The sequence below is a fragment of the Mesocricetibacter intestinalis genome, assembly GCF_004363295.1.
GTDB lineage: Bacteria > Pseudomonadota > Gammaproteobacteria > Enterobacterales > Pasteurellaceae > Mesocricetibacter > Mesocricetibacter intestinalis.
In genome coordinates this window covers 115,344-173,014 of sequence record NZ_SNYQ01000001.1, presented here as the reverse complement: position 1 = coordinate 173,014, position 57,671 = coordinate 115,344, and the positions used below count along the sequence as shown (strand labels likewise).

Sequence of the window (57,671 nt, the reverse complement as noted above, 5' to 3'; positions counted from 1 at the left end):
GAAGGCTATTCAGAAAGAGCTCGGCGATGGTGAAAACGGCGGCAATGACGAATTCGAGCAGCTACGCTTAAAAATCGAAGCGGCTAAATTACCGAGCGAAGCGCGTGAAAAAGTCGAGTCCGAGTTGCAAAAGTTGAGAATGATGTCGCCGATGTCGGCGGAAGCTACGGTAGTACGCGGTTATATCGACTGGATGTTGCAAGTTCCTTGGCATAAGCGTACCAAAGTGAAAAAAGACTTACAGCAGGCGCAGAAAATATTGGATGCGGATCACTACGGTCTAGAACGAGTGAAAGAACGTATTCTGGAATACCTGGCGGTGCAAACTCGACTGAATAAAATCAAAGGGCCGATCCTTTGTCTGGTGGGGCCGCCGGGGGTGGGGAAAACCTCTCTGGGTCAGTCTATCGCCAATGCTACCGGGCGTAAATACGTCCGTATGGCGCTGGGCGGCGTTCATGACGAAGCGGAAATCCGCGGCCACAGAAAAACCTACATCGGCTCTCTGCCCGGTAAACTGATTCAGAAAATGGCCAAAGTCGGGGTTAAAAATCCGCTCTTTTTACTGGACGAAATAGATAAGATGGCTTCCGATATGCGCGGCGATCCGGCCTCCGCATTGTTGGAAGTACTGGATCCGGAACAAAATACCCATTTCAACGATCATTATCTTGAAGTGGATTATGATTTGTCCGACGTCATGTTTGTGGCTACTTCCAATTCCATGCATATTCCGAGCCCGCTGCTCGATCGTATGGAAGTGATTCGTCTGTCCGGTTATACCGAAGACGAAAAACTGAATATTGCGACCCGTCATCTGGTAGCGAAGCAAATGGAACGCAACGGCCTGAATCCGGGAGAATTGACCATTACAGAAAATGCAATTCTGGATATTATCCGCTATTACACCCGCGAAGCCGGTGTACGCGGCCTAGAGCGTGAAATTTCCAAAATCTGCCGGAAAGCGGTGAAAAACCTGCTGTTGGATAAATCCCTGAAGAGCATTCGTGCGGATTCCGACAATCTGCACGATTTCCTCGGGGTGAAACGATTTGAATTCGGCCATGCGGATACGCAAAACCGCGTCGGCGAAGTTACCGGCCTGGCATGGACCGAAGTCGGCGGCGATTTGCTAACCATTGAAACCGCATCCGTTGTCGGAAAAGGTAAATTAACCTATACGGGTTCCCTCGGCGATGTGATGAAAGAATCCATTCAGGCGGCAATGACCGTCGTACGCGCACGGGCGGAAAAATTGGGGATCAATGCGGAATTCCATGAAAAACGCGATATACATATCCATGTGCCGGACGGTGCAACACCGAAAGACGGTCCGAGCGCAGGTATCGCCATGTGTACCGCACTGGTTTCCTGCCTGACCGGCAATCCGGTTAAATCGGAAGTTGCGATGACCGGGGAAATCAGCCTACGCGGTAAGGTATTGCCGATTGGCGGGCTGAAAGAAAAATTATTGGCTGCCCATCGTGGCGGAATCAAAACCGTCATAATTCCGAAGGATAACGTTAAAGATTTGGAAGAAATCCCGGATAATGCGAAAAATAATCTGACTATTCATCCGGTAGAAACCATTGATGAAGTGTTATCCATCGCTTTACAAAACCCACCGGAAGGTGTCGAATTCGTTAAGCTGACCACGGTAAAACCGGTTAAAGCGGCAAGAGCCAGAAAAACGGTAAGCAAAACGCCACGCACTAAAACGGTGAATTAAGTACAGGGCTAAATCAATATCGGCACGGAAAACTCTGTGCCGATATTTTTATCTGCGGCAATCTATGGGCCTGCGGTCCCGAATTTTGATATGCAAAGCCGCTGCGTTTCGATTATAATGCGGAACATTTCAATCAATATAGGACGCATCTTAACTATGGTAATGGAAAAACTCCACGGCGCATCGAATAATATTATGGCCAAAATATTATTCGGTCTGATTTCCGTCGCATTCGTAATGAGCGGTACCGCCGGTTATCTTATGGCGACCGCAGACAATTCCGCGGCAAAAGTAAACGGCGAAGAAATATCCCAACAGGTGTTTCAGCGCCAATATAATCAGGAATATCAACGACTCAGCGAATTGTACGGGGCGAATTTCAGTGCAATCGCCAATACCCCGGAGTTTACCGAACAAATCAAAAGCAGAGTATTGAACCGGCTTATTGATCAGGAATTATTACGCCAATATACCGACGAATTGCAATTATCCGCCGATGACGAAAGTATTAAACGCTATATCGTCAATTCACCGGAATTTCAAACTCAGGGTAAATTCGACAACAACCTCTACCAACAACTGCTGCGTAGCAATGAAATGACCCCGGATCAATACGCTGCCTACGTACGTGAAGGAATACGCTTATCCCAGCTGCAGGAAGGATTGGCCGAAACCGACTTTGAAATCGCCAAACAACAGGACGAGTTGATTAAATTATACTTCCAACAGCGCGATATCCGCCTTGCGCCTTTCCCGCTGAAAGACGAAATTGCAAAGCAGGCTGTCAGCGAACAGGAAATAGAAGACTATTATAATGCCAATAAGGCGGCATTTTTGCTTCCGGAGCAGGTTAAAGTCCAATATCTTGATTTGAACGGACAGTCCATAGCAAAATCCGTCAAAGTAACGGACGTGGAAATTCAGCAATATTATCAGGATAACAAATCTCTGTTTGTCAAAGGTCAACAGCATCTCGCCCATATTCAATTCACGCATCTTAAGGATGCGGAAGCCGCCTATCAGGCTTTACAACAAGGTACCGAATTTGCCGCACTGGCAAAAGAAAAATCCGAGGATAAACCTTCCGCAGCAAACGGCGGCGATTTAGGTTGGCTGAGCAGCGGCGATCTTCCTAAAGCTTTTGAAAATGCCGCATTGGAATTAGCGGTCGATGAGTATAGCCGCCCGCAACAAATCGACGGTAACTACCATATTATCAAGGTGTTGGAACGTAAAGGCGGCGAAGTTCAACCCTTGGCTGCCGTGAAAGAACAAATTGCCCAGACAATCCGTCAGGAATTAATCAACAGCAAATTCTACGCCATTGAGAAAAATGTGGCCGAAAAAGCGTTTGAAAATCCGGAATCCCTACAGCCGGCGGCACAGGCGGCTAATCTGGAAATCCGCGAAACCGGTTATTTCTCACGTAGCGAAATTCCGCAGGAACTTAATTTCCCTTCGGTGGCAAACGCAATTTTTAATTCCGATATTTCCCAAGGCGGAATGAATTCCGAAGCGATTAACGTAGGAGAGCAGCATTCCATCGTGGTACGCGTATTGGAGCATAAAGCGGAAACCACCCGCACTTTGGAAGATGCCAAAGCGGATATTGAAACCTATTTGAAACGTCAAAAAGCGGAATCTGCGGTACTTGCACAGGCTCAAAATGCGGTTCAGCAATTATCTCAGCATCCGGACAAAACCCCGAACGGATTGAAATTCGGTGCCGCTCAAAGTTGGGGTTACGCACAAAATAACGATCCGGTATTGAATAATGTTATCTTCGCCATGCCGCTGCCGGCAGAGGGTAAAAGCGTTTATCAGGCGGCTCAAACCGGTAATGGCGATGTAGTGGTTATCGCACTGGATAAAGTTCATGAAGGCAAACTGAGCGCCGAAGAACGCCAACAGTTCGAACAACAGGCTCGGCTGGCGCAGCAGGTAAATTTACAGGCGAATCTGCTGAAATCTCTGCGCAATAAAGCGAAAATCGAAATCAACGAAGACTTTATGCGACGCGCCGACGATAACTAAAAGTAATATCCAGAAAACCTCCGCTTGCGGAGGTTTTTATCTCCTGCGAGTTATTCTCCCATCGCCGGCATCCGCGCAGCTCAACTCCCCCGCAACCGCGTTTTTATAAAAAATTTTCTGGTTTTCGACCGCACTTTATGGTATAAAACGCAGCGTTATTTTGTCTTTGCAGAATAATCGTTAAAACATCATATATCACACACATACCCAAGGGGTAAATCGGGGTGCCAAACGGTCGATTTATCTGGTATGTGGAGGCAAAACCCCAACTAAAAGGAAAAATATAATGGCACAAGTTTCAATGCGCGATATGCTTCAGGCAGGCGTTCACTTCGGACACCAAACCCGTTACTGGAATCCAAAAATGAAACCTTTCATTTATGGTCCGCGCAACGGCGTACATATCATTAACCTGGAAAAAACTCTTCCGCTGTTTAATGAAGCCTTAGCTGAATTAACTCGTATCGCAAGCAATAACGGTAAAGTATTATTCGTCGGTACCAAACGTGCAGCCACGGAAGCCGTTCAAGCCGCAGCCGTAGATTGTCAGCAGTACTATGTAAATCACCGTTGGTTAGGCGGTATGCTCACCAACTGGAAAACAGTTCGTCAGTCAATCAAACGTCTGAAAGATTTAGAAACTCAGTCTCAGGACGGTACTTTTGATAAGCTGACTAAAAAAGAAGCTTTGATGCGTACCCGCGAAATGGAAAAACTTGAATTAAGTCTTGGCGGTATTAAAGATATGGCCGGTCTGCCTGACGCATTATTCGTTATCGGTGCGGACTATGAACATATCGCGATCAAAGAAGCGAACAATCTGGGTATCCCGGTATTCGCCATTGTTGATACCAACTCCAGCCCGGACGGCGTTAATTTCGTTATCCCAGGTAACGATGATGCGACTCGCGCAATTCAGTTATATCTGTCTGCAGCTGCAGCGGCAATTAAAGAAGGCCGTTCTCAGGAAATCGTAGCTGAAGAAAAATTTGCCGAAGAAACTGCGGAATAATCCCGCATTCCGGTTTCGGTATGAGCGGCGCAAGCCCTTATTTAATTACAGTGATTAATTCATTGGCAGGGGGCTTAAAAGCACCCTGTTTTTTTATTAAGTTTATCCGAGCAAATGCGTTGTGTTGTTAAACCCGACGTATTTAATCCCAAGTATATTAGAGGACAATAAAATGGCTGAAATCACAGCATCATTGGTAAAAGAACTGCGCGACCGCACCGGCGCAGGTATGATGGAATGTAAAAAAGCATTGGTCGAAGCGAACGGCGATATTGAATTAGCTATCGATAATATGCGTAAATCCGGCCAGGCCAAAGCAGCGAAAAAAGCCGGACGCGTAGCAGCCGAAGGTGTAATTATCGCACGCGTTGAAGAAGGCTACGGTGTTGTGGTTGAAATGAACTGCGAAACCGACTTCGTTGCAAAAGATTCCGGTTTCCTTGCTTTAGCAAACGAAATCGCAGATTATGCCCTGGCAAATAAAATCGCCGATATCGATGCGTTAAAATCACAGTTTGAAGAAAAACGTGCGGCCTTAGTGGCGAAAATCGGTGAAAATATGAATATTCGCCGCGTTGCCGCAATTAGCGGCGATGTCGTCGGTTCCTACCTGCACGGCGCAAAAATCGGCGTATTGGTTGCCGCCAGCAACGCCGATGCGGAACTGGTTAAACATGTTGCAATGCACGTTGCGGCAAGCCGCCCTGAATATGTGAATCCAAGCGACGTACCGGCCAATGTGGTTGAACATGAACGTCAAATTCAAGTGGATATCGCAATGCAGTCCGGCAAACCTCGCGAAATCGCAGAAAAAATGGTTGAAGGCCGCATGAAGAAATTCACCGGCGAAGTATCCCTGACAGGCCAGCCGTTTGTTATGGATCCGAGCAAAACCGTTGGTGAACTGTTGCAAGAAAAAGGTGCCTCCGTTGCTAACTTTATCCGTATGGAAGTCGGTGAAGGCATCGAGAAAGTGGAAGCGGATTTCGCCGCCGAAGTCGCTGCAATGACTAAAGCTTAATCCTAATAATCAAAAGAAAAACCGGATCTTGGATCCGGTTTTTTTATAGGGGTCGAAATATCTGTGCCCAGTTATTTGGCGTGCGGAATAACAACCGCCGGATCATCGGCAACCTGCATCTGTTCAATCCGTTGCCGCAACCCATAATCATCAGGATCCGGCTGATGATTGAATAAATCCGCCTGCGGGTTTAAACGGGGATTACGGATTCCCACCCATTTGCCGATGGCATCGGTGAAATTCAAGCCGGATTTAAACACTCTGTCCACTTCTCTTTTACTGCTGTCGCTGGAAATTTTAAACAAAGGTACATCATAATGACGTTTGCTTTTACCGCTACTGTTGTGAATTGCGATACTGTCTTCCGTAATCTGATGCGCCAATCCGTGGTCGGAAAAGTAAATCATGGAAAAAGAGCGGTGTTTTTTCGCCTGATTTTTCAGTAAAAGCTCATATACCCGCTGCAACATTTCATCGGTTTTTTTAATGGACGAAATATAACAGTTAACATTAAAGTATTTTTTATCGATCTCATAATCATTAAAGATCTTTGCATAATCCGTCAGCCGGTCGCAACTGATAGGATGGGAGCCGTATAAATGCAATACGATAAAACGCTTATGCCGCACCGGTTGCTCAAGTACCTGTGCGAATTTCGGCAATAACTCGAAATCGCTGATATTTCCATTAAAAGAGTCGCCCGATTTCAGAAAAATTTTCTCATCGCTTTTATTGGCAATCGCTGAAATCGGCGTATCAAACTGCCCCATATAACCCTGATTCGAGATCCAGTAGGTTTTAATCCCCGCCGACTTCACCAGATCAATCAAATTGAGCGAATAATCCCCTTCCCATGTTTGCGTATCCGGTTTAGTCAGCATCAGCTTCAACGAAGCGATGGTATTGGTACCGCCCGCGTGCAAGCCGTCTACCAGAGTAACGGGCGCAGTACTCATAAAGGGAGTATTTTCCGTTTCATAACCATAAGCATGATGATAATCTTTACGCGCACTCTCACCGATAACCAACACATAATCCTCATAGCGGGAATCCTCATTTAATGCGGACTGGCCCCAACGGCTTGCGATGGTCATATTATTCAAACGCTGCAATTCATTCTTTACCTGTAAGCCGGCCTGATAACTTTCCCTGACGAATTTAAACGGCGCCTGAGGAAACAAAACAAATACCGTTATTGCGGCCAAAAACACTTTATTTTTATGTAAAAAAATCCCGCCTCGTTGCGTACATTGACGAAACAGCAACAAGCAGAGAATTATTGCCAGCGCCGCAGCATAATTAACCAGGGGAAGCTGAGAAAGGAATTCCCGGCTTTCGCTTAAATCCGTGGCAAAAACGGAAGCAATATATTGATATGAAGGCGCACCAAAGGTTAATCCCACCGGGGTGTAAACCGCATATACGCACACAAAGGGAAGCAGCAGCCAGTAAAACAGTTTACGCGAGCTGTTAAACATAAGGATCAGCAAAGATAATAATACAATATCCCGCCACTCGGGACGGGCATAAAAACCGCTTCCCATTAACATTAGCCGGCTCGCCGCATAAAGACATAGTAGGGCGACAAGGCCGTATACTAACTTAGCAAGCCAAGATTTTTCTTTCTGAAATGACACTTTTTTCCCTTGCTTATTCGGCAAATTCTCCGCAGCCCGAGGGCCGCCACAAATATGATTGCGCATTGTACAAAATTTTATCCTAACCATCTAGAAGCTTGCGCCAAATCATGGCCGGCTATTTTCAGCCGCCGGCTGATCCTTTATAATAGCCGCAATTTTATGTCCGAATCCTTGAAGGGGTAAAAAAATGAGCAAACCGATTTATAAACGCATTCTACTTAAACTTAGCGGTGAAGCCTTACAGGGCGATGAAGGATTCGGTATTGATCCTTCGATTCTGGATCGCATGGCACTGGAAATTAAAGAGTTGGTCGAACTGGGTGTGGAAGTGGGCGTAGTAATCGGTGGTGGTAACCTGTTCCGCGGCGCAAAACTGGCGAAAGCCGGTATGAACCGAGTGGTGGGCGATCATATGGGAATGCTGGCAACAGTAATGAACGGTCTGGCAATGCGTGATGCCTTGCACCGCGCCGATGTTAATGCCAAACTGATGTCCGCCTTTCAGCTGAACGGTATCTGTGATACTTATAACTGGTCCGAAGCGATTAAAATGCTGCGCGAAAAACGGGTGGTAATATTTTCGGCGGGTACCGGCAGCCCTTTCTTTACAACAGATTCCGCCGCCTGCCTGCGCGGTATTGAAATCGAAGCGGACGTAGTATTAAAAGCGACTAAAGTAGACGGCGTTTATGACCGGGATCCGGCCAAATATGCCGACGCCGAACTATTTAACCGACTCACTTATGCGGAAGTTATTGATAAAGAGCTGCAAGTGATGGATTTGGCGGCCTTCACGCTGGCTCGCGATCATGGAATGCCGATTCGCGTATTCAATATGGGAAAAGCCGGTGCCTTACGTAATGTAATTTTGGGTGAAACCGAAGGTACGATTATTTGTGAATGAAAAACTGGGAAAAAGCCGTAAAATTCGGTAAAATCGCCCACTGACAAGCGAAATAAGACGAGCTCAATAAAAAGGAATAAAGAATGATTAATCAAATCAAAAAAGATACGCAGGATCGGATGGAGAAAAGCCTGGAAGCATTACGCGGGCATATTGCAAAAATTCGTACCGGTCGCGCTCAGCCGAGTTTATTAGACGCCATTCAGGTGGAATATTATGGTGCCGCGACACCATTACGCCAGTTAGCCAACGTCGTTGCCGAAGATGCAAGAACCCTGGCCGTAACCGTATTTGATCGTTCTTTAATAAGTGCGGTGGAAAAAGCGATTTTAACTTCCGATTTAGGGCTGAACCCATCTTCCGCCGGGACCACAATTCGTGTTCCGCTCCCGCCGTTAACGGAAGAACGACGCAGAGATTTAATTAAAATCGTTAAAGGCGAAGGAGAGCAAGGTAAAGTAGCTATCCGTAACGTCCGTCGCGATGCCAATGATAAAATCAAAGCCTTATTAAAAGACAAAGAAATCAGCGAAGACGAAGAGCGAAAAGCGCAAGATGAAATCCAGAAAATCACCGACAGCTTTATCAAAAAAGTCGATGAAGTTCTCGCCGATAAAGAAAAAGAACTGATGGATTTTTAATCCTTCGCTTTTCGAATGCTAATCAAAGACGCAGTTATACTGCGTCTTTTGCCGTTATTCCCCTCAGCAACAGAAGACGCTCGTTACTATGCAAAAACAAAATATCGTCATTCTTGGCTCCACAGGTTCAATCGGCCGCAGTACCCTTTCCGTTATTGAGCATAATCCCGAACATTACCGTGTTTTTGCCCTTGCGGGCGGTAAAAACGTCGAACGGATGACCGCACAATGTCTGCAATATCAGCCGCATTTTGCCGCATTATCCGATCCTGTCGCGGCCAAACAACTGGCGCAAAATCTGAAGAGTTACGCCAGCCAAACCCAGGTATTATCCGGTGATGAAGCCATTTGCCAATTAGCGGCGCATCCGGAGGCGGATCAGGTAATGGCAGCGATTGTGGGCGCCGCCGGACTGTTGCCTACCCTGGCTGCAGTTCAAGCTGGTAAACGGGTTCTACTCGCCAATAAGGAAAGTCTGGTTACTTGCGGGCAGTTGTTTATTGATGCGGTACGCCGTCATCAGGCCTGTTTACTGCCGGTAGACAGCGAACACAATGCCATCTTTCAATCCCTTCCGCCCGAAGCGCAGCAAAAAATCGGCTTCTGCCCTCTGGCCGAATTAGGTATCAGTAAAATCGTTCTAACCGGCTCCGGCGGCCCCTTCCGCACTATGCCCTTGGAAGACTTCGCACAGATTACCCCCGAGCAAGCGGTAGCGCACCCCAACTGGTCTATGGGTAAAAAAATCTCCGTAGATTCGGCAACAATGATGAATAAGGGATTAGAGTACATAGAAGCCCGCTGGCTGTTCAATGCCGGTGCCGAAGAAATGGAAGTAATCATTCACCCGCAATCGGTTATTCATTCGATGGTGCGTTATATTGACGGTTCCGTTATCGCCCAAATGGGCAACCCGGATATGCGTACGCCAATCGCCGAAGCCATGGCTTATCCGCAGCGTATACCTTCCGGCGTTGAAGCGCTGGATTTCTACCGCCTAAACGGACTGACTTTTATGGCGCCGGAGGAAGAACGTTACCCTTGTCTAAAACTGGCCATAGAGGCTTTTAAGGCGGGACAGTACGCCACTACCGCCATGAATGCGGCCAATGAAATCAATGTGGAGGCCTTCCTGCAAGGTCGCATTGCATTTAATGATATCGCGTTGCTAAATCGCCGTACGGTGGAAGCTATCCCTGCCCGCAACATTACCTCCGTGGATGATGTATTGGCGCTGGATTCACAGGCACGCAGATTCGCCCATGAACTGATAGCCAAATATTAAACGAACCGTTAGTAACGCGCCCGCCGTTCCCTCAGCGGGGCTAAAATAATATCTAAGCATAGCCTGCGCCCGATAAATTATGCTATAGTCGTCGCAGCTGATAAAGTGCGGTCAAAATATAATAAGAAATGAAAGAACTTGATTTAAATAATCTTCCCCGCCATGTGGCCATTATTATGGACGGCAACGGACGTTGGGCGAAACAACAGGGGAAAATGCGGATTTTCGGTCATAGAAACGGCGTTTCCGCCGTGCGTAAAGCGGTATCCTATGCCCGTCAGCTCGGTATCGACTCCCTGACCCTATATGCTTTCAGCAGCGAAAACTGGGCGCGCCCGGAACCCGAAGTAAACGCCCTGATGACATTATTTATGCAGGCGTTGGATCTGGAAGTAAAAAAGCTGCACCGCAACAATATCAGATTAAGAATTTTGGGCGATGTATCCCGCTTTAGTGAAAAATTACAGGAAAAAATCCGTAATGCCGAAAAACTGACCGAAAATAACAGCGCGCTCAACCTAAATATCGCCGCTAATTACGGCGGCTGCTGGGATATAATTCAAGCGACCCGCCATATAGCACAGCAGGTAAAAGAGGATAAACTCCTGATATCTCAGATTACGGAAGAACTTTTTCAGCGTAATCTTGTCACAAAAGATCAGCCTCAGGTAGATCTGTTAATCCGTACCAGCGGGGAGCAGCGAATCAGTAATTTTTTACTCTGGCAGATTGCATATGCCGAATTATATTTTTGCGATGTACTTTGGCCTGATTTTGATGAGAAGAAATTCAATCATGCAATTTTTGCCTACCAACAACGTGAGCGTCGGTTCGGCGGTTGCGAATAAAACCATTGGAATAGAGGTATAATCCCTTGCTTAAACAACGCATTTTGTCCGCACTCATTCTTATTGCTGCCGTATTCGCCGCATTGTTTCTGTTTTCTCCTTATTATTTTGCCCTTACCTTGGGCATTGTCGTAATACTGGCATTCTGGGAATGGACGCAATTTATCCGTTTTAAACAATCGGTCTGGCGTTTTGTCGCTACCGCCATCGCCGCCACCTTTTTGTTCCTGCTGCTCTACAGTCAGAACGACTATCTGAACGCAGGACGGGTATTCCGGACCTATGCCGAACCCTTGCTGTTGACCGGTGTTATCTGGTGGACAGCGGCGCTGATGTTAGTGGTAAGTTATCCGAAATCCGCCGCACTTTGGCGTCATTCCTTATTGCTGCAAATAATCTTTGCTTTTTTCAGTCTGGTTCCCTTTCTTATCGCCGTATTACAGTTACGCCTAAATCAATACGTTCAAAATCCGCATCAGGGCATTATTCTGTTGCTTTATGTATTTATTCTGGTCTGGGCGGCGGACAGCGGCGCCTATTTCGCCGGTCGCCGTTTCGGTAAGCATAAACTGGCGCCGAAAGTATCACCGGGAAAAACCTGGCAGGGCGTCGTGGGAGGCTTAGTTACCGCTTGTATTTTTGCCTTTATTTTTATTCAAACCCTGGGCGAAGCGCTGTTTTCGGTAAACTCCCCCCTCTCGCTGATTCTGCTTTCTGTCGCCACTGTAGCTGTGTCTATTTTGGGCGATCTGACGGAAAGTATGTTTAAACGGGAAAGCGGAATAAAAGACAGCGGGCGGCTGATCCCCGGACATGGCGGCGTACTCGATCGTATCGATAGCCTAACTGCGGCGGTTCCCTTCTTTGCCTATTTTTACTTTTTCGTACTCTAGGTATTGCCCATGTCCTTTCTGTGGTCGTTAGTTTCATTTATCATCGTTATCGGCGTACTGATTTCCGTGCATGAATACGGGCATTTCTGGGCGGCCAGAAAGTGCGGTATAAAAGTGCATCGTTTTTCCATCGGTTTCGGTAAAGTTCTCTGGCGTCGCCGAGATAAACAAGGGACGGAATTCGCTCTCTCCGCCATTCCCCTCGGTGGTTATGTCAAAATGCTGGACGAACGTAATGAGGAAGTCCCGCCCGAGTTAAAATCTCAGGCCTTTAACAATAAAACCCTATTACAGCGCGCCTTTGTAATTATCGCCGGCCCGCTTGCCAACTTTATTTTTGCCGCCCTGGCCTACTGGGCAATTTATTTAGTCGGCATTCCAAGCCTAAAACCGGTAGTGGCCGCAGTTCAGGAAAATTCCGTCGCCGCCCGCGCTGATATCGGCGCCGATATGCAAATCCTTGCCATTGACGACAGCGAAGTTTCCGATTGGGAAAGCATCAATATGTTGCTGACCACCAAAATCCGTCAGGGCGAAGTCAGTATCACCCTCACGCCCTTCGGCGAACAGCGCCGACAGCAGAAAATCCTGGATCTTTCTCACTGGACCTTCGATCCCGATAAAGAAAGTGCCATTAGCGCCCTGGGACTTGTGCCGGTTGGCGCCAAGGTGGAAATGACCTTATCAAAAGTCGCCGCCGATTCCCCGGCGGCCGCAGCAGGCTTACAAATCGGTGATAAACTCTACAATCAGGACGGGACGGAAATTCAATGGCAAGAGTTTGTTAATCGGGTTCAGCAGGGAAACCCCATTCCTCTTCGGGTAGAGCGCTCGGGAGAGTTCTTTGACCTCAGCCTAAATCCTAAACGTAATGCGGAAAACCGACTGGTAGTGGGCATCTCCCCCACATTTACACCTGTTGCGGACAAGTACCGCACCGAATTAAAATATGATATGCTTGAGGCCGCACAAAAAGCGGTTGACAAGACCCTACAGCTTTCCTGGGTTACGGTAAAGATTATCGGTAAATTATTCAGCGGTGATCTATCCCTGAATAACTTAAGCGGGCCTATATCCATTGCCAAAGGTGCAGGAATAACATCCAGTATCGGAATCGTTTATTACCTGAGTTTTATGGCGCTGATCAGCGTCAACCTCGGCATTATGAATCTGTTTCCGCTGCCGGTGCTGGACGGCGGCCATTTGGTATTTCTGGCGGCGGAAGGAATTGCGGGAAAACCCCTTTCCGAAAAAATTCAGAACCTAAGTTATCGTATCGGCGCGGCTTTGCTGTTGGCATTAACGGCTCTGGCGCTATTTAATGATTTCTTACGTTTGTAAATAGTTAATTGACCTTATTTAGGATAACAGTGAAGATGAAAAAACTCCTCATTACCAGTTTATTATTAGGCTCCAGCGGCGCCTTCGCCGCACCTTTTATCGTTCAGGATATCCGTGTGGACGGCGTGCCTGCCGGTGCGGAAAGCAGAGTACTTGCGGATTTACCGGTAGCCGTAGGCCAACGTGCAACGGACAGCGATATTTCCGACATAGTAAGAACGCTGTTTATGCGCGGTTATCAGAATGTACAGGCCGGTCGTGAAGGTAACACATTGGTAATCTCCGTTAGCGAACAACCTATAATTTCCGAGGTCAGTATTGAGGGGAACGGCGCTATTCCTACCGATGCGTTAAAACAAAATCTGGATGCCAACGGCTTTAAAGTGGGGGATACCCTTAATCGTGAAAAACTGGAAGCCTTCCGTCAAGGTTTATTGGATCACTACAAAAGTACCGGACGTTACAACGCCAAAGTTGAAACCATCGTCAACAGTTTGCCGAACAATCGTGCGGATTTAAAAATCCAAATTAAAGAAAATGATATCGCCCTGCTAAAAGGCATCAGTTTTGAAGGCAACCATGCTTTCGACAGCGATACATTAACGGAACAGATGGAATTACAGCCCGATGCTTGGTGGAAACTGTTCGGTAATAAGTTTGAAGCCAATCAGTTCGGCAAAGATTTGGATAGCCTACGCGATTATTATATGAACCGAGGTTATGCCCGATTCCAGATCACTTCAACCGATGTGCAGCTGAATGATGAACAAACCGAAGCGCGGGTGAAAATCGGCGTGGACGAAGGCGCGCTATATAGAGTAAGTAGTGCCCGTATCGTCGGTAATCTGGCCGGTATGGACAATGAACTGGCGCCGCTGCTGAATTCCATTCGGGTCGGTGAAATTTTCCGTCGTAACGAAGTCGCCAATGTCGAACAGGACATTAAAGCCAAACTGGGCGAACGCGGCTATGCCAATGCCAGCGTAAATATTCACCCGGATTTTGACGATCAACAGCATAGCGTCGGCATCAGCTTTGTGGTCGAGGCGGGACGCCAGTATTCCGTACGTCAGATCCGCTTTGAAGGCAATACGGTAACCGCCGACAGCACCCTGCGTCAGGAAATGCGGCAGCAGGAAGGTACCTGGTTGTCCTCTCAACTGGTGGAACTGGGTAAAGTGCGGTTAGATCGCACCGGATTTTTTGAAACAGTGGAACATCGTACCGAAGGCGTTCCGGGTACGGACGATCAGCTGGACGTCATCTATAAGGTGAAAGAGCGTAATACCGGTAGCATTAACTTCGGTGTCGGTTATGGTACGGAAAGCGGTTTAAGCTACCAGGCCAGCATCAAGCAGGATAACTTCCTGGGAATGGGTTCTTCTGTCAGTCTGGCGGGTTCCCGTAACGACTACGGTACCACCATCAATCTCGGCTATACCGAACCCTACTTTACCAAAGACGGCGTGAGTCTCGGCGGCAATGTTTTCTATGAAACCTACGACAACTCGGATAACGATAGCGTAGCTTCCTATTCCCGTACCACTTACGGTACCAACCTAACCCTGGCGTTCCCGGTTAATGAAAATAACTCCTATTATCTCGGCTTGGGCTATACCTACAATAAGCTGAAAGATATTACTCCGGAATATAACCGTGCCAAATATATAAAATCCATGAATTATGACGAATGGAAATTCAAAGCCCATGATTTTGATTTCTCTTTCGGCTGGACCTATAATTCCCTCAACCGCGGTTACTTCCCGACCAAAGGGCTGAAAGCGACTTTGGGCGGACGCGTTACCATTCCCGGTTCGGATAACAAATACTATAAGCTGAATGCGGAAATTAACGGCTACTACCCTCTTAACAGAGAACATACCTGGGTGATTTCCAGCCGAGCCTCCGCTTCCTACGCCAACGGTTTCGGCGGTAAAGTACTGCCGTTCTACCAGAATTATTACCTTGGCGGTATCGGTAGCCTGCGCGGTTTCTCTTACGGCGGTGTAGGGCCGAATGCGATTTATTATGATGCGAATAACTGTTCCGCCCAACAGGATTATTATTGCCGAATCAGCGACGATGTGGTGGGCGGTAACGCCATGGCCACCGCTAGCGTGGAATTAATAGTACCGACGCCGTTCGTAGCGGAAAAGAACCAAAATAGCGTTAGAACCTCATTGTTCGTTGATGCGGGCAGTTTGTGGAATACCCACTGGTCGGCAGCGGATAAAGCCAAATATCCGAGCTTACCGGATTACAGCGATCCGAGCCGAATTCGAGCTTCCGCCGGGGTAGCCTTCCAATGGCAATCCCCTATCGGCCCGTTGGTGTTCTCTTACGCCAAACCGGTGAAAAAATATGAACGCGACGATATCGAACAATTCCAGTTCAGTATCGGCGGTACTTTCTAATAATTAAGGACTGGGCTAAACTCAGCTCAGAATACCGATTCTGCCGGCAATCATAAGCCGGCGGAAATCACTGACTCACATAAACCATAAAGGAAACATTATGAAAAAAGTTGTAAAACTGACCGCTCTTTCTTTAGCCTTGGCTCTTACCTCATCAATGGCAGCAGCCGCTGAAAATATTGCATTTATCAATGCCGGTTATTTATTCCAAAATCACCCGGATCGGGAAGCTATCGCGAAAAAACTGGACAGTGAATTCAAAGGTACCGCAGACAAACTGGCCGCCAATAAGAAAAAAATCGATGCAAAAATTGCCGCTTTACAAAAAGAAGCACCAAAACTACGTGCGGCGGATATCAAAAAACGTGAAGACGAAATTAACGGTTTAGTTAAAGCTCACGAAGAACAAGTAGGCAAATTCCAAGCGGAAACCCAGAAAGTGGAAAATGACGAACGTGCAAAATTATTGGGCAGCATTCAGACTGCAACCAATAATATCGCTAAAGAAAAAGGCTATACCTACGTTATTGACGCTAACTCCGTCGTTTATGCCGTTGAAGGTAAAGACATTACCGAAGACGTGCTAAAAGCCATCAGTGCCAATAAAGCACCTGCAGCGAAATAAATATGTCCGGATATTCGCTTCAGGAATTGGCTAATCACATCGGCGCTGCCATACGCGGCAATGCCGATGTATCGGTTGAAGGTATAGCACCGCTGGAAAAAGCCGGCCCTCATCAGCTGAGTTTTATTTCCAATGGAAAATTCCGCCCTCTGCTGTCTGCTTCTCAGGCCGGTATTTTGGTGGTATCCGAAGCTGATGTGGAATTCTGTGCGCCGCACAGTAATCTGCTGATCGTCAAAGATCCCTATGTTGCTTATGCCTTGTTGGCACAATATATGGATAATACGCCGAAAGCCGCCGAAGCCATCGCCGCCAGTGCCGTGATTTCCGAACAGGCCAAATTAGGCGCAAATGTTTGTATCGGCGCTAATGCGGTTATCGAAGCGGGAGCGGAAATCGGCGACAATGTGGTTATCGGCGCCGGCTGTTTTATCGGTAAAAATGCCAAAATCGGTGCCGCTACTCAACTATGGGCGAATGTTAGCGTTTACCACGAAGTGCAAATCGGCGAAGGCTGCCTGATTCAGTCCGGTGCGGTTATCGGCAGCGACGGTTTTGGCTATGCCAATGATCGCGGTCGTTGGATAAAAATCCCCCAGACCGGCACGGTAATTATCGGTAACAACGTAGAAATCGGCGCTTGTACCTGTATCGATCGCGGCGCCTTGGATGCTACCGTTATTGAAGATAACGTCATTATTGATAATCTCTGCCAGATCGCTCACAACGTACATATAGGCACAGGCACCGCCGTTGCCGGCGGGGTAATCATGGCGGGCAGCCTTAATGTCGGACGCTATTGCCTTATCGGCGGCGCCAGCGTGCTTAACGGCCATATGGAAATCTGTGATAAAGTAACCATTACCGGCATGGGTATGGTTATGCGACCTATCACCGAGCCCGGCATCTATTCTTCCGGTATCCCGTTACAACCGAATAAGGAATGGCGCAAAACCGCAGCCTTAACAATGGATATTGATAAAATGAATAAGCGGCTGAAGGCATTGGAAAAGAAACTTGCTTAATTCTGCGCATCCTTCCTCAAAACCTGTCTTATGGACAGGTTTTCTTTTAATCGCTATAATTTAGCCCGCAAATACCGTATAATCCGCGGCAATTATTCCGTTTATATTTTTACTTTAATAGGGTACTTATGACAACCGAAAGCAGAACGCCAAGAATTATTGAAGCAAGCGAAATTATGACATTACTTCCCCACCGTTATCCTTTCCTTCTGGTCGATCGCGTCGTGGATTATGAAGAAGGCCAATGGTTAAAAGCCATTAAAAATATCAGTGTCAACGAACCTTGCTTCACCGGTCATTTTCCGGAAAAACCAGTTTTTCCCGGCGTACTGATTCTGGAAGCCATGGCGCAAGCGACCGGTGTACTGGCTTGTAAAACCTATCGCCCGCTGGAGGGTGAGCTCTATTATTTTGCCGCCATTGATAATGCCCGTTTCCGCCGCCCGGTACTGCCCGGCGATCGTATAGAACTGAATGTAAAATTTATCGCCGAAAAACGCGGCGTAACCCGTTTCACTGGGGTGGCTACCGTTGAAGGTAAAGTCGTATGTGAAGCAGATTTAATGTGCGCCCGTCGCAAAGCAGCTTAAGATAAGGAAGGATAAAATGATCCACCCAAGTGCAAAAATTCACCCTACCGCTGTTATCGAACAGGGAGCAAAGATCGGTGAAAATGTTGTCATAGGTCCTTTCTGTGTCATAGGGGCGGAAGTTGAAATCGGTAAAAATACCCTGTTACATTCCCATGTGGTTGTTAGCGGAATCACTACTATCGGGGAAGACAACCATATCTTCCAGTTCGCCAGTATCGGGGAAATCAACCAGGATTTAAAATATCAGGGAGAACCCACCCGTACAATTATCGGTAACCGTAACCGTATTCGCGAGAGCGTAACTATTCATCGCGGTACCGTACAGGGCGGCGGCGTAACCCAAATCGGGGACGAAAACCTGTTTATGATCAATGCCCATATCGCCCACGACTGTAAAATCAAAAACCGCTGTATTCTGGCGAATAATGCCACCTTAGCCGGTCATGTGGAATTGGACGACTTTGTAATTGTCGGAGGAATGTCCGCCATACACCAGTTTGTTATTATCGGAGCGCATGTAATGCTCGGCGGCGGCTCCATGGTCAGCCAGGACGTACCGCCTTATGTGATGGCTCAAGGTAACCATGCCCGCCCGTTCGGAGTTAACTTCGAAGGATTAAAACGGCGCGGCTTTGACAAATCCACCTTACACACTATCCGTAACGTATATAAACTCATTTACCGCAGCGATAAAATTCTGGAAGAAGTGATTCCGGAAATCGAACAAATTGCCGAAAGCGAATCGGCGATTAGCTTTTTTGTCGATTTCTTCAAACGCTCGACCCGAGGTATTATCCGTTAAACAAGAGGCTATCCGCAGATAGCCTTTTTATCCCGCCGCCTTAATGCTAAAAGAGCGGTTATAAAAACGGAATTTTTTAAGCCCTAGCCCATGGCGGGATAAAAATAACATGGCGGCGTTCGTCTTTCTAACAAATAATCCCCCGAAAAAGGCGTCGCCCTCAGCAAAAGCTTTTGTAGAAAATTTGACAAAAGATGCAATTTCCTTTGACTATTTCAGGATCTAAAGGTAATATTCTCGCCCTATGCAAAAGGTAAAACTACCCCTGACCGTCGATCCGGTAAAGGACGCTCAACGCCGGTTGGATTATGTCGGCTACTATGCCGCAAATCAGCTTGAACGTTTGGCCGAATCGGTAGGTAAAGTGCTCAGCGATGCACAGGTAACATTATCGTTCTTCATCGATCCGCAGAAACTTGTGGTTATGGAAGGACGGGTGGTGGTTGATGTAGAGCTGATTTGCCAGCGCTGCAATCAACCCTTTGTTCAGGTGCTGGACTGTAACTTCCGTTATACGCCCATTACCAATCCTGCGCAAATTGATGAATTACCGGAAATTTATGAACCCGTTGAACTCAACCAGTTCGGGGAAATAGATTTAATAAGTACGATTGAAGACGAGCTGATATTAAGTCTGCCGATTGTACCCATGCATTCATCTGAACACTGTGAAGTGTCCGTGGCTGAACAGGTTTTTGGCTCATTGCCTGAAGAATCGGCAAAAAAACCGAACCCGTTCGCTGTATTAGCTAGTTTAAAGCAAAAGTAAATTTAGGAGTATGGCCAATGGCTGTTCAACAAAACAAAAAATCTCGTTCACGTCGTGATATGCGTCGTTCACACGATGCGTTGACTACCGCAGCAGTATCCGTTGATAAAGCAAGCGGTGAAACTCATTTACGCCACCATGTAACTGCCGACGGTTATTATCGTGGTCGTAAAGTGATTAACAAGTAATTCTGCTTTAGTTACTTTAAAAGGTAATCACTTGAGTCGTCTAACTCTTGCGTTAGATGCGATGGGCGGGGACATTGGTCCCCGTATTGTTATCCCTGCGTCTGTAAAAGCATTGGAGCAAGATCCCATGCTGTCTTTATTGTTATTCGGCGATTGTCGCCAAATAACCCCTCTGATTGAACATCTGCCCGCCGAAATTGCAAACCGCTTACAGGTACGCCATTGTACCCGCACGATCGAAAATAATCAGGATCTTTCCCATGCGCTGCGCCACAGTAAAGGCACTTCCATGCGTTTGGCCATTGAAGCGGTGCGTAGCGGCGAAGCTCAGGGCTGTGTCAGTGGAGGCAATACCGGTGCGCTGATGGGGCTGTCAAAAATATTACTGCAACCCCTACAAGGGATTCATCGCCCGGCACTGGTTTCTATGATACCTACCATAGAAGGCGAGCGTTCGGTTATGCTGGATTTAGGCGCAAATATCGAATGCGATGCGGAAACCCTGTATCAATTTGCATTAATGGGATCTATTTTTGCCCAGAATACGCTCAATCTGGTTTATCCGCGTATCGCCCTGTTAAATATCGGCACGGAAGAAATCAAAGGTTACAAATCCATTCGAGACGCAGCAAAATTACTTGAACAGGACGGCACACTGAATTATATCGGTTTTCTGGAAGGTAATTTTTTACTGAACGGCAAAGCGGATGTCATTGTCAGCGACGGATTTATCGGTAATATCGCATTAAAAACCCTGGAAGGTGCGGCCAAAAACCTAATCGGCCTATTAGGCGGCACAACGCCCGGCGGTATTATTCGCCATATGCTGCGAACAATTTTCCGTCGCCTGATTAAATATTTATTTAAAAAACGCTACGCAAAGCTGGCGCAAATCAATCCCGATCAATATAACGGCGCCTCCTTAATAGGATTAACTTCCGTGGTGGTAAAAAGCCATGGTTCCGCCGGCATAGAAGCCTTTACTTACGCAATCAAGGATGCGGCGCAGCAAGTTCGACAAAATATTCCGAATAAAATTTTATCCGGTTTACAACCGGATTAGTATCATTCATGAATCAAATCAGTACTTAAAGATAATGAGATAATTATGTACAGCAGAATTTTAGCCACAGGCAGCTACTTCCCTTCCACCGTCCGCACCAATGCGGATTTAGAAAAAATGGTGGATACCTCGGACGAATGGATCACCGTGCGTACCGGAATTAAAGAACGCCGTATCGCTTCCGAACAGGAAAGCGTCGCAACAATGGGATTTGAAGCGGCGAAAAAATGTCTGCAACAGGCGCAAATCGATGCCGCTGAAATCGACCTAATCCTGGTTGCCACCACAACAAATACCAATGCTTACCCCAGTGCCGCCTGTGAAATTCAAGGTTTATTACAGATCCAAGATGCCATTTCCTTTGATTTGGCAGCGGCCTGCACCGGCTTTGTTTACGCACTGAGCGTAGCGGATCAGTTTATCCGTACCGGCAAAGTGAAAAATGCCCTGGTAATAGGTTCCGATTTAAATTCCCGCCGTCTGGACGAACAGGATCGCAGTACTCTGGTATTATTCGGCGACGGTGCCGGCGCAGTAATCTTAACCGCCAGCGAGCAGCCGGGTATCATATCTACCCATTTACACGCCTCGGCGGAAAAAAACGAAATGCTTATGCTGCCGGGACAACGCCGCGGCGATCCGGATTCCGGCTATATCCTTATGCAAGGAAACGAAACCTTTAAACTGGCGGTACGCGAATTATCCGCCGTAGTTGAAGAAACCCTGGCTGAAAACCAGCTGGATAAGTCGGAAATCGACTGGTTGGTTCCCCATCAGGCCAATCTGAGAATTATCAGCGCAACCGCCAAAAAACTGGATATGGAAATGTCGCAGGTGGTAGTAACCTTAGATCGGCACGGAAATACCAGCGCCGCCAGCATTCCCAGCGCTCTTGACGAAGCCGTACGAGATGGCCGTATTCAGCCTAATCAATTGATTCTGCTGGAAGGCTTCGGCGGCGGTTGGACCTGGGGTTCCGCGTTGATTCGCTTTTAATGCCGCAGAGGAATAAGATGTCGTCTCTTGATTTCGAACAGATAATCCGGCGCAGCCTTGAAATTCGCCGCCGCTATCATCAATTGGAGCAAAAATATCACCAAAGCGAATGGTCGGTGGAAGAAGACGCTCTGGCTTTTTTAACCGATGCGGGCCTGGTCGGTCGCCTCGCCATGGCGCAACAACAGCGCTGGCCGAAATCCGATACGGATATTCAAGCCGAGCTCGAACATAAGCTCAGCGAAAATATCTGGTGGCTGATCGTACTTGCCGATCGCATGAACATTGATATCCATAAAGCTATGCACGAGTTTTTACAGCGCATGGAAACTAATTTACTAAAATAATCAGGTAACAGAATATGAAAAAATTTGCAATGGTCTTTCCGGGACAGGGTTCCCAAGCTGTGGGAATGTTAGCCGAACTGGCTGCACAAAATCCGATTATTGAACAAACTTTTGCTCAGGCTTCCGAAGTCCTGGGTTATGATCTATGGCAACTGGTTCAGCAGGGGCCGGCGGAAGAACTGAATAAAACCTGGCAAACCCAGCCGGCGTTATTAGCTGCATCCGTTGCGATCTTCCGCGTATGGCAGCAACAGTATCCTCAATTACAACCGACATTAATGGCAGGACACAGCCTAGGCGAGTATTCCGCCCTGGTATGCGCCGGCGTTATGGATTTTCAGGATGCGATAAAACTGGTGGAACTACGAGGTAAGCTGATGCAACAAGCCGTACCGGAAGGCAGCGGTGCCATGTACGCCATTATCGGGCTGGATAACCAAAGTATCATCCAGGCCTGCCAACAGGCGGAACAAGGAGAAGTGGTTTCAGCGGTAAACTTTAACTCACCGGGTCAGGTTGTGATTGCCGGAGCTAAAGCGGCGGTAGAACGTGCGGCTGCAGCCTGTAAAGCAGCGGGAGCAAAACGTGCGTTACCCTTATCCGTAAGCGTTCCCTCACATTGCGCATTAATGAAACCGGCGGCGGATCAGCTTGCGGTTTCCCTTGAAAGCATCACCCTAAAAACTCCTGCAGTTGCCGTGCTGAACAATGTTGATGTAAAAACTGAAAATGATGCGCAGGCCATACGCAGCGCCTTAGTACGTCAGCTCTATAGCCCGGTACGCTGGACGGAAACCGTTGAAAAAATGGCGGCGGCCGGTATTGAAGTATTGGTGGAAATCGGGCCGAATAAAGTGTTGACCGGGCTGACCAAACGTATTGCCGACAGCTTACAGGCAAGTGCGGTAAACGACCCGGCTTCACTTGCAGCGGCTGAAAATTTACTGTTATCTGAATAAGGAGAATATCATGCAAGGAAAAATAGCATTAGTTACCGGTGCAACCCGGGGTATCGGACGTGCCATTGCGGAAGAACTCAGCGCCAAGGGCGCTTTTGTAATCGGAACTGCAACCACTGACAAAGGCGCGGACAGCATTTCCGCGTATTTAGGTGAAAAAGGCAAGGGTATGGTATTAAACCTAACCGATCTCGCCTCCATCGAAGCCTTGCTGGCACAAATAAAAGCCGAGTGCGGCGATATTGATATTCTGGTAAATAATGCCGGTATTACCCGAGATAATCTGCTAATGCGTATGAAAGACGAGGAATGGTTCGATATAATGCAAACCAACCTGACCTCCGTTTACCATTTATCTAAGGCAATGCTGCGCAGCATGATGAAAAAACGCTTCGGTCGTATTATTAATATCGGCTCCGTAGTCGGCTCCATGGGTAATCCGGGGCAAACAAACTACTGTGCGGCAAAAGCCGGTTTAATAGGTTTTAGTAAGGCGCTCGCCAAAGAAGTCGCTTCACGAGGTATCACGGTGAATGTTGTAGCGCCGGGCTTTATCGCAACGGATATGACGGAAGTGCTAACGGAAGAACAAAAAAGCGGTATCTTATCCAATGTTCCCGCCGGTCGTCTGGGTGAAGCGAAGGATATCGCCAAAGCGGTGGCTTTTCTGGCTTCCGATGATGCCGCCTACATTACAGGAACCACCATGCACGTGAACGGCGGGCTGTATATGGACTAATCCCGCCCTTTCGCTACGCAGAGAAAAAGGCTTAAAGAAGTTGGCAAAACTCAATTCTTAATGCTAGAATTGATGGCGCACGCATAGGAAAGCCTAGTATTTGAAAGGCATAACCGGATTTTTACCGTATGTGTTTATGAGTTAGCCTTGGCAGAAAGATCTTGCAACTTTCGTCAAAATACATACACTATTCACTTTATCGCATAGGGCGAAAACTAAAATAGGAAAAAAAAATGAGCATTGAAGAACGCGTAAAAAAAATCATTGTTGACCAGTTAGGTGTAAAAGAAGAAGAGGTTAAACCTGAAGCTTCTTTCATTGAAGATTTAGGAGCGGACTCTTTAGATACCGTTGAATTGGTAATGGCTTTAGAAGAAGAATTTGATATTGAAATTCCTGACGAAGAAGCTGAAAAAATCACTACGGTTCAATCAGCAATTGATTACGTTCAGAATAATCAATAGTTCCATTTAGGCGGTGCAAACCGCCTAAATTTTTTCCGCCCTAATCATATTGGATTCACGCAATTCTTCTCATTGTGCATAAACAACAGATTGCGCGCTCTTTCTATTTACCCTTTTCCCCTTCCGCTCCCCCGTTCATAGTAAAAAAGAGCGGTGGTTTTTATAATAATTTTTTGATATTCATTCAAATAGAGCAGTCGGTTCCCAAAGACTTCCCCCTGATAAAACAGCAATAAAAAAATACCGCTCTTTTCATCATATTCCATTTCCGAATTTTATCCTCTTGTCCCTTATAAACCGAATTTATACGAGGTTAAAAAATAAGTATTTCTTTTCCTTCATCTTTCTTGTTAGTCTGCCCTAAGTTCTGGATTTGATCAACCTCAAGCAAGGAGTGCGTTTATGCTAAACAATAAAACCGCATTAATCACCGGCGCGGCAAGCGGTATCGGCCTGGCAGTGAGCAAAATATTAGCCGCCGAGGGATGCAGAATATGTATGCTGGATATTAACCAAGAGGCGCTGAAAGTCGAAGCGGAAAAATTACAGGCTCATTATTTTGTTGCCGATTTATCCCGTCGCAACCAATGTAAAGAGGCTGTAGACTATGCCGCAAAACAAAACGGAGGCGTGGATATTCTGGTTAATGTGGCGGGTATTCAGACCCTTGCGCCGCTGGAGGAATTTCCGGAAGACAAATGGGATTTTATGCTGAATCTGATGCTCACCGCTCCCTTCCTACTGACCCGTTACTGTTTCCCGCACATGAAAAACCAAGGTTGGGGCAGAATTATCAATCTGAACTCCATTCACGGCCTAGTCGCTTCCGAATTTAAAGCCGCCTATGTCGCTGCCAAGCACGGCTTATCCGGTCTGACCAAAGTTGCAGCGCTGGAAGGCGGTGCCTATGGTATCACCGTAAATTCCGTTTGCCCCGCTTATGTCAGAACCCCGCTGGTAGATAAACAAATCAGCGCCCAAGCGGAACATCATAATATCTCGGAACGGCAGGTTATCGATCAAATCATGCTGCAAAAAGCGGCGGTTAAACGTTTAATCGAACCTGCGGATATCGGCGAATTTATCAAGTTCCTCTGCTCCGATGCCGCCGCTTCTGTTTCCGGTGCCTGTCTGTCCATTGACGGTGCTTGGACGGCCGCCTGAGGATAAAATTAAAGCATCCGAACAAAAGGGGAAACTATGTTGAGTCTATTCGGTATCTTTATCGGTTTAGGATTATTAATGTTCCTTGCTTTCAGGGGGTATTCCATCGTCTGGATAGCCCCACTGTGTGCGGCAATCGTTGCATTCAGCGGTGATCTGAACGTACTGGACACCTATCTGGACGGCTATATGAGCGGGCTGGTGGGATTTGTTAAAGCATGGTTTCCCGCCTTTTTACTTAGCGCAATTTTCGGCAATCTTATGGATGTTAGCGGCGCTGCCAAATCCATTGCGGTGAAGCTAACAAGCCTGCTCGGCAAAAAAAGCGCCATAGCCTCTATCATATTAGGCTGTGCGGTACTCACCTATGGCGGCGTCAGTCTATTCGTCGTGGTATTTGCCGTCTATCCTCTGGCACTGGCGGTATTTCAGGAGGCGAATATTACCCGCCGCCTAATTCCCGGCACCATCGCTTGCGGCGCCTTCACTTTCACCATGACCGCCGTACCGGGATCGCCACAAATACAAAACCTCATCCCCACACAATATTTTGGTACCGGGGCGACGGCGGCCCCCATAATGGGCATAATAGCTGCGCTTATTTTATTTTTCGGCGGTACGGCTTATTTGGAACTGCGGCGTAAAAAATATGCTGCCGCGGGTATCGAATTCGTTCCGCCGCCGGATATGGAGAAAACCGACCAGCAATCTCTTATGCTGCCCTCGCCATTTCTTGCCTTACTGCCGCTGATATCCGTGATTGTGGTACTGAATTTTGTTCCGCCGTTGTTGGGCTGGGATAACAGTGATCCGAAAAATATCGTACTAGCCTTGCTAAGCGGAATAGGGTTGGTGATGCTACTGAATTTAAGCCGACGGGATAAATTCGCTACGGCGATCAGCAAAGGGGCAAACGGTGCGGTAGGCGCCATTATTAACACCGCCGCCGCAGTCGGATTCGGTAGCGTGGTACGTCTGGCGCCCGGCTTCGAACATCTCACGACGATGATTCTGAATATCCCCGGCAGCCCGCTAATTTCCTTGTCCGTGGCGGTAAACATATTAGCCGGCGCCACAGGTTCGGCTTCCGGCGGAATGGGGATCGCACTGGAAGCCTTAAGTGAAAAATATCTGGCTATTGCCAAACAAAGCGCAATACCTTCGGAAGCTTTTCATCGTATCGCCTCTCTTTCCTCCGGCGGACTGGATACCATGCCGCATAACGGCGCGGTACTTACCCTGCTGAGCAATACGGAAATGACTCATCGTGAAGCTTATCTTGAAATTGCCGTTACTTCGTTTGTGATGCCGATTGTAGCGACCGTTATCGTTATTCTGCTGTTTAGTTTATTTGGGATTTATTAGTCCGGCGGTAAAAAAGTGCGGTCAAAATTTTAGCAGTTTTTCTACAAAATAAAGGCACCTTTCCTGCCGGTATAAGGTGCCTTTAAAATTAGCAGCAAAAGCTATTTCCGCTTGTTACTGCACCGCAAAGCTTAAAGTAAATTCATTCACTTCTTTTTCGCATATCTCCGGCTGTTTTCCCGCCTGTTCTGTTTTTGCCGCTAAATACCACATTCCCCCAACCAGTGCTTTAAAGCTGAATTCGCCGTTAGCATCCGTAACCGCGGAAAAGGCATGAATATTCAGCTCATGAGGATCAAAACCGCCCGGCGCGCCTACCACTTTCACGCCCTGCAACGGCACCCCATTATGAGTTACTTTAAATTTAACCAAGCGGTTAGCCTGTAGCGCTTTGATTGTGCGCAAGGGGGTGATTTCGTATCCTTGTCCGAGCGGTTGCGTTGCAAATTCGCCGTCATCATCAATACTGACAAAACTTTTAGCCTGCATAGAATACAATCCGCATTGTTGCGCAGCAGGAATATCCTTACGGTTTTTCCCCATTTTCCATTTTCCTTTACTGTTTTGCGTCCAATAAGTCGGCTTATAGTTCGCCAACAGAATATGGGTACCGCGTCCGAGTTTATCCTTATGAATATAATGATAATTTTCACCGCTTTGCGTTAACACAACAGTACCCTCTTTACTTACAAGTTTTAAGGGCTCGAATAAACTCAAACGTTTTGGCGCTATCTGTTCAGCCTGTGGGAAAGCGTGGCCGTAAATAATATCCGCTTCAAACACTTCTTTGTTTTCTCCAAGCGTCCACAGGCTGTGAGCCGAAGCGCCGCCCATTACCCCTAATAATAACCAGGGCAGCAATCTATTAAGTTTTTTCATACTTCCTCCTTGATATAAAAATAAAATCACAAAAATCTTGCGGATTCTAATTTAAATGAGAATAATTATCAATAATATTTGTTAATCAAACAACGGAAGTCGGAAAATTGCTTGGAATAAAGCTTAAAAGCGGAAATAAAACGGAGAATATCAATTTCAGATTTTGCGATCTGAATCGCAGACTCAGAAAAAACTATCCGTTTTTTCCCTATTTTTCCTCTAATAACTTTGCAAATAACAATAATTTGCATTAGTGTTAACCACCCGTTATAAAGATGTAATCAAGATAAACAAGAGGTCAATATGATTATTTCATCCGCACAGGATTACCGTAAAGCTGCAAAACGTCGCGTTCCCCCTTTTATGTTTCATTATGCCGACGGCGGTTCCTACGCCGAACAGACCTTAAGGCGTAATACCTCCGATCTGGAAAATATCGCTCTGCGCCAACGCGTACTGAAAGATATGTCGCAACTGGATACGGAAATCGAATTATTCGGTGAAAAACTGGCGATGCCCGTCGTACTCGCGCCGGTCGGCGCCTTGGGAATGTATGCACGCCGCGGCGAAGTGCAGGCGGCTAAAGCAGCGGACAATAAAGGGATTCCCTTTACACTCTCCACCGTTTCCATCTGTCCTATCGAAGAAGTCGTACCTGCAATTAAACGTCCGATGTGGTTTCAGCTATATGTGCTGAAAGATCGCGGCTTTATGAAAAATGCCTTGGAACGGGCTAAAGAGGCCGGTTGTTCAACACTGGTATTTACCGTCGATATGCCGACGCCGGGCGCCCGCTACCGTGATATGCATTCCGGAATGAGCGGCCCCTATAAAGAAATCCGCCGTATTATTCAGGGCGCTACCCATCCGTTCTGGGCCTGGGATGTGGGAATTAAGGGTAAGCCGCACAGCCTGGGTAACGTATCCCGTTATACCGGCCGCCAAATCGGCCTGGACGATTATATCGGCTGGCTAACGGAGAATTTTGACCCTTCCATCTCCTGGAAGGATCTGGAATGGATTCGGGAATTCTGGGACGGTCCGATGGTTATCAAAGGAATTCTTGATCCTGAAGACGCCAAAGATGCCGTTCGTTTCGGTGCTGACGGCATTGTGGTATCCAATCACGGCGGACGTCAGCTCGACGGCGTATTATCCAGTGCTAAAGCATTACCGCCGATTGCCGATGCGGTAAAAGGGGAAATTAAAATTCTGGCAGACTCGGGCATTCGTAACGGACTGGACGTAGTCAGAATGATCGCTCTGGGTGCCGACGCCTGTATGTTGGGGCGTTCCTTTGTCTATGCGCTAGGCGCAGCGGGCCAAGCGGGCGTGGAAAATATGCTGGATATTTTCCAAAAAGAAATGCGCGTGGCAATGACCCTGACCAGCAATCAGAAAATTGCCGATATTACCGCTGATGCGCTGGTTAAACCTTAAATAACTGCTTATCTGCGCCGCGTTTCCGTGCCATCTTAGAGGAAACGGGCGCCAATTCGGTACAGACAAATACAGCACAATAAAGATTGTTCGGTAAGAAGTGCGCCTAAATCCGCCGCCTTCTTGCTTTCTATCCCCGCGTAACAGATATGTTAGCAGCGGCCGCCGCTACCTATCCTGTTATAAGTTAACGGAGTAACAAATATGGCACTTTTCCTCAGCATTTTTCCGATTATTTTACTTATTTACCTTATGGTAAAACGCAATGCGCTTCCCTCTTATGTCGCCCTGCCTTGGATCGCCGTAGTAGTGCTGATCATTCAATTTATATTCTTCGGCAGCGATATTGCTGTAGTCAGTGCCAATATTGCCGCCGCGCTAATCGCCGTACAAACCCCGATTACCGTGATTTTCGGCGCAATATTATTCAACCGCTTTTCCGAATCCGCCGGTATCATCGATATTTTGCGCAAATGGTTGGGAAATATTAATCCCAATCCCGTTGCCCAAATTATGATTATCGGCTGGGCCTTCGCCTTTATGATAGAAGGAGCGAGCGGATTCGGTACGCCGGCGGCGATTGCCGCACCTATTTTGGTCGGATTAGGTTTTCCCGTACTGAAAGTCGCCATGCTCACCCTAATTATGAACTCGGTACCCGTGTCTTTCGGTGCGGTAGGTACACCGACCTGGTTTGGCTTCAGCGCCCTAAACCTAAATGAAGAACAAATACTACAAATAGGTTCGATATCGGCATTTATCCATTCCGTCGCCGCTTTAATCATTCCGCTGATGGCGTTGCGTCTGATTATCAGCGGACAGGAAATCCGTAAAAATCTGGCCTTTATTTATCTCAGCATCTTCGCCTGCGTTATACCTTATTTCTTACTTGCCCAGCTTAACTATGAATTTCCAGCCCTAATCGGCGGTGCCGTCGGCTTATTAATTTCCGTAGTATCCGCCAATCGCGGAATAGGACTGGCTCAAACTCAAGGCGAGGCAAGCGTTGCCGAGTTGCCGCCAAAAGCATTGATGAAAGCCCTACTGCCCACCGCAATGCTGATTGCGATGCTGATTCTCACCCGTATTCCTCAACTTCCTTTTAAAGCCATGATGAATGATGCGACGGTATGGTTCAGCCTGCAATTAGGCTCCCTAGGAATATTCGAAATCAGCCGCGGTTTAATCCTCAGCTTAAATAATATTTTCGGCACCTCCATTAGTGCCGGCTATAAATTATTATATGTCCCGGCGCTAATTCCCTTTATCATTACCGTTCTAATCGCCGCTCCGCTATTCTCGATGTCTTTATCCGGCACCAAACAAATCTTCGTTTCCAGCCTGAAGCAGACCCGTAATCCATTTCTGGCCTTAGTCGGCGCCCTGATTATGGTAAATTTAATGCTGGTAGGAGGAGATAATTCCATGGTTAAAATCATCGGAAAAAGCTTTGCTCAGGCGACGGGAGAATACTGGACGCTATTTGCCGCCTATCTGGGAGCGGTAGGTTCATTCTTCTCCGGATCCAATACCGTGTCCAATCTGACTTTCGGCAGCGTACAGCTATCCACTGCGGAAATTACCGGGTTATCGGCCACAATGGTGCTGGCTCTGCAATCCGTAGGCGGTGCAATGGGGAATATGGTATGTATTAATAATATTGTTGCTGTCAGTTCGGTTCTGGATATGAATAATCAGGAAGGAAATATTCTGAAAAAGACCGTACTACCGATGCTGATTTACGGCGTTATCGCCGCGCTCTGCGCATTGTTTATTATTCCGATATTCTACTAGCACTACCCCGGCTTTAATCCAATCCCCACTAAAGCCGGGCAGGTAAAAGAGCGGTCAAAATTTTAGCCGTTTTTCTTCCTAACAATAAGCAAAGAAGAAAAATACAAAAGGCACGGATCCTTTATACCCGTGCCTTTAATTTAAACTAAAACCCGATTAAATATTTCTTAACTTATCCGAATAAAGAACCAGACAAAGCGCCACCACCATAATTAAAATCGCCCCGGCAAACAAAATGGTATTCAGTGCGCTTTCGTGATCCACAATAATCAAGCGCAACATAGCGGTGATCCCGGCATAGATAAAATAGCGCAACGGAAAATGATAGCCGCTTTTAAAATACTGCACGATTAAGCCGATAAACCCGAAATACAAAAAGAACATTACCGCTTTCTCCGCCAGCTCGTAAGGTACCGCCGAAGATGTATTCAACACCATAATCCCGAGAGAATAAGTAATCTTTATCAACGCAATAATCAGCACGAAAGCCAATGCAATCAGCGCCGTATTTAGCACAAGCTTTAATCCCCCGATTACCAGCCTAGGTAATTTCTCCAGTTGTTCCTCTTCCACTCTCTCCCCCTATCTCTCTACGTATATAAAACCCGGGGTATTTTAATGGAATCGAAGGTTGGGGTAAATGAGGACAAATAAAGAGAATAAATACTTACAGTGCCATCTATGGGTAAACTTCCCCCTATAGTTGAAGTTTAGTTATCTGCCTTATTCATTCTATAGTGAGAATTTTTATTCGCCCCAGAAGCGTTTTGATTCAATACTTATAGCCTATGGTTATTTACCTAGCTATAAAATAGATAACGCGCTGAACAACCAGGGCGTTATTTTTTACGGGGTTTCCAACCAATGGAATAAAGATAACGGGCGCAAACAATGCGCCCGTTCATACAAAGTTAGGCAACCTCGCTTAATTTGACCGGGCGGCCCTCATCTAGCGAGCGTTTAGCCGCAATGGCAATCAGCACCGGTTGCAAGCCGTCATTTCCATTAACCGCCGTCGGCGTATCATTAACAATCGACGCAATAAAACACTGCATTTCATCGGCAAAAGACTGCATATAGCGTTCTAAGAAAAAGTATTTCGGTTTTTCGGCAATGACTCCCCGTTCACAGGAATAAACGGCGGTAGAATCCGTATCGTTACGGGTTTGTACCGCACCTTTCGAACCGAAAACTTCCGCACGCTGATCATAACCGTACACCGCTTTACGACTGTTATCGATGACGCCGATAGCGCCGTTAGCCAGTTTTAGCGTAATCACCGCCGTATCTATATCGCCGGCTCGGCCGATTTCAGGATCTACCAGTACGGCACCGCTGGCATAAACCTCGGTAACCTCGCTGCCGGATAAATAGCGGATCATATCAAAATCATGAATGGTCATATCAAAGAACATTCCGCCGGAAACCTTTACATAATCAATCGGCGGTGCATCAGGATCTCTGGAGGTTACTCGGATAATATGCGGTTCGCCGATATCACCGGACACAACCCGTTCTTTAATGGCTTTAAAATTATGATCGAAACGACGGTTAAACCCGACCTGGAACTTCACGCCGGCTTTTTCCACTTCGGCCAACACCTGCTTGATTCGTTCAACATCCGAATCGATCGGTTTTTCACAGAAAATATGTTTTCCGGCGCGAGCCGCTTCGATAGAAATGGGTGCGTGCGTATTGGTTGAGGAACAGACTAACACCGCATCAATTTCCGGATCCTGTAAGATTTTTTGGTAATCCGTATAAACATGAGGAATCCCTTTCGATGCCGCCCAACTTTTTAATTCATCACTGACCTTTACATCGGAAATGGCTTTGATTTCCGCGCCCTGAACATATTTGCTCAGGCTTTCGGCATGAACCCGGCCGATTCGGCCGGCGCCGATAATTCCAATCTTAATCATAGTTAAACTCCTGCGGTTTGCTTAATGTATTGACGCCCTTTTAAAGCATATTCAAACGGGTTGGCCAGAGCCGGATCCTGCTCGGCTTCAACCACCATCCAGCCTTTGTAATCATATTTTTCCAGAATCTCAAAAATCGGTTTGAAATCTATGACGCCGTCGCCCGGTACGGTAAAGGTGCCTTTTTTCACCCCTTGTAAAAAGCTGAGATTATTATTTTTGACCTCTGCGACAATGTCATCTCTTACGTCTTTCAGGTGAACATGAACAATGCGCTTGATATATTTTTCCAATACCGCCAACATCGCCTGCTGAGAACCTTCGGAATAATACAGATGACCGGAATCAAACAGTAGATAAACATTATCGTTAACCAACGTCATATAGCGATCGATTTCTTCAGGTGTCTGAATTCCGGTACCCATATGATGATGAAGACAAACTTTCATTCCTTTTTCAGCGGCTAATCGGGCTAATTCGTTATAACCTTCAGCAAGCAGGCGCCAATCCTCATCGCTAAAGACCGGTTTTTCTTTAAAAATGGACTTATCCGTGCCCTGAATACTGCGGCTTTGTTCGGAACAGCCGATAACCTTTGCTCCCATAGCGGCCAGGAAATCCCGGTGTTTAATAAATTCTTCAATGGTCTGCTGCTTTTTGCCGTCCACAAAGAAAGTGCTGAACCAGGCGTTGCAGATCTGAATATTGCGAAGGGATAATTTGTGCTTCAGTACGGAAATATCGCGCGGATATTTATTCCCCACTTCACAGCCCACATAGCCCGCCAGCGCCATTTCGCTGATACACTGCTCAAAAGTATTTTCACTCCCCAGTTCCGGCAGGTCATCATTGGTCCAACCGATAGGGGCGATACCCAATTTTATATTTTCAGCTTTCATTATTTGCTCCTCATTTTAATTAAGCGGCATTCCTGCATCAGTAAGATCTGGCCTCTTCGATCCGGCGCTGCGAATTTTCATAAGCCTGCTGAATTTCCTTCCGTTCGGACACCTCGGCAACACCGACATGCCACCAACTGCCGTAACCGTGCGCCATGGTTTTAGGCAGCACTTTAATATCAATCAAGGTGGATATTTTCTGTTGTTTCGCATCTTCCAGCGCAAGGCGTAATTCTTCTTCCGTACTCACCTTATAGGTTTTACAACCGTAAGCGGCGGCATTCATGGCGAAATCCACCGGGATCAAATTACCGTCCAGCTGTCGGGATTGCGGATTGCGGAAACGAAATTCCGTGCCGAAACTTTCCATTCCATGCCCAATTTGTAAATTGTTAATACAGCCGTTGGCCATGTTATCAAACAGAATCACATTGATTTTTTTATTTTCCTGGATAGAAGTAATCAGTTCGGAATGGGACATCATATAGGAACCGTCGCCTAATAAGGCGTACACTTCCCGCTGCGGTTCGGCGATTTTAACGCCCAATGCGGCATTTACTTCATAGCCCATACAGGAATAACCGTATTCCAGATGATAGGTATTTTCCCCCTTACTCTGCCAGGTACGCTGTAAATCTCCCGGCAAGCTGCCGGCCGCCCCCACAATAATATCCTCTTCCCCCAGGGTTTGATTAAGAATCCCCAATACCCGACTTTGGGTTAAACGGGAGCCCGTCATATCAATAAATTCGGCAAACACCTCATCACGATTAAGGGCATCGTTGATTTCCGGAATAAAATCATTTTCCCGGTAGGTTATCCGATTAAGGCGCTCGAGTTCCTGTTTTAACTGCTGTTTTGCATCGGCAATCTCTTGTCCCCATTGGCCACGGTAATTTTCCGCCTGCAAAAGTGCGGTGAGTTGTTGCAAAGTTTTTCCCGCATCCGCCACCACCTGTACGCCGTCCAGCTTATAAGCGTCGAAACGGGCGATATTAATATTCAGGAAAGATACCTCGGGATGCTGAAAAATCCATTTAGAGGAGGTTGTAAAATCCGTGTAGCGGGTACCTATACCGATAATCAGATCCGCTTCTTTGGCGAGTAGATTCGCCGCCAAACAACCGGTTTCTCCAATGCCGCCCACATTAAAACTATGCTCGGAAACAACCGCACTTTTTCCCGCCTGAGTTTCTGCAAAAGGAAGATGAAATGCTTCGGCAAAGTGTTTCAACTGTTCGGCCGCTTCCGAATAACGCACCCCGCCGCCGCAGATGATTAATGGTTTTTTCTTGGTTTTAATCAGCTGTACCGCCTCCTGCAACATTGCTTCTGTCGGTGGAGTACGTTCCAACCGATGAACCCTTTTCTGAAAGAAATATTCCGGAAAATCATAGGCTTCCGTCTGTACGTCCTGCGGCAGACAAAGGGTTACCGCACCGGTTTCGGCCGGATCGGTCAACACCCGCATGGCATTAATACAGGCCGTCATTAATTGTTCCGGGCGCTGAATTCTGTCCCAATATTTACTTACCGCTCGAAAGGCATCATTGGTGCTAAGGCTCAAATCATAGGATTGTTCAATTTGTTGTAGTACCGGATCCGGTTGGCGGGAAGCAAATACATCGCCCGGTAACAACAAGAGAGGAATACGGTTGGCGGTGGCGGTGGCCGCAGCCGTGAGCATATTAGCGGCTCCGGGCCCTACGGAAGAGGTGCAGGCATAAATCTGTTTACGTAATTTCTGCTTGGCAAAGCCGATGGCGGCGTGCGCCATTCCCTGTTCGTTACGCCCCTGGCGCAGAATAAGTTCGCCGCAGTCCTGCGCTAAGGCCTGACCTAATCCCAATACATTGCCATGCCCGAAAATAGCGAATATGCCTTCTACAAATTTAACCTTTTTATCGTCAAAGCAAAGGTATTGATTATCAAGGAATTTAACTAACGCCTGGGCAACCGTTAACCGTATTGTTTTCATAATACTTCTCCTAGTTATTATTTCATGCCGTCGCATAACGGTTACAATTTTAGTAAAAAAATTTTAATTTTAAATATTTTTGAAATAAAAATTTTATAAATGCGACATAGATCAAAATTTTTACAACAGTAAAAAATCAGTTACCCAATATTTTTCCAATAAAAACATAAATAATGTGATCTCCATCTAAAAATAAAATTTTTATTATTGAACAATATGAAATATTTATTTTAAATTTATATCCGATAACTCACTAACGCTCTTTTACCAGAGTACAACCACATAAAGGAGGTAGAGGATGGAGAAAAAGGCAAGAAAGCATAATTTGGCTTATATCATCCGAATCTGCGCAGTCGCCTCATTGGGCGGATTACTATTCGGTTACGATACCTCGGTCATATCCGGCGCTATCGACGCATTAAAAAGCTATTTTCAACTTTCGCCGGCAGAAACCGGCTGGGCGGTTTCCAACGTTGTTATCGGCTGTGTTATAGGCTCAATTTTTTCCGGTGAAATCGCTCGCCGTATCGGTCGTAAAAAAACATTGATTATCGCCGCCGTTCTCTTTACCGTGAGCGCCATCGGCTCCGCACTGGCGGATTCGTTTTTCTGGTTTATCGTATATCGCATGATCGGAGGCTTAGCGGTCGGTATTGCGGCGGCGATTTCACCGATGTACATTGCGGAAGTCGCACCGAAAGATTACAGAGGAACGGCTTCAGCCATGAATAACTTCGCTCTGGTATTCGGCCAAATCGTTATCTTCTATGTTAACTATAAAATCGCTCAGGGTATGACCGAAGCCTGGTTAATCGATATGGGCTGGCGCTATATGTTGGGTTCCGAGGTTATTCCTTGTCTGCTGTTCTGTGTGGTGGTGGGATTTATTCCGGAATCGCCGCGTTGGGATGTAATGCGTAATCGGGACGATCTCGCCTTAATCACCCTGTCTAAAATCTCAAACCCGCAACATGCCAAAAATCTGTTGGCGGAAATTAAAGAATCAATGACGGTAAACGGTCAGCTGCAACAGCAGAAAATCGATTTTAAACGGCCGGGCGCATTATTTATCATTTTTGTTGCCTGTGCGCTGGCTACCTTTCAACAGCTCAGCGGCGTCAACGTCATGATGTATTATGCACCGACCGTACTGAAAACCATCACCGGCAATATGGAATCCGCCATGTTCCAGACCATTTGGATCGGTATCGCCCAATTGGCGGGAATAGGTATCGGCGCAATTCTGTTTGATAAACTGGGACGTTTACCGCTGATGAAAACCGGTGCCATCGGCGCTGCAGTCGGGTTACTGATTACTGCCTATGCCATGTATACGCAAAATCCGGGATATCTGGCCCTGTTCGGAATGATCTTCTTTATGATTTTCTATGCTTTCTCATGGGGCGTAGGTATGTGGGTTCTGATCGGTGAAATCTTCCCTAATCATATGCGGGCGCAGGGGCTGTCAATCGCCGTTTCCTTCAACTGGATCTTTAACTTTGTGGTTTCCCAGAGTTTCCCGATGATGAATGAAAATCCGTACTTATTGGAAAAATTCCACGGTGCCTTCCCGATGTGGGTATTTTCCGCCTGCTGCGTGATCGGATTCTTTTTCCTGATTCGTTATGTACCTGAAACCAAAGGAGTTTCCCTAGAGAAAATGGAAAGTTTATTACTGGCGAAACGCAACGGTATCATCGCCAAATAATATAAAAATAAATAAGAAGAGGTATAACATGACTAAAAAATCCCTTGATTTAATCTGCCTGGGCAGGGTGGCCGTCGATTTCTACGCACAACAAATAGGTGCCAGATTAGAGGATGTTTCTTCTTTCGCCAAATACTTGGGCGGCTCTTCCGGTAACGTTGCCTACGGCACGGCGGTACAGGGTATAAAATCTTCCATGCTGGCCCGGGTCGGCGACGAACATATGGGACGTTTTCTCAGGGAAGAGCTACAGCGTGTCGGAGTGGATACCAGCCATTTGATTACGGATAAAGAGCGGCTTACCGCATTGGTAATTCTCGGTATCAAAGATCAGGATACTTTCCCATTGATTTTTTACCGTGATAACTGCGCCGATATGGCAATCAGTAAAGAGGACTTCAGCGAAGATTATATTGCTTCGGCTAAAGCCCTGGCCATTACCGGCACCCATTTATCCCATCCGAAAACCAGAGAAGCAGTATTAACCGCGTTGCATTATGCCGAACGTAATAATACCAAGCGCTTACTGGATATTGATTATCGACCGGTACTATGGGGATTAACCTCCTTGGGCGACGGTGAAACCCGCTTTATTGATTCCGCGGCGGTAACTAAATCGCTGCAGGAGGTATTACATCACTTCGATGTGATTGTAGGTACGGAAGAGGAATTCCATATTGCCGGCGGTTCCACCGATACCCTGAGCGCATTGAAAAATGTACGTCAATGCAGCGGAGCGACCCTGGTCTGTAAACGGGGGGCCTTAGGCTGTTCCGTATTCGAAGGAGAGATTCCGGAAGACCTGGACGGCGGCTTAAACGTTTACGGCGTAAAAGTTGAGGTATTAAACGTACTCGGCGCCGGCGATGCCTTTATGTCCGGATTGCTGCGCGGTTATATTAATCAAGAAGGCTGGGAACAGTCCTGTCGCTATGCCAATGCCTGCGGAGCCTTGGTGGTTTCTCGCCACGGTTGTGCACCGGCCATGCCGACCAAAGCGGAACTGGATGACTATCTGGCCAGACAGGATAAGGTGGCTCGTCCGGATTTAGATCAAAACTTAAATCACCTGCACCGGGTAACCACAAGAAAAACCCATTGGCAAGATCTCTGTATCTTTGCTTTTGATCACCGTAAACAATTAGTGGATATTGCCGCAAAATGCGGTGCGGATATTCAGCGTATCCCCAAATTAAAACGACTGTTAGCCCAAGCCGCGGAACAAACGGCGCAACAACAGGGATTGAAACCTGAGCAAGCGGGTATCCTTGCCGATACCACCTTCGGTCAGGCCGCCCTCAATCAGATCACGGGCAAAGGTTGGTGGATCGGGCGACCGATCGAACTTCCCTCCTCGCGCCCACTGCGCTTGGAACACGGCGATCTCGGTACTCAGCTCACCAGCTGGCCGCAGGAACATATTGTAAAATGTCTGGTATTTTACCATCCTCTGGATAGCGATGAGCTAAAACGGGAACAGGAAGAAACCTTACAACAGGTTTATCAGGCTTGCTGTCGCAGCGGACACGAGTTACTGCTGGAAGTTATTTTACCGGCGGATATGCCGCAGGACGAACATTATTATGCCGAAATCCTGAGCCACTTCTATCAACAGGGATTAAAACCGGATTGGTGGAAACTTCCGGGGCTATCCAACCAATCTTGGCGGCAAATCAGCGAAATTATCCAGCATTATGACAGTTACTGCCGCGGTATTCTGATCTTAGGTTTGGATGCGCCGGAAGATTATTTTAAATCCGTATTTAGTCAGGCTGCCGGTGTGGAAATGGTGAAGGGATTCGCCGTCGGCCGTACCATTTTCGCCCAGCCTTCCGCTGCCTGGCTGGCGGGAGAAATCGATGATGATGAACTTATCCGTCAGGTATCCGCACGTTACGGCAAGCTGATACAGCTCTGGCGTAACCGATAAATCCTTACATAAAAAAACGGTCGGACATCAATCCGACCGCTTTTTTTATCTATCCTTAATCAATCCGTTCCCCTTTCGGCCGGATTCTTTTCCAACCCGATCGTAATGGCGAGGCTTTGCACTAAGGTCATGGTCGAACATTGAGAACGGAATCCCAATACCTGTGCTTCTTTAATAATGAAAGATATATCGCTAAAAGCAAGCAGCGGGCTGATTTGACTGTCCGTAATAGCAATTTGCTTAATGCCTTTCTGTGCGGCGATATTAACAATATTCAGGGTTTCGTCCGCATAGGGTGAAAAACTGATCACCACAATCACATCCCCCGCTTTCACCTGATTAAGCTGTTCGTCAAACATTCCGCCCTGCCCGTCGATTACAAAAGAACGGCAATCCAAATGTTGCAGAGCGTAATTTAAATAGCAAGCGACGCTGAAAGAGCGTTTTAAGCCGATAATAAAAATATTATTCGCCTGCATCAAAAGCTTTGCCGCCGAATGCAGCAGGCCGATATTATCCTCGGTGTCCAGCTGTCGCAACGCCTGCCCGTTCGCCTGAGCAAAAATCGACAAAATATTGTCGGCGGCACTGTTATGTTGTTTATTTAATTTATTCGAAAGTTGGAGCCGTTCCGTATAATTCGTGGTCTTCTCCATCAGATTTTCACGGAACAACTGCTTCATTTCATTAAAACCGGAAAAACCGAATTCGGCGGCAAACCGAATCAGAGTGGAAGGAGGTACCTTGGCCTTTTGCGCAATCACCGCAACCGTATCAAATACAATACTATCGCTATTATCCAGAATATATTGTGCAACCTGTTTTAAACGCTTACTTAAATCGTCATATCGGGCGCGAATCTGATTTTGCAAATCTTTTAGCTGAGCATTTTCTTCCATATTTGCCTCTTAACCGATTGAATAAATGTCTTGATCTGCCTTCGCAGGCAAAACAGCTCAAAGACTTGGTCATAATTTTAAACGGTAATATCATTAATTTATAGATTATCAATAGTCCCTGACTATAATAAAAAAAAGAGCGGTGATTTGCCAGTTAAACCACCGCTTAGGATACAATTTTTATTGTTCCGATTTTTCCGCATATTCGCGACTGTTAATCCAAGCATGATCCGCTTCCCAACTGAAGCACCATTTTCGAACCGGCCCAGCCATAACATTCAGATAATAATTATTATAGCCCGCAATGGTTGCAACCGGATGATAACCTTTCGGCACCTGAACGACATCGCCGTCATATACCGCCATACATTCGTCCAGGCTTCTGTCATCGGTATAAACCCGCTGCAAGGCAAATCCCTGCGGCGGATCAAAGCGATGATAGTAGGTTTCTTCCAAATAGGTTTCCTGTGCCGAATTTTTCTGATCATGCTTATGACTCGGATAAGAACTGGTGCAGCCTTCATCGGTAAACACTTCAACCACCAGTAAGGCGTCCGCAGCCTCCGTTTCGGGCAGAATATTATGTACCAAACGTTTATTATGGCCGAAACCTCTGCGTTCAACCCCGATTTGCTCCGGCGTAATTAAACGTACCCCTAAATCGCCTCGACTCGGCGCTCGACATATGGCGATTTCCGCATCGGTCCGGGCAATCACCCGGATTTCCCGATCATGCGGAACATAAAGTGCATAGGGCGGAATTTTCTCAAAAGGCGTGCGCCGATTACCGATTTCCCCGAAACTTTGCCCGTCTACACTCACCACCGCCTTACCGGCCACCATCACCAGACAGAGTTCGGTATCCTCCGTATTCAACGTTAAATCCTGTTGGGATTTTAGATGATACATTTCAAAACCCACATATTCCCATCCCGCACTTTGCGGGGTAATTTTTTGTACTTCACCGTTCTCGGCGGGATTATCTTTTCTTGATTTTGACAGTAAATAGCTCATTTTCCCCTCCTTATCAGCCATAGATTAAATCATACCCTTTTAACCGAATTGATCTATAAAATTTTTTCAAAAATCGGATCTCACCGACAAAATGAAATTTTTATTTCAAAAAAGAGCAAATCAAGATTGATTTATTAAAATAAATATTCTATTTTATGAATTTGAAAAATATTCATTTCATAGAAAGATGCATAAGGAGCAAATAATGGAAACCGTACATAATTTTATTAATGGTAAGCACGCAGAAAGTAAAAGTGATCAAATCTGGCCGATTTTTAATCCAGCCACGGGAAAACAAATCCGCCAGGTACGTATGAGTACGGCAGAGGATGTAGAAGCGGCTACCCAAGCCGCCTATAATGCATTCCCCGCTTGGGCGGCGACCTCCCCCTTAAAACGCGCCAGAATTTTATTTAAATTTAAAGAATTGCTGCAACGGGACTGGGACGCACTGGCGCGTTTAATCAGCGAAGAACATGGTAAAGTCTATTCGGATGCCTGCGGCGAGCTGACCAGAGGATTAGAAGTAGTAGAATTTGCCTGCGGTATCCCGCATTTATTAAAAGGAGAATTTTCCGAACAGGCGGGTACCGGTATAGATATTCACTCCAGTATGCAGCCTCTGGGCGTAACCATAGGTATTACCCCCTTCAACTTTCCTGCCATGGTACCGATGTGGATGTTCCCTATTTCCTTGGCCTGCGGCAATACCTTTATTTTAAAACCGGCGAAAGCCGATCCTTCACTGTCGGTACGCCTGGCCGAATTACTAACAGAAGCCGGGCTGCCCGACGGCGTATTCAACGTAGTACACGGCGAACGTCAGGATAACGAAATTTTACTGCGTGATCCCCGGGTGCAGGCCGTCAGCTTTGTCGGTTCGACTAAAGTGGCCGCGCAAGTCTATAAAATAGCTTCGGAACATGGTAAACGCGTTCAGGCGTTGGGTGCAGCGAAAAACCACGGCTTAGTCATGCCAGACGCCGATATAGACAGTGCGGTTAACGCCATCTTAGGCGCAGCTTTCGGAGCGGCGGGCGAACGTTGTATGGCGTTGCCGTTAGTGGTTACTATTGATGATGCGACGGCGGATAAACTGGTCGCCGCACTTAAACCGAGAGTAGAAAGCCTGCGCTATGGCCCGGGAATTGTACCGGCCGGCGAAAAAGAAATGGATTTCGGTCCTTTAATCAGTCAACAGCACTTAGATAAGGTTACCTCTTATATTGATCAGGGGGTGAAAGAGGGCGCAACCCTATTGGTGGACGGACGGGGTAAAAAACCGAAAGGATATGAAGAGGGATACTTTATCGGCGGTACGCTATTTGATCATGTAACTCCGGATATGGTGATCTATAAAGAAGAAATTTTCGGGCCGGTATTAGGCATCGTCAGAGCCAAAAGCTTTGAACAGGCGATGAAGCTGATCAACGAGCATCCCTTCGGTAACGGTACCGCGATTTTCACCGCCGACGGCGGTACCGCGCGGGAATTCGCCTATCATGTGCAGGCCGGCATGGTGGGGGTAAATGTTCCTATTCCGGTGCCTATGTCCTTCCATTGCTTCGGCGGCTGGAAACATTCCGCCTATGCCACCCTGAACGTTTATGGTACGGACGGCGTACGTTTTTACACTAAAATGAAAACCGTAACCACCCGTTGGCCAAATAAATTTCATCTGGAACACGCCGCTTTCAGTATGCCGACATTATAAGGGCATAAATCTGTTCCTTTAGGCGTTAAGGTGTGCTTTCAGGCGCACCTTTTATTTTTCTCCCTTAGCTTCAAACCTATCCAAGTTTAAGGCGCATTGTATTTCCCGTTATTTAGGATAAAATCAAGACTAATCACAGAGCATCTCGGGATATTCATTTTATGCTAAACAAACTAGGCCGCGGCTGGAATAGGTTATGTCGCCGGATCATTAATCCTCGACTCGGTCAAAAACTGCGCAATCAAGATATAACCCTACTTTCTGCCAACTGTAACGGTGCGCTTATTCTGCACGATCTGGGACTGAAGTTTAATTCCCCCTTCGTTAACCTCTATCTGACGCCGGCGGATTTTATTAAATATCTACAACGTATCGAATATTACCGCCATCAGGAACTGCACTTTATCCGTACGGATAAGCCCTACCCCGTGGCACAACTGGAGGATATCCGCATTCATTTTATGCATTATGCCGATGCACAGGAAGCGCGGACAAAATGGCAGCAACGTTCGGCTCGTATGAATTTAACCGCGCCTTTTATTATGATGACCGATCGGGACGGTTGCAGCTATGCGGACTTAAAAGCCTTTGATCAGCTGCCTTTCGAAAATAAAGTGGTATTTACCCATCAAAACTATCCGGAATTTAACGCCGCCTTTTATATTAAAGGCTTCGAACAACAGGGGCAGGTCGGCGATTTATTTGAGTTTTGCGGATTAACGGGGAAAAAATATTATGATAAATTTGATTATGTCGCATGGTTTAACGGATGCAAATAATGGATAAATTACCTAAAGTCGTGGTACTGACCGGCGCCGGAATTTCCGCCGAATCGGGCATTCGCACCTTCCGCGCGGAAGACGGATTATGGGAAGATCATCAGGTGGAAGATGTGGCCACACCGGAAGGATTCCGGCGCAATCCCACTCTGGTACGGGAATTTTATAATGCCCGGCGGCGTAAACTCTTCGATCCCGCCGTATCTCCGAATCCCGCCCATCTGGCATTGGCGGAACTGGAAAAAAAACTCGGTTCCCATTTTTTACTGGTTACCCAAAATGTGGACAATTTACATGAGCGGGCCGGTTCAAAAAACCTGATTCATATGCACGGCGAATTACTGAAAGTACGCTGTGTACGCTCGGATAAAATATATGCCTGGCAGGGGGATATCGAGCAACATGATCGCTGTAGTTGCTGCCGCCCGCCGCAAGTATTACGCCCGCATATCGTCTGGTTCGGCGAAATGCCGCTGGAAATGGACAGAATTTATCAGGCATTGGCACAATGCGATTATTTTATCTCCATCGGCACCTCGGGTAATGTTTACCCGGCCGCAGGGTTTGCCCGCGAGGCGCAGTTGCAAGGGGCCGAGACCATTGAGCTAAATCTTGAGCCAAGCCTGGTAAAATCCTCTTTCAGCCGCGCCTATTACGGCAAAGCGGGCGAAATCGTACCGGATTTCGTGCAGGACTTTATTGCCCGTTTGAGCCATTGATGCTCGCGGATAAGAACTAAAGTGCGGTCGAAAATCCCATGATTTTTTCCTCGGCGTACCCACTTAATTAACAGTCCCGATTAACCGCCGAATTAACGCCGGCCGAGAATTTAACTGCATTTTTGCGCAAAAAGACATACAATGCACGGCGTGTTTGCACCCTTGCCGAAATATTGGTAAAGTGCGTTATTGTTTTGATTCGGGCAAACTTAGGATTAGAAAAATGAGCCAACAAGAATATTTAGATTTCGAATTGCCTATCGCTGAACTGGAAGCCAAGATTGAATCCCTACGAGCGGTTACCGAGCAGGATAACAGCATCAATCTTGACGATGAAATTAAACGTCTGCAGAAAAAATGTGCGGAGCTTACCCAAAAAACCTTCGCCAATCTGGACGCTTGGCAGGTTTCCCGCATGGCCCGCCATCCGAATCGCCCTTATACCCTGGATTATATTCAACATATTTTTACCGATTTCGACGAACTGGCGGGAGATCGCGCCTTTGCCGACGACAAAGCCATCGTGGGCGGACCGGCTCGTTTAAACGGTCGCCCGGTAATGGTTATCGGCCATCAGAAAGGCCGTTCGGTGAAAGAAAAGGTCATGCGTAATTTCGGCATGCCTGCACCTGAAGGTTATCGCAAGGCGCTGCGCTTAATGCAGATGGCAGAACGCTTTAATTTGCCGATTATCACCTTTATTGATACCCCGGGGGCTTATCCCGGCGTCGGTGCGGAAGAACGCGGCCAGTCGGAAGCCATTGCGCGCAACCTGCGTGAAATGTCCACCCTGAAGGTTCCCGTTATCTGTACCGTCATCGGCGAAGGAGGATCGGGCGGTGCGCTGGCCATCGGCGTAGGCGACAAAGTCAATATGTTGCAATACAGCACCTATTCCGTTATTTCACCGGAAGGCTGCGCCTCCATTTTATGGAAAAGCGCGGATAAAGCATCTACCGCGGCGGAAGTTATGGGCTTAACCGCCCCTCGTCTGCAGGAACTGGGACTTATCGACAGCATTGTGCAGGAGCCTCTGGGCGGCGCTCATCGTCAATATGAAGAAATGGCGCAGAATCTGAAACAGCGTTTACTGGCGGACCTAACCGAACTGGATATTCTGGACAAGGAAAGTCTGCTGGAACGCCGTTATCAACGTCTGATGGCTTACGGCTACTGCTGATTACCACTATTTACAAAAGAGCGGTCTTTTTTACCGCTTTTTTATTTTTGCAAACTCGATGCTTAAGCAAGGAATATTATGAAAAACGTACTTTCAATTCAATCCCATGTAGTGTTCGGCTATGCGGGTAATAAATCGGCAACCTTTCCGATGCAGTTAATGGGCATTGATGTTTGGGCGCTGAATACGGTGCAATTTTCCAATCATACCCAGTACGGTAAATGGACGGGAATGGTAATACCCAAAGAACAAATCGGCGAGATCCTACGCGGTATCGATGAAATCGGCGAGCTGAAAAACTGCGATGCGGTAGTATCCGGTTATATAGGTTCCGCCGAACAAGTAGAAGAAATCGTTCGCGCCTTTCATCAGGTAAAAGCAAGAAATCCGAATGCCATTTATCTGTGCGATCCGGTTATGGGGCATCCGGATAAAGGCTGTATCGTAGCCGACGGCGTGAAAGAAGGTTTAATCAACCAGGCAATGTCTGAGGCGGATATTATCACCCCTAATCTGGTGGAATTACGCGAGCTGAGCGGATTGCCGGTGGAAAATTTCGAACAGGCCGTGGCTGCGGCACGGGCAATTTTAGCCAAAGGGCCGAAAAAAGTACTGGTTAAACATCTGAACAAGGCGGGAAAAGACCGCACTCAGTTCGAAATGTTACTGGCGAATGAAGAAGGAATTTGGCATATCGGACGTCCGCTGCATTATTTCGAACGTGAACCTGTGGGCGTCGGCGATTTAACCGCCGGATTATTCCTGGCAAATAAATTACAGGGTAAATCCGATATTGCAGCATTCGAACATACCGCCAATGCCGTTAACGACGTAATGCAGACCACCTATCAGCAACATTCCTACGAATTGCAGCTGATTGCGGCGCGGGAACTTATTATTAACCCGATCAGCCGGTATAAAGCGGTAAAAATCGCTTAATATCAGCTACATTCGGCGTACCCACGGCTAAGCATGACATTATTTTCCGATTTCCAAGATCAGATCGAACAAAGCGGAAGCCGCCGGTTTTTGGTCGCTTTTAGCGGCGGTCTGGACTCCACCGCGTTGTTGCTGCTGTTTACAAAACTACGGCAAAAACAACCGCACTTTGAGTTCAGAGCGATCCATATTCACCACGCACTCAGTCCTCATGCCGATGCTTGGCTCGCTCATTGCCGCCGCTTGTGCGCAAGTTTGGAGATCCCCTTTATCGCCGAAAGGGTCAAAGTGGAAAAATCGCAGGGAATCGAAGCCGGCGCCAGAGAAGCCCGCTATCGGGCGATAGCCTCCCATCTGCTGGCGGGGGAAACCCTGGTAACCGCACATCATTTACAGGATCAGAGCGAAACCTTTTTACTTGCACTGAAACGCGGCAGCGGTTTACAGGGGCTAAGCGCCATGCAGGTACGAAGCCATCTATTTCAGATGCCTCTACTGCGCCCCCTGCTCAATATTTCCCGCCCCCAGCTGGAAGAATATCTGCAACGGGAAATGCCTTCTTTGCGCTGGGTCGAAGATGAAAGTAATCTTGATAACCGCTACGAACGTAATTTTTTGCGTAATGACATCCTTCCCCGGCTACGCCGGCGCTGGCCTCATTTTGATAAATCCGTACAACGGGCCGCACAGCATTGTTTCGAACAGCAACAATTGCTGAATGAACTCCTGGCGGAGGAATTCGAACGCCGTTATTGTTCGCAGCGGCAATGCCTGAATATTGCCGATTTCCATGCGGCTTCCGTACCGAAACAATGCGCCTTATTACGCCTCTGGTTTAGCCGTTTACAAATAAATATGCCCTCCGAGCTACAGCTGCATCAACTCAGGCAGGATCTTATTTTCTCCGCCCCCGACGCCATGCCGCAATTTCATTTAGGCCCGTATATCCTGCGTCGTTACCGGCAGTACTTATATATCACCGCCGCCTTTCAGGATCTGAGTAACCTCAGAATTACCGTTGGGGGCGAAGGCGAAATTAGGTTACCCGATAATCTCGGTCTGCTTACTGTCGTGCGACAAGGAAATCATCTTATTTTTCGCTGGCAAGACAAATGCAGTAAACTCCCTCTAACGGAACAAGAAATACAAATTCGCTTCGGCTATAGCGGCAAAGTGGCAAGCTCGCGGGGAGAATTTCATCGCGACATTAAGAAAATCTGGCAGCGGCTGGAGGTTCCGCCCTGGCAACGTAAGCGTATCCCGCTGGTTTTCTATGCCGATAAGCTGCAAAGTGCGGTGGGTTTTTTTGATATTTTTTCCGTATAAAAGACTGTCGTTTTCCCTACAATACCGGAGCTTATCCGTTTCCGTTATTGCGGCCAAAAAAAATCTCCCCGCAGGGAGATTTTTTAATCTCTTAACATTATTTCGCGTCAACCGCCGGAGCCGGAGCCTGTTCCGCCTGAGGAGCTTCCGCTTCGGCCGGGTTTGTCTGTGCCGGTGCGGCATCTGCCTGTGGAGCTTGTGCCGGAGCGGCAGGTTTAGCAGCATCGGTTTTTTCACCGTATTTCTGTTCTAAGTCGGATTGTAGTTTAGAAAGTTCTCCTACGGATTTTTCCAACGCCTGAGTTTTTTCTTTCAAAGCCTGTACGCTTTCTTCGCTACGGGAAACAATCAATGTATTCAAACTGTCAACGGTAACTTCGGTCGCCGCCAGGAATACCTGTTTGCTTTTCTCTTTTAACGGTTTAATTTCGTTACTTTTGATTTCTACCTGATCCAAGCTCTTAACTAAATCCTGAACTTTGGTTTTATAGTTATCCAAAATAGGTTGCAAATCTTTCGGATCTTTCAAGGTTGCCAAACTTTGCTGTAATTCGTTCTGAATCTGCTGCTGAGTCGCAACATTTTCTTTATCCCAGTTCTGCAGTTTTTTTAAATCTGCCGCAGGATCGCTACATGCGGTTAACGCGGTCAGAGTTAACAATAAAATACCGCCTAATTTGATCAATGTTTTCATTACATTTTCCTTCAATTAATAAATAATAAAAAATAGCTTAAATCGCCCAATCCAGTGCATAAAATGCTACCAGAGCCGCGGCAATCAATACAGTCCCTATATTCAGTTTTTTCACATCGCCGCAGACCAATCGGCCAATCACCAGAGATGCAAACCCGAGCATTATACCCGTAACGATATTCGCTGTTAAGACAATAAATACACCGCAGATTAATCCCGACATAGCGCCGACGAAATCGTCAAAATCCAACTTACTCACATTGCTCAGCATCAACAAACCGACGTACATCAATGCCGGTGCCGTAGCATAGGCGGGAACCAAGGTGGCTAAGGGTTGGAAAAACAACATCAGTAAAAACAAAATACCGACCACAATCGCCGTGATCCCGGTTTTCCCGCCTGCCGCAGTTCCTGCCGCCGACTCAATATATACCGCCGCCGGCGCCGTACCGAACAGGCCGGAAAACAAACTGCTGACGGAGTCCGACGTCAGAGCCTTTCCGCCGTTGATGATCTGACCGTCCTTATCCAATAAGTTACCCTGCCCCGCCACGGCGCGAATCGTACCGGTCGCATCAAATACGGCGGTCATCACCAGAGCGAATACCACAGGTAAAATCGCCGGCTGTAGCGCACCCGCCAAATCCAGCTGCAAAAATAGCGACTGCTCACCAAAAGTCGGCATTCTGAAAACCTCACCGCCGAATTTCACCTGGGGATCAAAAATCAACCCTATGATAGTAATGGCAATAATCACCCATAAAATACCGCCCTTAACCTTCATTTTCTCCAGGCCGATAATACATGCCAGGCCGAGCAAAGAAATCTGTACGGGGAAGGAAGTGAAAGCACCGAGTTTAACCGGCAGACCGTTCTGATTACCGACCACAATGCCAACACCGTTGGCGGCAATCAACAATAAAAACAGCCCGATACCAATACCGGCGCCCTGAGCGATACAGGCCGGCAAATTGCGCAGAATCCAAGCCCGAATACCGGTGGCGGAAATTAGGGTGAAAACCGCCCCCATCAAGAAAACCGCCCCTAGAGCCACAGGGATACTGACCTGTTGCCCGATCACCAAACTAAAGGCGGTAAATGCGGTTAAGGAAATCGCACAGCCGATAGCCATAGGCACATTAGCCCACAGCCCGATAAGAATCGAGCCAAGTCCGGCTACCAAACAGGTGGCGATAAATACGCTTTCCTGCGGAAAGCCCGCCGCGCCCAACATATTAGGTACTACGATCACCGAATAAACCATAGCTAAAAATGTGGTTAATCCGGCGATAATTTCCTGACGAACGTTGGAACCGCGCGCCGAAAGCTCAAAATATTTTTCTAAAGACATAAACGGCCTCTGGTATTGAAAGAATAAATCGCGCGTATTTTACCTGAATATGCTCAATAGTAAACGTTTGCCGCTCAAATCAAATAATAAAAGGAAGCCGACCGGGGCTTCCTTATTTTTAATCCGAGTTTTTAATCCGGGCTAATAGCGCTGCCAAAAACAGACAAGACGGGATTATTTATTTACTTGGCTGCCGATTAAGCCGCCCAGCGCCGCACCGCCCAGCGTTGCGCCGGTAGAATTACCGATCACATTTCCGGCTACGCCACCGATGGCGGCGCCAATAGCCGTATTCTTCTGGGTTCTGGACATATTTCCGCAGGCTGCAACGGAACCTGCAATAAAGAGTAGCGTAAGGACTTTTGCAATGTTTTTCATATAGACACTCCAATGTTACATAGTGTTACATATTGGGACAAGAAACCCGCCTGAAGTTGCAGGCATGCGGGGAGATATGCGCTTAAGACAAGGGAAATCGCCGAAAAGTTCGGTTATCGGCGTTTGAGCGTCGTTTTTTTAAGCGATAGCGGCACCTGGCGAAAAACCGCGGCAAGGCATAAATTCAAAGCCGCCCCCTCGCTTTTCCTGAAGCGGGAAAAGTTTTATACTATGCCGGAATTTATTTTAATACAAGGATAAACCCATGGCGATTTTAGTTACCGGCGGTACCGGTTATATCGGCAGCCATACCGTAGTCGAGCTGTTAAATGCCGGCCAAGAAACCATAGTGCTGGATAATTTATATAATTCCTCCGAAATTTCGCTCCAGCGGATTAAACAAATCACCGGCAAAGAAGCGCTATTTTACCGCGGCGATATTCTGGACCGCGCAATATTGCGTGATATTTTCGCCCGTCATCAAATTGAAGCGGTAATCCATTTCGCCGGTTTGAAAGCGGTGGGAGAAAGTGTACAAAAACCCTTGTTCTACTATGAAAATAATGTGGGCGGCACCATCGTTTTAGTGGAGGAAATGCAAAAAGCCGGGGTAAACACCATTGTATTCAGCTCAAGTGCGACGGTATACGGCCATCCGCAACAGGTGCCTATTACCGAAGACAGCCCGGTCGGCGGCACCACCAATCCCTACGGTACCTCAAAATATATGGTGGAACGCATACTTGCCGATACGGTAAGCGCTAATCCGGACTTCAACGCTATTATCCTGCGCTATTTCAACCCCGTCGGCGCCCATGAAAGCGGCTTGATCGGCGAAGATCCGAACGGCATTCCGAATAATCTGATGCCTTTTATCAGCCAGGTAGCTATAGGCAAACTGCCGCAGCTCTCGGTTTTCGGCGATAATTACGCCACCCATGACGGTACCGGGGTACGGGATTATATTCATGTGGTGGATCTTGCCCTCGGTCATATTAAGGCCTTGCAAGCCCATCGCGGCGATGCCGGTCTGCATATCTATAACCTGGGTACAGGTATCGGTTATTCGGTGCTGGATATGGTAAAAGCCTTCGAAAAAGCCAATAATATCAAGGTACCTTACCGAATTGCACCGCCGCGTGCCGGCGATATCGACGCCTGTTATTCCGATCCGCGCAAAGCCGCCGAGAAACTGGGCTGGAAAGCGGAACGCGACCTGGAAACCATGATGAAGGATACCTGGAACTGGCAGAAAAAAAATCCGCAGGGATATCGCAGCTGAGCTATGTCTTAGTTGAGCGGACGCGCCGCCTTTTATGATTAAAGGCGGCTTATTGTACCAGGACGTAATACAGGAAATTTATGCCGAGCCAGCCTTCTTTATTCTCACAAATCTTCAGCCGTAATATGCTTATCTGCATATTTACCGGTTTCAGTTCCGGTTTGCCCTTTTACATCATTACCGGTCTGTTGCCGGTGTGGCTCAGATCGGAAAAAGTGGATCTGGAAACCCTAGGCTATTTTACCGCCGTTACCCTGCCCTTTTCCTGGAAATTCATCTGGGCACCGTTACTCGACCGCTATGTACCTCCGTTCCTTGGGCGTCGCCGCGGTTGGATGCTGATCTCTCAAGGCTGCTTAATTCTATCTCTGGCTTTATTCGGCATAATTGATCCCCAAACCCATTTCGGCCTGACCCTGATTGCGGCATTAGCGGTGCTGACCTCTTTCTTTGCTGCCAATCAGGATATCGTGCTGGACGCCTACCGACGCGAAATCCTGTCCGACAACGAACTCGGTCTGGGCAATTCCATTCATGTTAACGCCTACCGCGTGGCCGGACTGGTACCGGGTTCGCTCTCGCTGATTCTGGCGGATTATTTGCCTTGGCAAACGGTATTTATACTGACCGCCATGTTTATGCTGCCCGGAATTTTAATGACGCTGTTTTTAAGCCGGGAACCTCAAATCGCCCTGAAAAGCCAACGCACCTTGAGCGACAATCTGATTGAACCCTTTAAAGAATTTTTCGGACGCAAAGGCGTTTTATCCGCCCTGGCTATACTTGCTTTTATCTTTCTGTATAAATTGGGCGACAGTATGGCTACGGCACTGATTTCGCCGTTTTATCTGGATATGGGATACAGCAAGACCCAAATCGGTCTGGTGGCCAAAAACGCTTCTCTGTGGCCGATGATTATCGCCGGTATCCTCGGCGGCATCATTATGCTACGCATCGGCATTAACCGAGCCTTATGGTTATTCGGCGCAGTGCAAATCATCACCATTCTGGGCTTTGCCTGGCTGGCGGCGCAAGGCCCTTTCGAACGGATTGAAAGCTATGAAATCATTGCGCTGACCTTGGTTATCGCCGCAGAATATATCGGAGTCGGATTAGGCACCTCCGCCTTTGTCGCATTTATGGCCAGAGAAACCAATCCGCAATACACCGCCACGCAGCTCGCCCTGTTTACCAGTCTATCCGCCCTGCCCCGTGCAACCCTGAATACTCAGGCCGGCAATCTAATCAATTATTTCGGCTATTATGATTATTTCTGGTTGTGTTTTTTCCTGGCCATACCCGGTATGCTCTGCCTGTTTTGGATCGCACCCTGGAACGGGGAAAAATAATACTTTCGCCTACTAGCCAAAATCAAGCATATAGGGGCACCACTGCCCCTGCATTTTCGCCGAATTATTCTCCCGCCAGTTGTCCGGCAAAAAAATCAGCCGAAAAAGACCGCTCTTTTAGGGCAATTATAAGGATTTCTCCCTTATTCCATAGGGGAGCGATATATCTGCGCGCTCCGATTTATCGGTGTGCATAAATAGCAGAAAATTACCGATAGCAAGGTTGGAAAAGGTGTTTTTTCAGCGCTGAAAAGAAGAATAACCCTATTGCTTGAGTTAAATCAAGAAAAGGAGGATAACTTCTGACTTTAACCCTTTACGGTTATAGTGGCGAAGTTTAGAATGGCATGCAACTCTGAGAGAGTTTAGTCAGAGTTCGTCAAAATAAATCAATTAATAAAATTAAAGGTGAACTATTATGGTTTGGTTACACTTATTTGTGGTCTTAGTATTTATTTTCATGGGTACTAGATTGGGTGGTATCGGGATCGGATTCGCCGGCGGGTTCGGTGTGATCGCATTAGCCTTGCTCGGGCTGTCTCCGGGCGATATTCCGTTTGATGTTATTTCAATCATCATGGCGGTTATTATGGCCATTGCAGCAATGCAGGTTGCCGGCGGTATGGACTTTTTAGTCAAATGGGCAGAAAAACTGCTACGCAAACATCCAAAACATATTACCTATCTGGCGCCAGCCGTAACCTATTGGATGACTGTACTGGCCGGTACAGGTCATACTGCGTTCTCAACTCTGCCGGTAATTGCCGAAGTAGCGAAAGAACAGGGTATTCGTCCTTCCCGTCCGTTATCTATCGCTACCGTCGCTTCCCAGATTGCGATTACCGCATCACCGATTTCCGCTGCCGTAGTATTTTTATCCGGTTCACTGGAACAAAAATTCGGCATCAGTTATTTAGCCTTATTGGGGATCTGGATTCCGACAACATTCGTTGCCTGTATGATCACCGCATTTTTCTGTAACTTCTTAGGCAAAGAGTTAAAAGATGATCCTATTTATCAGGATCGCTTAGCCAAAGGTCTGGTAAAAATGCGCGGCGAAATGCAAGTGGAAATCAAACCTTATGCCAAATTATCCGTTGCAATCTTTATCCTGGTTATCTTGGTAGTAATGCTTTACGCCACCATGATCAGCAAAACCGTCGGCTTAATCGAAAATCCGATCCTCAGCCGCGACCAGGCCATTATCGCCTTTATGCTGACTGCCGCTGCAGCTATTGTAGTACTCTGTAAAGTGGACACTGCCGCAATTACCAGCGCCTCTACCTTTAAATCAGGTATGTCCGCCGCCATCTGCGTAATGGGTGTTGCCTGGTTAGGTAATACTTTCGTAGGCGGTCATATCGACGAAATTAAAGAAGCCGCGTCCAACCTGTTGAATACCTATCCTTGGTTACTGGCCGTAGCATTATTTATTGCCGGTACATTGCTTTATTCTCAGGCTGCAACCGCCAAAGCCCTATATCCTGCCGCATTAGCCCTGGGTATTTCGCCTGAAGCGGCAATAGCTTCATTTGCAGCGGTTTCCGCCTTATTCGTATTGCCGACCTATCCGACTCTATTAGCCGCAGTGGAAATGGACGATACCGGTTCCACCCGTATCGGTAAATTAGTCTTTAACCACCCGTTCTTAATTCCGGGTGTAATAGCTATCGGCTTATCCGTTATCTTTGGTTTTGTTATTGCTGGTGCTGTTCTATAACGCTAAAGCAATATTTTAATCCACAATTACCGACCGAATACCCTAGGGTATTCGGTTTTTTTATCCGCCCTATTGGTGTAAAAGAGCAGGTTCGCAGTTTTTCGGCATAAACCCTTGCGGAAAACGGCCTATTCTATAGCTTAATATTATTTTCGTTACCGCCAGAGTTATGCCGCTACAAGCTTATGAAATCCGTCCCCTGCCAAAGTCGAAAAATTCCCCTTAATCCGGAAGAAAAACTTGAGTTTCTTGCCTGTGCGGGGTATGGTAGGCGGGTTTCTTTTTATCTTACAGAGGGCAGTATGAAAATTATTCTTTTAGGCGCACCGGGGGCCGGTAAAGGCACTCAGGCACAGTTTATTATGAACAAATTCGGTATTCCGCAGATTTCCACCGGGGATATGTTGCGAGCCGCCATCAAAGCGGGCAGCGAACTGGGTAAACAGGCCAAAACGCTAATGGATGCGGGCCAGCTGGTACCGGATGATTTAATTATTTCTTTAGTAAAAGAGCGCGTAGCGCAAAGCGATTGTGCGAAAGGCTTCTTATTGGACGGTTTCCCACGTACCATTCCGCAGGCCGATGCGTTAAAATCCGCCGGAATTGCCATTGATTATGTACTGGAATTCGACGTACCTGATGAGGTTATCGTGGAGCGTATGAGCGGACGTCGCGTACACCCGGCTTCCGGTCGTTCTTATCATATTGTTTACAATCCGCCGAAAACGGAAGGTAAAGACGATATCACCGGCGAAGATTTAATTATTCGTGCCGATGATAAACCGGAAACCGTACTGGATCGGTTAAAGGTTTACCATACTACAACCCGTCCGTTGGTAGACTACTATCAGGCCGAAGCTGAAGCCGGCCGCACCCGCTACTTCCGTCTGGACGGCACCCAAAAAGTGGAACAGGTCAGTCAGGAACTAAATAATATTTTGGCCTAATCCCCAATCCTTAACATAATAAAGCGCAGCAAAATTGCTGCGCTTTTCTCTGTCTGCGATGCCATTAATCCTGCTGAAAAAACTTCTTTAAAAAAGACCGCACTTTTCACTTATAGCAGTTTACTTAGCCGTCAGAATAGGTTTTAAGAATCTTGCCGTATGGGAAACCTTACTTTCGATGATTTGCTCAGGAGTTCCGGCGGCGATAATTTGTCCGCCGCCGCTACCGCCTTCCGGGCCGAGATCCACAATCCAATCCGCGGTTTTAATCACATCCAGATTATGCTCGATCACTACGATGGTATTGCCTTGATTGCGTAACCGATGCAGCACTTCGAGCAATTGTTTGATATCGGCAAAATGCAGCCCGGTCGTAGGCTCATCCAGAATATACAGGGTTTTCCCCGTATCCCGTTTGGACAGTTCCGTCGCCAACTTAACCCGCTGCGCCTCACCGCCGGACAATGTAGTGGAAGATTGTCCCAGCCGAATATAAGACAAACCTACATCAATCAATGTCTGCAATTTACGCGCAATCATCGGTACTGCATCAAAAAACTCACGCGCATCTTCCACGGTCATATCTAATACCTGATGAATGGTTTTACCCTTATAACGAATTTCCAGGGTTTCGCGGTTATAGCGCTTGCCTTTACATTGATCGCAAGGCACATACACATCCGGCAGGAAGTGCATTTCTACCTTGATCACGCCGTCGCCCTGACAGGCTTCACAGCGACCGCCGCGCACATTAAAACTAAAGCGCCCCGGATTATATCCCCTTGCGCGGGATTCCGGCACGCCGGCAAACAATTCGCGAATCGGAGTAAAGACACCGGTATAGGTGGCAGGATTGGAACGCGGGGTACGCCCAATCGGGCTTTGATCGATATTGATAACCTTATCGAAAAACTCCAGCCCCTCGATACTTTTATAAGGCGCATAATCAATATTTTCCGCCTTATTCAGCACGTTCTGCGCAATCGGAAACAGAGTGTCGTTAATTAAGGTGGATTTCCCCGAACCTGATACCCCGGTAATACAGGTAAACAGGCCGACCGGAATTTCCAAGTTCACATTCTTCAGATTATTCCCGCAAGCGCCGTTCAGCTTTAAGATTCGCTGCTTATCCGCTGCGATACGCTGCGCCGGAATTTCAATCCGTTCGGCACCGGATAAAAAGCGCCCGGTAATGGAAGCCGGATTGGCCATAATCTGCGCCGCCGTACCCTCGGCGATCACATTACCGCCATGTACACCCGCACCGGGGCCGATATCGATAATATGATCCGCCAGCCGGATGGCATCTTCATCATGTTCCACCACAATAACGGTGTTACCCAGATTTCTTAAATGCAGTAATGTATTCAGCAAGCGCTCGTTATCGCGCTGGTGCAAACCGATAGAAGGTTCGTCCAACACATACATCACGCCCACCAGTCCGGCACCGATCTGGCTGGCAAGACGAATACGCTGCGCCTCCCCACCGGAGAGAGTCTCGGCGGAACGGGACAAGGACAGATAATTCAGCCCCACATTAACTAAAAACTGCAGGCGCTCTGTAATTTCTTTCAGAATTTTTTCCGCAATCTGAGCTTTCTGCCCGCTTAATGCAAGTTGGGAGAAATATTGTGCCGCTTCCCCGATACTCATCTCGGAAAGCGCAGGCAAATTGGTCTGGCCGATATATACATGACGCGCTTCCCGGCGCAGGCGCGAACCGCCGCAATCGGCACAGGGGCGATTACTGATATTTTTCGCCAATTCCTCACGCACCGACATGGATTCGGTTTCCTTATAGCGGCGCGCCATATTGTTCAGAATACCTTCGAAAGGATGATGCCGCACCACAACATCGCCGCGATCGTTCATATACTGGAATTCAATTTCTTCCTTACCCGAACCCTGCAACAGAATGTGGCGAATTTTAGTCGGCAGGCTTTCAAAAGGAGCTTCCACATCAAAATCA

Annotated in this window: 51 protein-coding genes (2 of these 51 cut by a window edge); 39 read left to right on the top strand and 12 right to left on the bottom strand. The window is 47.2% G+C overall.

Annotated elements, in window-relative coordinates; all coding sequences use genetic code 11:
• The 4 genes from lon to tsf all read left to right on the top strand — a co-directional run.
• Positions 1-1,729: the 3' portion of an endopeptidase La gene (gene lon, locus EDC45_RS00735; RefSeq protein WP_133542480.1), read on the top strand. 698 nt of this gene lie to the left of the window's left edge; 1,729 of the gene's 2,427 nt are visible here — the last part of the coding sequence; the start codon falls outside the window, past its left edge; its stop codon occupies positions 1,727-1,729.
• A gap of 156 nt (positions 1,730-1,885) precedes the next feature.
• Entirely contained in the window at positions 1,886-3,763 is a 1,878-nt protein-coding gene (ppiD, locus tag EDC45_RS00730; RefSeq protein ID WP_133543235.1) for a peptidylprolyl isomerase, read from the top strand.
• Positions 3,764-4,049: 286 nt separating this feature from the next.
• The gene (rpsB, locus tag EDC45_RS00725; RefSeq protein WP_133542478.1) at positions 4,050-4,775 is read left to right on the top strand and encodes a 30S ribosomal protein S2; all 726 of its coding nucleotides are present in this window, start codon (positions 4,050-4,052) and stop codon (positions 4,773-4,775) included.
• 172 nt (positions 4,776-4,947) lie between these two features.
• Positions 4,948-5,796: a translation elongation factor Ts gene (gene tsf / locus EDC45_RS00720; protein ID WP_133542477.1), complete on the top strand. Its 849-nt coding sequence runs from the start codon at positions 4,948-4,950 to the stop codon at positions 5,794-5,796.
• Between the two features lie 71 nt (positions 5,797-5,867).
• On the opposite strand, the gene EDC45_RS00715 is transcribed toward tsf, so the two are convergent.
• On the bottom strand, positions 5,868-7,433 hold the full coding sequence (locus EDC45_RS00715; protein WP_243728750.1) for a phosphoethanolamine transferase: 1,566 nt from the start codon (positions 7,431-7,433) through the stop codon (positions 5,868-5,870).
• A 190-nt stretch (positions 7,434-7,623) separates the two neighbouring features.
• Between EDC45_RS00715 and pyrH the strand changes: the two genes are divergently transcribed.
• From pyrH to EDC45_RS00610, 21 genes are all read left to right on the top strand, one after another.
• On the top strand, positions 7,624-8,340 hold the full coding sequence (gene pyrH, locus EDC45_RS00710) for a UMP kinase (RefSeq protein ID WP_133542475.1): 717 nt from the start codon (positions 7,624-7,626) through the stop codon (positions 8,338-8,340).
• 83 nt (positions 8,341-8,423) lie between these two features.
• The gene (gene frr / locus EDC45_RS00705; protein ID WP_133542473.1) at positions 8,424-8,981 is read left to right on the top strand and encodes a ribosome recycling factor; all 558 of its coding nucleotides are present in this window, start codon (positions 8,424-8,426) and stop codon (positions 8,979-8,981) included.
• A gap of 88 nt (positions 8,982-9,069) precedes the next feature.
• Positions 9,070-10,266 carry a 1-deoxy-D-xylulose-5-phosphate reductoisomerase gene (ispC, locus tag EDC45_RS00700; protein ID WP_133542471.1) on the top strand — a complete coding sequence of 399 codons (1,197 nt, stop codon included), beginning with the start codon at positions 9,070-9,072 and terminating at the stop codon, positions 10,264-10,266.
• A gap of 128 nt (positions 10,267-10,394) precedes the next feature.
• Positions 10,395-11,114: a polyprenyl diphosphate synthase gene (gene uppS / locus EDC45_RS00695; protein ID WP_133542469.1), complete on the top strand. Its 720-nt coding sequence runs from the start codon at positions 10,395-10,397 to the stop codon at positions 11,112-11,114.
• 26 nt (positions 11,115-11,140) lie between these two features.
• On the top strand, positions 11,141-12,007 hold the full coding sequence (locus EDC45_RS00690; protein ID WP_133542467.1) for a phosphatidate cytidylyltransferase: 867 nt from the start codon (positions 11,141-11,143) through the stop codon (positions 12,005-12,007).
• A 9-nt stretch (positions 12,008-12,016) separates the two neighbouring features.
• Positions 12,017-13,348: a sigma E protease regulator RseP gene (rseP, locus tag EDC45_RS00685; protein ID WP_133542465.1), complete on the top strand. Its 1,332-nt coding sequence runs from the start codon at positions 12,017-12,019 to the stop codon at positions 13,346-13,348.
• Positions 13,349-13,383: 35 nt separating this feature from the next.
• Complete coding sequence (bamA, locus tag EDC45_RS00680; protein WP_133542463.1) at positions 13,384-15,762, top strand: outer membrane protein assembly factor BamA; 2,379 nt, start codon at positions 13,384-13,386, stop codon at positions 15,760-15,762.
• Positions 15,763-15,862: 100 nt separating this feature from the next.
• On the top strand, positions 15,863-16,387 hold the full coding sequence (locus tag EDC45_RS00675; protein WP_133542461.1) for an OmpH/Skp family outer membrane protein: 525 nt from the start codon (positions 15,863-15,865) through the stop codon (positions 16,385-16,387).
• 2 nt (positions 16,388-16,389) lie between these two features.
• Entirely contained in the window at positions 16,390-17,412 is a 1,023-nt protein-coding gene (gene lpxD, locus EDC45_RS00670) for a UDP-3-O-(3-hydroxymyristoyl)glucosamine N-acyltransferase (protein WP_133542459.1), read from the top strand.
• A 128-nt stretch (positions 17,413-17,540) separates the two neighbouring features.
• Complete coding sequence (gene fabZ, locus EDC45_RS00665) at positions 17,541-18,002, top strand: 3-hydroxyacyl-ACP dehydratase FabZ (RefSeq protein ID WP_133542457.1); 462 nt, start codon at positions 17,541-17,543, stop codon at positions 18,000-18,002.
• 16 nt (positions 18,003-18,018) lie between these two features.
• Complete coding sequence (gene lpxA / locus EDC45_RS00660; protein WP_133542455.1) at positions 18,019-18,807, top strand: acyl-ACP--UDP-N-acetylglucosamine O-acyltransferase; 789 nt, start codon at positions 18,019-18,021, stop codon at positions 18,805-18,807.
• Positions 18,808-19,051: 244 nt separating this feature from the next.
• Positions 19,052-19,576: a 23S rRNA accumulation protein YceD gene (gene yceD, locus EDC45_RS00655; RefSeq protein WP_133542453.1), complete on the top strand. Its 525-nt coding sequence runs from the start codon at positions 19,052-19,054 to the stop codon at positions 19,574-19,576.
• A 17-nt stretch (positions 19,577-19,593) separates the two neighbouring features.
• Positions 19,594-19,764 (top strand): 50S ribosomal protein L32, encoded by a 171-nt coding sequence (gene rpmF / locus EDC45_RS00650; RefSeq protein ID WP_005544470.1) that lies wholly within the window; start codon positions 19,594-19,596, stop codon positions 19,762-19,764.
• Between the two features lie 61 nt (positions 19,765-19,825).
• A complete protein-coding gene (gene plsX / locus EDC45_RS00645) occupies positions 19,826-20,827 on the top strand; it encodes a phosphate acyltransferase PlsX (protein ID WP_424960656.1) in 1,002 nt (333 codons plus the stop codon).
• Positions 20,828-20,872: 45 nt separating this feature from the next.
• Positions 20,873-21,823, top strand: a complete 951-nt coding sequence (locus EDC45_RS00640) for a beta-ketoacyl-ACP synthase III (RefSeq protein WP_133542449.1) — start codon at positions 20,873-20,875, stop codon at positions 21,821-21,823.
• 17 nt (positions 21,824-21,840) lie between these two features.
• The gene (locus EDC45_RS00635; protein ID WP_133542447.1) at positions 21,841-22,170 is read left to right on the top strand and encodes a nucleoside triphosphate pyrophosphohydrolase family protein; all 330 of its coding nucleotides are present in this window, start codon (positions 21,841-21,843) and stop codon (positions 22,168-22,170) included.
• Between the two features lie 14 nt (positions 22,171-22,184).
• Positions 22,185-23,129, top strand: coding sequence for an ACP S-malonyltransferase (gene fabD, locus EDC45_RS00630; protein WP_133542445.1), 945 nt, complete (start codon positions 22,185-22,187; stop codon positions 23,127-23,129).
• A 10-nt stretch (positions 23,130-23,139) separates the two neighbouring features.
• Positions 23,140-23,868, top strand: coding sequence for a 3-oxoacyl-ACP reductase FabG (gene fabG / locus EDC45_RS00625; RefSeq protein WP_133542444.1), 729 nt, complete (start codon positions 23,140-23,142; stop codon positions 23,866-23,868).
• 233 nt (positions 23,869-24,101) lie between these two features.
• On the top strand, positions 24,102-24,332 hold the full coding sequence (gene acpP / locus EDC45_RS00620; protein WP_133542442.1) for an acyl carrier protein: 231 nt from the start codon (positions 24,102-24,104) through the stop codon (positions 24,330-24,332).
• Between the two features lie 402 nt (positions 24,333-24,734).
• Positions 24,735-25,496 (top strand): 3-hydroxybutyrate dehydrogenase, encoded by a 762-nt coding sequence (locus EDC45_RS00615; RefSeq protein ID WP_133542440.1) that lies wholly within the window; start codon positions 24,735-24,737, stop codon positions 25,494-25,496.
• A gap of 36 nt (positions 25,497-25,532) precedes the next feature.
• Complete coding sequence (locus EDC45_RS00610; RefSeq protein WP_133542438.1) at positions 25,533-26,861, top strand: GntP family permease; 1,329 nt, start codon at positions 25,533-25,535, stop codon at positions 26,859-26,861.
• A gap of 114 nt (positions 26,862-26,975) precedes the next feature.
• On the opposite strand, the gene EDC45_RS00605 is transcribed toward EDC45_RS00610, so the two are convergent.
• On the bottom strand, positions 26,976-27,740 hold the full coding sequence (locus EDC45_RS00605; protein ID WP_133542436.1) for a DUF4198 domain-containing protein: 765 nt from the start codon (positions 27,738-27,740) through the stop codon (positions 26,976-26,978).
• A gap of 303 nt (positions 27,741-28,043) precedes the next feature.
• On the opposite strand from EDC45_RS00605, the gene lldD reads away from it, so the two are divergent.
• Together lldD and EDC45_RS00595 are read left to right on the top strand one after the other, a co-directional pair.
• On the top strand, positions 28,044-29,180 hold the full coding sequence (gene lldD / locus EDC45_RS00600; protein WP_133542434.1) for an FMN-dependent L-lactate dehydrogenase LldD: 1,137 nt from the start codon (positions 28,044-28,046) through the stop codon (positions 29,178-29,180).
• Between the two features lie 204 nt (positions 29,181-29,384).
• The gene (locus EDC45_RS00595) at positions 29,385-30,974 is read left to right on the top strand and encodes a lactate permease LctP family transporter (protein WP_133542432.1); all 1,590 of its coding nucleotides are present in this window, start codon (positions 29,385-29,387) and stop codon (positions 30,972-30,974) included.
• 156 nt (positions 30,975-31,130) lie between these two features.
• Here EDC45_RS00595 and psiE read toward each other — a convergent pair whose 3' ends face one another.
• The 4 genes from psiE to iolD all read right to left on the bottom strand — a co-directional run bounded on the left by psiE (position 31,131) and on the right by iolD (position 35,773).
• Positions 31,131-31,532 carry a phosphate-starvation-inducible protein PsiE gene (gene psiE, locus EDC45_RS00590; RefSeq protein WP_424960655.1) on the bottom strand — a complete coding sequence of 134 codons (402 nt, stop codon included), beginning with the start codon at positions 31,530-31,532 and terminating at the stop codon, positions 31,131-31,133.
• Positions 31,533-31,885: 353 nt separating this feature from the next.
• Entirely contained in the window at positions 31,886-32,896 is a 1,011-nt protein-coding gene (gene iolG / locus EDC45_RS00585; RefSeq protein ID WP_133542427.1) for an inositol 2-dehydrogenase, read from the bottom strand.
• Between the two features lie 2 nt (positions 32,897-32,898).
• Positions 32,899-33,795, bottom strand: coding sequence for a myo-inosose-2 dehydratase (gene iolE / locus EDC45_RS00580; protein WP_133542425.1), 897 nt, complete (start codon positions 33,793-33,795; stop codon positions 32,899-32,901).
• 37 nt (positions 33,796-33,832) lie between these two features.
• Positions 33,833-35,773 (bottom strand): 3D-(3,5/4)-trihydroxycyclohexane-1,2-dione acylhydrolase (decyclizing), encoded by a 1,941-nt coding sequence (gene iolD / locus EDC45_RS00575; protein ID WP_133542423.1) that lies wholly within the window; start codon positions 35,771-35,773, stop codon positions 33,833-33,835.
• A gap of 298 nt (positions 35,774-36,071) precedes the next feature.
• On the opposite strand from iolD, the gene EDC45_RS00570 reads away from it, so the two are divergent.
• Complete coding sequence (locus tag EDC45_RS00570; RefSeq protein ID WP_133542421.1) at positions 36,072-37,481, top strand: sugar porter family MFS transporter; 1,410 nt, start codon at positions 36,072-36,074, stop codon at positions 37,479-37,481.
• 28 nt (positions 37,482-37,509) lie between these two features.
• Entirely contained in the window at positions 37,510-39,411 is a 1,902-nt protein-coding gene (locus EDC45_RS00565) for a bifunctional 5-dehydro-2-deoxygluconokinase/5-dehydro-2-deoxyphosphogluconate aldolase (RefSeq protein WP_133542419.1), read from the top strand.
• Positions 39,412-39,470: 59 nt separating this feature from the next.
• On the opposite strand, the gene EDC45_RS00560 is transcribed toward EDC45_RS00565, so the two are convergent.
• The gene (locus tag EDC45_RS00560; protein ID WP_133542417.1) at positions 39,471-40,310 is read right to left on the bottom strand and encodes a MurR/RpiR family transcriptional regulator; all 840 of its coding nucleotides are present in this window, start codon (positions 40,308-40,310) and stop codon (positions 39,471-39,473) included.
• 180 nt (positions 40,311-40,490) lie between these two features.
• Positions 40,491-41,324, bottom strand: coding sequence for a 5-deoxy-glucuronate isomerase (iolB, locus tag EDC45_RS00555; RefSeq protein WP_133542415.1), 834 nt, complete (start codon positions 41,322-41,324; stop codon positions 40,491-40,493).
• Positions 41,325-41,529: 205 nt separating this feature from the next.
• Here iolB and EDC45_RS00550 point away from each other — a divergent pair, with 205 nt between their 5' ends.
• From EDC45_RS00550 to tilS, 6 genes are all read left to right on the top strand, one after another.
• Entirely contained in the window at positions 41,530-43,038 is a 1,509-nt protein-coding gene (locus EDC45_RS00550; protein ID WP_133542413.1) for a CoA-acylating methylmalonate-semialdehyde dehydrogenase, read from the top strand.
• A gap of 161 nt (positions 43,039-43,199) precedes the next feature.
• Positions 43,200-43,817 carry a DUF1919 domain-containing protein gene (locus EDC45_RS00545; protein ID WP_133542411.1) on the top strand — a complete coding sequence of 206 codons (618 nt, stop codon included), beginning with the start codon at positions 43,200-43,202 and terminating at the stop codon, positions 43,815-43,817.
• Complete coding sequence (cobB, locus tag EDC45_RS00540) at positions 43,817-44,536, top strand: Sir2 family NAD+-dependent deacetylase (RefSeq protein ID WP_133542408.1); 720 nt, start codon at positions 43,817-43,819, stop codon at positions 44,534-44,536. The genes EDC45_RS00545 and cobB overlap by 1 nt, the downstream gene beginning before the upstream one ends.
• Before the next feature lie 223 nt (positions 44,537-44,759).
• Positions 44,760-45,716, top strand: coding sequence for an acetyl-CoA carboxylase carboxyl transferase subunit alpha (gene accA / locus EDC45_RS00535; protein WP_133542406.1), 957 nt, complete (start codon positions 44,760-44,762; stop codon positions 45,714-45,716).
• 78 nt (positions 45,717-45,794) lie between these two features.
• Positions 45,795-46,655 (top strand): pyridoxal kinase PdxY, encoded by an 861-nt coding sequence (pdxY, locus tag EDC45_RS00530; RefSeq protein WP_133542404.1) that lies wholly within the window; start codon positions 45,795-45,797, stop codon positions 46,653-46,655.
• A 33-nt stretch (positions 46,656-46,688) separates the two neighbouring features.
• The gene (gene tilS, locus EDC45_RS00525) at positions 46,689-47,981 is read left to right on the top strand and encodes a tRNA lysidine(34) synthetase TilS (RefSeq protein WP_133542402.1); all 1,293 of its coding nucleotides are present in this window, start codon (positions 46,689-46,691) and stop codon (positions 47,979-47,981) included.
• 97 nt (positions 47,982-48,078) lie between these two features.
• On the opposite strand, the gene EDC45_RS00520 is transcribed toward tilS, so the two are convergent.
• The 3 genes from EDC45_RS00520 to EDC45_RS00510 all read right to left on the bottom strand — a co-directional run bounded on the left by EDC45_RS00520 (position 48,079) and on the right by EDC45_RS00510 (position 50,404).
• A complete protein-coding gene (locus EDC45_RS00520) occupies positions 48,079-48,675 on the bottom strand; it encodes a hypothetical protein (protein WP_133542400.1) in 597 nt (198 codons plus the stop codon).
• A gap of 37 nt (positions 48,676-48,712) precedes the next feature.
• Positions 48,713-50,026: an NCS2 family permease gene (locus tag EDC45_RS00515; protein WP_133542397.1), complete on the bottom strand. Its 1,314-nt coding sequence runs from the start codon at positions 50,024-50,026 to the stop codon at positions 48,713-48,715.
• Positions 50,027-50,200: 174 nt separating this feature from the next.
• Positions 50,201-50,404 (bottom strand): glycine zipper 2TM domain-containing protein, encoded by a 204-nt coding sequence (locus tag EDC45_RS00510; protein ID WP_133542395.1) that lies wholly within the window; start codon positions 50,402-50,404, stop codon positions 50,201-50,203.
• A 265-nt stretch (positions 50,405-50,669) separates the two neighbouring features.
• Here EDC45_RS00510 and galE point away from each other — a divergent pair, with 265 nt between their 5' ends.
• The 4 genes from galE (at position 50,670) to adk (ending at position 55,702) form a co-directional block, all read left to right on the top strand.
• The gene (galE, locus tag EDC45_RS00505; RefSeq protein WP_133542393.1) at positions 50,670-51,686 is read left to right on the top strand and encodes a UDP-glucose 4-epimerase GalE; all 1,017 of its coding nucleotides are present in this window, start codon (positions 50,670-50,672) and stop codon (positions 51,684-51,686) included.
• Between the two features lie 80 nt (positions 51,687-51,766).
• The gene (locus tag EDC45_RS00500) at positions 51,767-53,035 is read left to right on the top strand and encodes an AmpG family muropeptide MFS transporter (RefSeq protein ID WP_133542391.1); all 1,269 of its coding nucleotides are present in this window, start codon (positions 51,767-51,769) and stop codon (positions 53,033-53,035) included.
• 418 nt (positions 53,036-53,453) lie between these two features.
• Positions 53,454-54,755: an anaerobic C4-dicarboxylate transporter gene (locus EDC45_RS00495; RefSeq protein WP_133542389.1), complete on the top strand. Its 1,302-nt coding sequence runs from the start codon at positions 53,454-53,456 to the stop codon at positions 54,753-54,755.
• A 302-nt stretch (positions 54,756-55,057) separates the two neighbouring features.
• Positions 55,058-55,702, top strand: a complete 645-nt coding sequence (gene adk, locus EDC45_RS00490) for an adenylate kinase (RefSeq protein ID WP_133542387.1) — start codon at positions 55,058-55,060, stop codon at positions 55,700-55,702.
• Between the two features lie 120 nt (positions 55,703-55,822).
• Here adk and uvrA read toward each other — a convergent pair whose 3' ends face one another.
• Positions 55,823-57,671, bottom strand: partial view of an excinuclease ABC subunit UvrA gene (gene uvrA, locus EDC45_RS00485; RefSeq protein ID WP_133542385.1) — the 3' portion only. 983 nt of this gene lie beyond the right edge of the window; 1,849 of the gene's 2,832 nt are visible here — the last part of the coding sequence; its start codon lies off the right edge, out of view — the gene reads right to left on this strand; the stop codon is at positions 55,823-55,825.

Coding starts and splice junctions, on each gene's coding strand:
- fabG (WP_133542444.1), top strand. CDS start 23,140: ATGCAAGGAAAAATAGCATTAGTTACCGGTGCAACCCGGGGTATCGGA.
- EDC45_RS00635 (WP_133542447.1), top strand. CDS start 21,841: ATGTCGTCTCTTGATTTCGAACAGATAATCCGGCGCAGCCTTGAAATT.
- ispC (WP_133542471.1), top strand. CDS start 9,070: ATGCAAAAACAAAATATCGTCATTCTTGGCTCCACAGGTTCAATCGGC.
- EDC45_RS00565 (WP_133542419.1), top strand. CDS start 37,510: ATGACTAAAAAATCCCTTGATTTAATCTGCCTGGGCAGGGTGGCCGTC.
- EDC45_RS00550 (WP_133542413.1), top strand. CDS start 41,530: ATGGAAACCGTACATAATTTTATTAATGGTAAGCACGCAGAAAGTAAA.
- frr (WP_133542473.1), top strand. CDS start 8,424: ATGATTAATCAAATCAAAAAAGATACGCAGGATCGGATGGAGAAAAGC.
- fabD (WP_133542445.1), top strand. CDS start 22,185: ATGAAAAAATTTGCAATGGTCTTTCCGGGACAGGGTTCCCAAGCTGTG.
- EDC45_RS00510 (WP_133542395.1), bottom strand. CDS start 50,404: ATGAAAAACATTGCAAAAGTCCTTACGCTACTCTTTATTGCAGGTTCC.
- EDC45_RS00500 (WP_133542391.1), top strand. CDS start 51,767: ATGCCGAGCCAGCCTTCTTTATTCTCACAAATCTTCAGCCGTAATATG.
- ppiD (WP_133543235.1), top strand. CDS start 1,886: ATGGTAATGGAAAAACTCCACGGCGCATCGAATAATATTATGGCCAAA.
- yceD (WP_133542453.1), top strand. CDS start 19,052: ATGCAAAAGGTAAAACTACCCCTGACCGTCGATCCGGTAAAGGACGCT.
- rseP (WP_133542465.1), top strand. CDS start 12,017: ATGTCCTTTCTGTGGTCGTTAGTTTCATTTATCATCGTTATCGGCGTA.
- rpmF (WP_005544470.1), top strand. CDS start 19,594: ATGGCTGTTCAACAAAACAAAAAATCTCGTTCACGTCGTGATATGCGT.
- galE (WP_133542393.1), top strand. CDS start 50,670: ATGGCGATTTTAGTTACCGGCGGTACCGGTTATATCGGCAGCCATACC.
- iolE (WP_133542425.1), bottom strand. CDS start 33,795: ATGAAAGCTGAAAATATAAAATTGGGTATCGCCCCTATCGGTTGGACC.
- pyrH (WP_133542475.1), top strand. CDS start 7,624: ATGAGCAAACCGATTTATAAACGCATTCTACTTAAACTTAGCGGTGAA.
- EDC45_RS00520 (WP_133542400.1), bottom strand. CDS start 48,675: ATGAAAACATTGATCAAATTAGGCGGTATTTTATTGTTAACTCTGACC.
- lldD (WP_133542434.1), top strand. CDS start 28,044: ATGATTATTTCATCCGCACAGGATTACCGTAAAGCTGCAAAACGTCGC.
- EDC45_RS00515 (WP_133542397.1), bottom strand. CDS start 50,026: ATGTCTTTAGAAAAATATTTTGAGCTTTCGGCGCGCGGTTCCAACGTT.
- iolG (WP_133542427.1), bottom strand. CDS start 32,896: ATGATTAAGATTGGAATTATCGGCGCCGGCCGAATCGGCCGGGTTCAT.
- EDC45_RS00610 (WP_133542438.1), top strand. CDS start 25,533: ATGTTGAGTCTATTCGGTATCTTTATCGGTTTAGGATTATTAATGTTC.
- EDC45_RS00640 (WP_133542449.1), top strand. CDS start 20,873: ATGTACAGCAGAATTTTAGCCACAGGCAGCTACTTCCCTTCCACCGTC.
- fabZ (WP_133542457.1), top strand. CDS start 17,541: ATGACAACCGAAAGCAGAACGCCAAGAATTATTGAAGCAAGCGAAATT.
- pdxY (WP_133542404.1), top strand. CDS start 45,795: ATGAAAAACGTACTTTCAATTCAATCCCATGTAGTGTTCGGCTATGCG.
- EDC45_RS00595 (WP_133542432.1), top strand. CDS start 29,385: ATGGCACTTTTCCTCAGCATTTTTCCGATTATTTTACTTATTTACCTT.
- tilS (WP_133542402.1), top strand. CDS start 46,689: ATGACATTATTTTCCGATTTCCAAGATCAGATCGAACAAAGCGGAAGC.
- EDC45_RS00495 (WP_133542389.1), top strand. CDS start 53,454: ATGGTTTGGTTACACTTATTTGTGGTCTTAGTATTTATTTTCATGGGT.
- EDC45_RS00570 (WP_133542421.1), top strand. CDS start 36,072: ATGGAGAAAAAGGCAAGAAAGCATAATTTGGCTTATATCATCCGAATC.
- bamA (WP_133542463.1), top strand. CDS start 13,384: ATGAAAAAACTCCTCATTACCAGTTTATTATTAGGCTCCAGCGGCGCC.
- plsX (WP_424960656.1), top strand. CDS start 19,826: ATGGGCGGGGACATTGGTCCCCGTATTGTTATCCCTGCGTCTGTAAAA.
- EDC45_RS00615 (WP_133542440.1), top strand. CDS start 24,735: ATGCTAAACAATAAAACCGCATTAATCACCGGCGCGGCAAGCGGTATC.
- tsf (WP_133542477.1), top strand. CDS start 4,948: ATGGCTGAAATCACAGCATCATTGGTAAAAGAACTGCGCGACCGCACC.
- lpxA (WP_133542455.1), top strand. CDS start 18,019: ATGATCCACCCAAGTGCAAAAATTCACCCTACCGCTGTTATCGAACAG.
- EDC45_RS00560 (WP_133542417.1), bottom strand. CDS start 40,310: ATGGAAGAAAATGCTCAGCTAAAAGATTTGCAAAATCAGATTCGCGCC.
- acpP (WP_133542442.1), top strand. CDS start 24,102: ATGAGCATTGAAGAACGCGTAAAAAAAATCATTGTTGACCAGTTAGGT.
- lpxD (WP_133542459.1), top strand. CDS start 16,390: ATGTCCGGATATTCGCTTCAGGAATTGGCTAATCACATCGGCGCTGCC.
- iolD (WP_133542423.1), bottom strand. CDS start 35,773: ATGAAAACAATACGGTTAACGGTTGCCCAGGCGTTAGTTAAATTCCTT.
- cobB (WP_133542408.1), top strand. CDS start 43,817: ATGGATAAATTACCTAAAGTCGTGGTACTGACCGGCGCCGGAATTTCC.
- EDC45_RS00675 (WP_133542461.1), top strand. CDS start 15,863: ATGAAAAAAGTTGTAAAACTGACCGCTCTTTCTTTAGCCTTGGCTCTT.
- accA (WP_133542406.1), top strand. CDS start 44,760: ATGAGCCAACAAGAATATTTAGATTTCGAATTGCCTATCGCTGAACTG.
- EDC45_RS00545 (WP_133542411.1), top strand. CDS start 43,200: ATGCTAAACAAACTAGGCCGCGGCTGGAATAGGTTATGTCGCCGGATC.
- EDC45_RS00605 (WP_133542436.1), bottom strand. CDS start 27,740: ATGAAAAAACTTAATAGATTGCTGCCCTGGTTATTATTAGGGGTAATG.
- uppS (WP_133542469.1), top strand. CDS start 10,395: ATGAAAGAACTTGATTTAAATAATCTTCCCCGCCATGTGGCCATTATT.
- adk (WP_133542387.1), top strand. CDS start 55,058: ATGAAAATTATTCTTTTAGGCGCACCGGGGGCCGGTAAAGGCACTCAG.
- rpsB (WP_133542478.1), top strand. CDS start 4,050: ATGGCACAAGTTTCAATGCGCGATATGCTTCAGGCAGGCGTTCACTTC.
- iolB (WP_133542415.1), bottom strand. CDS start 41,324: ATGAGCTATTTACTGTCAAAATCAAGAAAAGATAATCCCGCCGAGAAC.